Annotated in this window: 48 protein-coding genes, 3 tRNA genes and 1 riboswitch (2 of these 52 cut by a window edge); of the genes, 18 read left to right on the top strand and 33 right to left on the bottom strand. The window is 56.2% G+C overall.

Annotated elements, in window-relative coordinates:
* The 3 genes from lysA to JAO32_RS06255 all read right to left on the bottom strand — a co-directional run.
* Positions 1 to 832, bottom strand: partial view of a diaminopimelate decarboxylase gene (gene lysA, locus JAO32_RS06265; RefSeq protein WP_334238596.1) — the 5' portion only. It extends 437 nt beyond the left edge of the window; 832 of the gene's 1,269 nt are visible here — the first part of the coding sequence; its start codon is at positions 830 to 832; its stop codon lies beyond the left edge, outside the window.
* A gap of 28 nt (positions 833 to 860) precedes the next feature.
* A complete protein-coding gene (locus tag JAO32_RS06260; protein WP_334238595.1) occupies positions 861 to 1,184 on the bottom strand; it encodes a PspC domain-containing protein in 324 nt (107 codons plus the stop codon).
* A gap of 111 nt (positions 1,185 to 1,295) precedes the next feature.
* The gene (locus tag JAO32_RS06255; RefSeq protein WP_334238593.1) at positions 1,296 to 2,576 is read right to left on the bottom strand and encodes a hypothetical protein; all 1,281 of its coding nucleotides are present in this window, start codon (positions 2,574 to 2,576) and stop codon (positions 1,296 to 1,298) included.
* 33 nt (positions 2,577 to 2,609) lie between these two features.
* Here JAO32_RS06255 and JAO32_RS06250 point away from each other — a divergent pair, with 33 nt between their 5' ends.
* Positions 2,610 to 3,086 carry a hypothetical protein gene (locus JAO32_RS06250; RefSeq protein WP_334238591.1) on the top strand — a complete coding sequence of 159 codons (477 nt, stop codon included), beginning with the start codon at positions 2,610 to 2,612 and terminating at the stop codon, positions 3,084 to 3,086.
* 6 nt (positions 3,087 to 3,092) lie between these two features.
* On the opposite strand, the gene JAO32_RS06245 is transcribed toward JAO32_RS06250, so the two are convergent.
* On the bottom strand, positions 3,093 to 3,908 hold the full coding sequence (locus tag JAO32_RS06245; RefSeq protein ID WP_334238589.1) for a tetratricopeptide repeat protein: 816 nt from the start codon (positions 3,906 to 3,908) through the stop codon (positions 3,093 to 3,095).
* A gap of 80 nt (positions 3,909 to 3,988) precedes the next feature.
* Here JAO32_RS06245 and JAO32_RS06240 point away from each other — a divergent pair, with 80 nt between their 5' ends.
* Genes JAO32_RS06240 through JAO32_RS06225 form a run of 4 tightly spaced genes read left to right on the top strand, consistent with a single transcriptional unit; the run spans position 3,989 to position 7,927 of the window.
* Positions 3,989 to 4,462, top strand: a complete 474-nt coding sequence (locus JAO32_RS06240) for an SET domain-containing protein (RefSeq protein WP_334238586.1) — start codon at positions 3,989 to 3,991, stop codon at positions 4,460 to 4,462.
* A gap of 43 nt (positions 4,463 to 4,505) precedes the next feature.
* The gene (gene dnaX, locus JAO32_RS06235; protein ID WP_334238584.1) at positions 4,506 to 6,575 is read left to right on the top strand and encodes a DNA polymerase III subunit gamma/tau; all 2,070 of its coding nucleotides are present in this window, start codon (positions 4,506 to 4,508) and stop codon (positions 6,573 to 6,575) included.
* Between the two features lie 10 nt (positions 6,576 to 6,585).
* Entirely contained in the window at positions 6,586 to 6,903 is a 318-nt protein-coding gene (locus tag JAO32_RS06230; protein ID WP_334238582.1) for a YbaB/EbfC family nucleoid-associated protein, read from the top strand.
* Between the two features lie 58 nt (positions 6,904 to 6,961).
* Positions 6,962 to 7,927, top strand: a complete 966-nt coding sequence (locus JAO32_RS06225) for a serine hydrolase (RefSeq protein ID WP_334238580.1) — start codon at positions 6,962 to 6,964, stop codon at positions 7,925 to 7,927.
* Between the two features lie 53 nt (positions 7,928 to 7,980).
* On the opposite strand, the gene JAO32_RS06220 is transcribed toward JAO32_RS06225, so the two are convergent.
* Both JAO32_RS06220 and metE read right to left on the bottom strand, forming a co-directional pair.
* Positions 7,981 to 8,057 (bottom strand) — tRNA-Arg (locus JAO32_RS06220).
* A 161-nt stretch (positions 8,058 to 8,218) separates the two neighbouring features.
* Positions 8,219 to 10,495 carry a 5-methyltetrahydropteroyltriglutamate--homocysteine S-methyltransferase gene (metE, locus tag JAO32_RS06215; RefSeq protein ID WP_334238578.1) on the bottom strand — a complete coding sequence of 759 codons (2,277 nt, stop codon included), beginning with the start codon at positions 10,493 to 10,495 and terminating at the stop codon, positions 8,219 to 8,221.
* Between the two features lie 36 nt (positions 10,496 to 10,531).
* Between metE and JAO32_RS06210 the strand changes: the two genes are divergently transcribed.
* On the top strand, positions 10,532 to 10,669 hold the full coding sequence (locus JAO32_RS06210) for a hypothetical protein (protein ID WP_334238576.1): 138 nt from the start codon (positions 10,532 to 10,534) through the stop codon (positions 10,667 to 10,669).
* Positions 10,644 to 10,787, bottom strand: a riboswitch (cobalamin riboswitch). It overlaps the preceding gene by 26 nt.
* A complete protein-coding gene (locus tag JAO32_RS06205) occupies positions 10,776 to 11,570 on the top strand; it encodes a DUF6454 family protein (protein ID WP_334238573.1) in 795 nt (264 codons plus the stop codon). (Overlaps the previous riboswitch by 12 nt.)
* 3 nt (positions 11,571 to 11,573) lie before the next feature.
* Here JAO32_RS06205 and JAO32_RS06200 read toward each other — a convergent pair whose 3' ends face one another.
* Positions 11,574 to 12,692 (bottom strand): DNA polymerase III subunit, encoded by a 1,119-nt coding sequence (locus tag JAO32_RS06200; protein WP_334238571.1) that lies wholly within the window; start codon positions 12,690 to 12,692, stop codon positions 11,574 to 11,576.
* Positions 12,693 to 12,867: 175 nt separating this feature from the next.
* Between JAO32_RS06200 and JAO32_RS06195 the strand changes: the two genes are divergently transcribed.
* Complete coding sequence (locus tag JAO32_RS06195) at positions 12,868 to 15,084, top strand: sensor domain-containing phosphodiesterase (protein WP_334238569.1); 2,217 nt, start codon at positions 12,868 to 12,870, stop codon at positions 15,082 to 15,084.
* Between the two features lie 14 nt (positions 15,085 to 15,098).
* On the opposite strand, the gene JAO32_RS06190 is transcribed toward JAO32_RS06195, so the two are convergent.
* The 7 genes from JAO32_RS06190 to JAO32_RS06160 form a co-directional block, all read right to left on the bottom strand.
* On the bottom strand, positions 15,099 to 15,842 hold the full coding sequence (locus JAO32_RS06190) for a TIGR03435 family protein (protein WP_334238567.1): 744 nt from the start codon (positions 15,840 to 15,842) through the stop codon (positions 15,099 to 15,101).
* Between the two features lie 65 nt (positions 15,843 to 15,907).
* Positions 15,908 to 17,341 (bottom strand): cytochrome P450, encoded by a 1,434-nt coding sequence (locus JAO32_RS06185; protein ID WP_334238565.1) that lies wholly within the window; start codon positions 17,339 to 17,341, stop codon positions 15,908 to 15,910.
* Positions 17,342 to 17,347: 6 nt separating this feature from the next.
* Positions 17,348 to 18,055, bottom strand: coding sequence for a dTMP kinase (gene tmk / locus JAO32_RS06180; protein ID WP_334238563.1), 708 nt, complete (start codon positions 18,053 to 18,055; stop codon positions 17,348 to 17,350).
* The gene (locus JAO32_RS06175) at positions 18,052 to 18,399 is read right to left on the bottom strand and encodes a hypothetical protein (protein ID WP_334238561.1); all 348 of its coding nucleotides are present in this window, start codon (positions 18,397 to 18,399) and stop codon (positions 18,052 to 18,054) included. The genes tmk and JAO32_RS06175 overlap by 4 nt, the downstream gene beginning before the upstream one ends.
* A gap of 32 nt (positions 18,400 to 18,431) precedes the next feature.
* A complete protein-coding gene (locus tag JAO32_RS06170) occupies positions 18,432 to 19,247 on the bottom strand; it encodes a response regulator (protein ID WP_334238558.1) in 816 nt (271 codons plus the stop codon).
* A 48-nt stretch (positions 19,248 to 19,295) separates the two neighbouring features.
* Entirely contained in the window at positions 19,296 to 20,309 is a 1,014-nt protein-coding gene (gene lpxD, locus JAO32_RS06165; protein ID WP_334238555.1) for a UDP-3-O-(3-hydroxymyristoyl)glucosamine N-acyltransferase, read from the bottom strand.
* Positions 20,310 to 20,326: 17 nt separating this feature from the next.
* Entirely contained in the window at positions 20,327 to 20,869 is a 543-nt protein-coding gene (locus JAO32_RS06160; RefSeq protein ID WP_334238553.1) for a DUF6982 domain-containing protein, read from the bottom strand.
* 231 nt (positions 20,870 to 21,100) lie between these two features.
* Between JAO32_RS06160 and JAO32_RS06155 the strand changes: the two genes are divergently transcribed.
* Together JAO32_RS06155 and JAO32_RS06150 are read left to right on the top strand one after the other, a co-directional pair.
* Positions 21,101 to 23,137 (top strand): CCA tRNA nucleotidyltransferase, encoded by a 2,037-nt coding sequence (locus JAO32_RS06155; protein ID WP_334238551.1) that lies wholly within the window; start codon positions 21,101 to 21,103, stop codon positions 23,135 to 23,137.
* A gap of 47 nt (positions 23,138 to 23,184) precedes the next feature.
* Positions 23,185 to 23,814 (top strand): YdcF family protein, encoded by a 630-nt coding sequence (locus tag JAO32_RS06150; protein WP_334238549.1) that lies wholly within the window; start codon positions 23,185 to 23,187, stop codon positions 23,812 to 23,814.
* Between the two features lie 71 nt (positions 23,815 to 23,885).
* Here JAO32_RS06150 and JAO32_RS06145 read toward each other — a convergent pair whose 3' ends face one another.
* From JAO32_RS06145 to JAO32_RS06130, 4 genes are all read right to left on the bottom strand, one after another.
* Positions 23,886 to 24,512 (bottom strand): MBL fold metallo-hydrolase, encoded by a 627-nt coding sequence (locus JAO32_RS06145; protein ID WP_334238547.1) that lies wholly within the window; start codon positions 24,510 to 24,512, stop codon positions 23,886 to 23,888.
* A 71-nt stretch (positions 24,513 to 24,583) separates the two neighbouring features.
* Positions 24,584 to 24,880 carry a preprotein translocase subunit SecG gene (gene secG / locus JAO32_RS06140; protein ID WP_334238545.1) on the bottom strand — a complete coding sequence of 99 codons (297 nt, stop codon included), beginning with the start codon at positions 24,878 to 24,880 and terminating at the stop codon, positions 24,584 to 24,586.
* Between the two features lie 47 nt (positions 24,881 to 24,927).
* Positions 24,928 to 25,012, bottom strand: a tRNA-Leu gene (locus JAO32_RS06135).
* A 72-nt stretch (positions 25,013 to 25,084) separates the two neighbouring features.
* Complete coding sequence (locus JAO32_RS06130; protein WP_334238543.1) at positions 25,085 to 25,816, bottom strand: HAD family hydrolase; 732 nt, start codon at positions 25,814 to 25,816, stop codon at positions 25,085 to 25,087.
* A 181-nt stretch (positions 25,817 to 25,997) separates the two neighbouring features.
* Between JAO32_RS06130 and JAO32_RS06125 the strand changes: the two genes are divergently transcribed.
* Positions 25,998 to 28,883 carry a protein kinase domain-containing protein gene (locus JAO32_RS06125; RefSeq protein WP_334238541.1) on the top strand — a complete coding sequence of 962 codons (2,886 nt, stop codon included), beginning with the start codon at positions 25,998 to 26,000 and terminating at the stop codon, positions 28,881 to 28,883.
* Here JAO32_RS06125 and JAO32_RS06120 read toward each other — a convergent pair.
* A complete protein-coding gene (locus JAO32_RS06120) occupies positions 28,880 to 30,124 on the bottom strand; it encodes an FG-GAP repeat domain-containing protein (protein ID WP_334238540.1) in 1,245 nt (414 codons plus the stop codon). The genes JAO32_RS06125 and JAO32_RS06120 overlap by 4 nt on opposite strands.
* Before the next feature lie 128 nt (positions 30,125 to 30,252).
* Between JAO32_RS06120 and JAO32_RS06115 the strand changes: the two genes are divergently transcribed.
* Positions 30,253 to 30,340 (top strand) — tRNA-Ser (locus tag JAO32_RS06115).
* 339 nt (positions 30,341 to 30,679) lie between these two features.
* Here the strand turns inward: JAO32_RS06115 and JAO32_RS06110 are convergent.
* The 4 genes from JAO32_RS06110 to JAO32_RS06095 form a co-directional block, all read right to left on the bottom strand.
* Positions 30,680 to 33,778 carry an efflux RND transporter permease subunit gene (locus tag JAO32_RS06110; RefSeq protein WP_334238538.1) on the bottom strand — a complete coding sequence of 1,033 codons (3,099 nt, stop codon included), beginning with the start codon at positions 33,776 to 33,778 and terminating at the stop codon, positions 30,680 to 30,682.
* 5 nt (positions 33,779 to 33,783) lie between these two features.
* A complete protein-coding gene (locus tag JAO32_RS06105; protein ID WP_334238537.1) occupies positions 33,784 to 34,863 on the bottom strand; it encodes an efflux RND transporter periplasmic adaptor subunit in 1,080 nt (359 codons plus the stop codon).
* Positions 34,860 to 36,116: a TolC family protein gene (locus tag JAO32_RS06100; RefSeq protein WP_334238535.1), complete on the bottom strand. Its 1,257-nt coding sequence runs from the start codon at positions 36,114 to 36,116 to the stop codon at positions 34,860 to 34,862. Before JAO32_RS06100 ends, JAO32_RS06105 begins: the two co-directional genes overlap by 4 nt.
* Before the next feature lie 78 nt (positions 36,117 to 36,194).
* A complete protein-coding gene (locus JAO32_RS06095) occupies positions 36,195 to 36,533 on the bottom strand; it encodes a hypothetical protein (protein WP_334238533.1) in 339 nt (112 codons plus the stop codon).
* Positions 36,534 to 36,883: 350 nt separating this feature from the next.
* On the opposite strand from JAO32_RS06095, the gene JAO32_RS06090 reads away from it, so the two are divergent.
* Both JAO32_RS06090 and JAO32_RS06085 read left to right on the top strand, forming a co-directional pair.
* Positions 36,884 to 38,446, top strand: coding sequence for a hypothetical protein (locus JAO32_RS06090; RefSeq protein WP_334238531.1), 1,563 nt, complete (start codon positions 36,884 to 36,886; stop codon positions 38,444 to 38,446).
* Between the two features lie 159 nt (positions 38,447 to 38,605).
* Complete coding sequence (locus JAO32_RS06085; RefSeq protein WP_334238529.1) at positions 38,606 to 39,766, top strand: glycosyltransferase family 4 protein; 1,161 nt, start codon at positions 38,606 to 38,608, stop codon at positions 39,764 to 39,766.
* Here the strand turns inward: JAO32_RS06085 and thiS are convergent.
* From thiS to thiD, 3 genes are read right to left on the bottom strand one after another with little or no spacing between them, the layout of a single operon-like run.
* Positions 39,763 to 39,990: a sulfur carrier protein ThiS gene (gene thiS / locus JAO32_RS06080; RefSeq protein WP_334238527.1), complete on the bottom strand. Its 228-nt coding sequence runs from the start codon at positions 39,988 to 39,990 to the stop codon at positions 39,763 to 39,765. The genes JAO32_RS06085 and thiS overlap by 4 nt on opposite strands.
* Before the next feature lie 28 nt (positions 39,991 to 40,018).
* Positions 40,019 to 40,360, bottom strand: a complete 342-nt coding sequence (locus JAO32_RS06075; protein ID WP_334238525.1) for a hypothetical protein — start codon at positions 40,358 to 40,360, stop codon at positions 40,019 to 40,021.
* 32 nt (positions 40,361 to 40,392) lie between these two features.
* Positions 40,393 to 41,208 (bottom strand): bifunctional hydroxymethylpyrimidine kinase/phosphomethylpyrimidine kinase, encoded by an 816-nt coding sequence (gene thiD, locus JAO32_RS06070; protein ID WP_334238523.1) that lies wholly within the window; start codon positions 41,206 to 41,208, stop codon positions 40,393 to 40,395.
* Positions 41,209 to 41,238: 30 nt separating this feature from the next.
* Here thiD and pyrF point away from each other — a divergent pair, with 30 nt between their 5' ends.
* Positions 41,239 to 41,946 carry an orotidine-5'-phosphate decarboxylase gene (pyrF, locus tag JAO32_RS06065; protein WP_334238521.1) on the top strand — a complete coding sequence of 236 codons (708 nt, stop codon included), beginning with the start codon at positions 41,239 to 41,241 and terminating at the stop codon, positions 41,944 to 41,946.
* A gap of 65 nt (positions 41,947 to 42,011) precedes the next feature.
* Here the strand turns inward: pyrF and JAO32_RS06060 are convergent, their stop codons facing one another.
* From JAO32_RS06060 to JAO32_RS06040, 5 genes are all read right to left on the bottom strand, one after another.
* Positions 42,012 to 42,191, bottom strand: coding sequence for a hypothetical protein (locus JAO32_RS06060; protein WP_047487345.1), 180 nt, complete (start codon positions 42,189 to 42,191; stop codon positions 42,012 to 42,014).
* A gap of 145 nt (positions 42,192 to 42,336) precedes the next feature.
* Entirely contained in the window at positions 42,337 to 43,449 is a 1,113-nt protein-coding gene (locus JAO32_RS06055) for a hypothetical protein (RefSeq protein WP_334238517.1), read from the bottom strand.
* Positions 43,450 to 43,528: 79 nt separating this feature from the next.
* Positions 43,529 to 44,536, bottom strand: coding sequence for a hypothetical protein (locus JAO32_RS06050; RefSeq protein WP_334238515.1), 1,008 nt, complete (start codon positions 44,534 to 44,536; stop codon positions 43,529 to 43,531).
* Between the two features lie 45 nt (positions 44,537 to 44,581).
* Positions 44,582 to 45,421, bottom strand: a complete 840-nt coding sequence (locus JAO32_RS06045; RefSeq protein WP_334238514.1) for an acetyl-CoA carboxylase carboxyltransferase subunit alpha — start codon at positions 45,419 to 45,421, stop codon at positions 44,582 to 44,584.
* Positions 45,422 to 45,476: 55 nt separating this feature from the next.
* The gene (locus tag JAO32_RS06040) at positions 45,477 to 45,890 is read right to left on the bottom strand and encodes a DoxX family protein (RefSeq protein WP_334238512.1); all 414 of its coding nucleotides are present in this window, start codon (positions 45,888 to 45,890) and stop codon (positions 45,477 to 45,479) included.
* Between the two features lie 119 nt (positions 45,891 to 46,009).
* Here JAO32_RS06040 and JAO32_RS06035 point away from each other — a divergent pair, with 119 nt between their 5' ends.
* Complete coding sequence (locus tag JAO32_RS06035) at positions 46,010 to 46,579, top strand: DUF4136 domain-containing protein (RefSeq protein WP_334238509.1); 570 nt, start codon at positions 46,010 to 46,012, stop codon at positions 46,577 to 46,579.
* Positions 46,580 to 46,636: 57 nt separating this feature from the next.
* On the opposite strand, the gene dnaE is transcribed toward JAO32_RS06035, so the two are convergent.
* On the bottom strand, positions 46,637 to 50,170 hold the full coding sequence (gene dnaE / locus JAO32_RS06030; RefSeq protein WP_334238508.1) for a DNA polymerase III subunit alpha: 3,534 nt from the start codon (positions 50,168 to 50,170) through the stop codon (positions 46,637 to 46,639).
* Positions 50,171 to 50,227: 57 nt separating this feature from the next.
* Complete coding sequence (locus JAO32_RS06025; RefSeq protein ID WP_334238507.1) at positions 50,228 to 51,412, bottom strand: pyridoxal phosphate-dependent aminotransferase; 1,185 nt, start codon at positions 51,410 to 51,412, stop codon at positions 50,228 to 50,230.
* Between JAO32_RS06025 and JAO32_RS06020 the strand changes: the two genes are divergently transcribed.
* On the top strand, positions 51,411 to 52,049 hold the full coding sequence (locus JAO32_RS06020; protein WP_334238506.1) for an HAD family hydrolase: 639 nt from the start codon (positions 51,411 to 51,413) through the stop codon (positions 52,047 to 52,049). The genes JAO32_RS06025 and JAO32_RS06020 overlap by 2 nt on opposite strands.
* A gap of 152 nt (positions 52,050 to 52,201) precedes the next feature.
* Positions 52,202 to 57,671, top strand: partial view of a choice-of-anchor D domain-containing protein gene (locus JAO32_RS06015; protein ID WP_334238504.1) — the 5' portion only. It continues 401 nt past the right edge of the window; 5,470 of the gene's 5,871 nt are visible here — the first part of the coding sequence; the start codon lies at positions 52,202 to 52,204; the stop codon falls past the right edge of the window.

Raw genomic sequence — 57,671 nt, 5'->3', positions numbered from 1 at the left:
AGTGGACATCCATCTTGCCGAGCGCGGACTGTAACGCGGCGGCATACTTCTGAACCTGCTGCGTTGCGTCAAAGGTCTTGTCGCCATACTCAATGCCGAGACCGCCACCTGCGTCGACGTTGCGGATATTGTGACCGTCTGCACGCAGTTCACGCACAAGGCTCAACGTCTTCTCAAGCGCTTCGGCGAAGGGTTCTACCTGACGGATCTGCGAACCGATGTGAACACTGACGCCTGTAGCTTCAATGGAAGGGAACTGCGCTGCACGAGCGTACACGGCACGTGCCAACTGAATGCCAATGCCGAACTTGTGTGCGCTGAGGCCGGTGGAGATGTAGGGATGCGTCTCTGCGGAAACATCCGGGTTCACGCGCAGAGCAATGCGCGCTTTCTTGCCGAGAGCCGCCGCCCGCGAGGCGAGCAATTCCAGCTCCGGTTCGCTCTCCACGTTGAATTGCAGGATGTCTGCGGCGAGTGCTGCGTCCATCTCTTCGGCGGTTTTGCCCACGCCGGAGAAGACGACGCGCGATGCCACTTCTGGTCCGCCTGCTTTGAGCACGCGAGCAAGTTCGCCGCCGCTGACAATGTCAAAGCCACATCCTTGCGCCGCGAGCATTTTGAGAATGGCGAGCGAGGAATTCGCCTTCACCGCATAGCAAACAGTGTGCGGTGTACCGGTGAAAGCGCTTTGAAACAGCCCAGCGCGTTCGGAGATCTGTTTTGCGGAGTACACATACAACGGCGTGCCGAAGGTGTCGGCCAGCCCTGCTACATCAACGCCATCACATACGAGTCTTTGCCCGGAGTAGGCAAACGGTCTTCCCTGATCCATAGATTCCAGAGTAACCGCTCGCAGCCTCTTACGAGGTTGCGGGCGGTTCTGCGGGAGGTACGGGAGGCGTGTTTCCCTGATAGGGATGGGAGTATTGCGGCGGATAATTCGCTGGCGGAGGCTGCGGTGGGTACTGGCCGGGATACGTCGGTGGATAGGTCATGCCCAGCGGCTCTTCCGGAATGACGATCCAGCAAACGATATACGCCAGGATTCCGCCGCCGCCGAACAGAACCAGCAACACCAGAACGAGTCGAACCGTGGTGGGGTCCCATCCGTAGGAGCGAGCAAACGCAGCACAGACACCAGCGACCTTGCGGTCATAACGAGGACGAATCAATGGACCGTACATGACGAAAACCCTCCCTTATGCGGCGTGTGGCTATTCTGCCACTAAGTAAGCCGTTGGGAAAGATTACGCAATGAACAGGTCGCTGGTTCCGTAACGTTTACGCGCGAAACGCTAGTTGCCGCTGTAAGGCGACTTCATGTATTTGCGCGCTGCATCGGCCTGCGTCTGATCACCGCCGGGAGCGGCAGCCTTCTGGTATTGCGCTACGGCTTCATTGCGGCGACCGAGTTTATCCAGCATCATGCCTGCGTTCAGGTTGGCACGTTTTCGCATCCAGTCGCTGCAGTTGGGCTGGTTTGCAGCGTTCAGATAGCTGGTGGCGGCATCCTGCACCATCCCTTGTCCACGCTGTGTTTCTGCCAGCCCAAACCATGCAAGCTGCAGCCTCGGTTCAATGAAATAACCCGGCTTTTCCGAGTCCGCAAGAACGGCTTTGTAGATAGCGATAGCCTGTGGGCCGTGACCGGCGTCCTTCATCAGGTTGCTCTCTTCCAGACGGAAGAGAAAGTCATGCGGATATTTCTGCGCCAGCTTCTGCGATACGGCGTAGGCTTCGTTATATCGCTGATCGTGGCGCAAAAAGAGCGACAGCGCTGTTTGTGATTCCACGCTGGTCACGGTGCCGTGTGCAGCGGATTCGCGCAGCAGATTCAGACCATCTTCCTTGTTGCCGCCAATACCTGCGATGCCCACCAGAATGCGCACGAAGCGCGGGAGGCTGGCTACTGCGAACTTCTGAATGCCAATGGCCATCTTGGCGTCGGTATAGTTAGGATCGAGCTTCAGAACCTGTTCGCTGTCGTTACGCGAGGAGAGTCCCTGGCGCGCAGCGCCGGTAAAGCTGTGATCGGCAAGCGTCATCCATGCCGCGTGCATGCCCTTGGCATAACCTCGCGCAAAATACGCGTCTTTGTCGTTGGGATTTGCTTTAATGCGTGCATCGGCAAGACTGATGGCGCGGTCTGTCAGATCATCAATGTGCTTGCGCACACTGTCCGGAATATCGGATTTGTGGCCAGAGCTGAGGAAATGCTCGTGCGCGTAATAGGTGGTATCCAGCAGATCCTGCCGATACAGTTCGCGGAAGATCGTATCCATCAGGATGTAGCCAGCGGCCATTGGATCCTGCGGATGTTCGCGCTGGACGGCCTCAAAACGCTGCATGGCACCGTCGTAATCGAGGATGTAGAAACGCTGGAATCCTTCGCGCACCGTGGGGTCGTTGTTCAGGGGATAGGTGTCGTTCTGCGCGTTTGCGGTGCCAAGGAGCACCAGGGAAGCCAATGCCGTAGTCAGGAATTTCTTTCGGATCGTCACACCAAGGTAGACGCTGATATATCGCTTCCGGCTGCGTGTGATCTGTTTTGATTGACGGGGCCCTTGCGACGGCATATTTTTATTCGCACCTTTGGGAGTTATTGGAAAATGACACGCGGCGAACTTCTGCACTTACTGATCGGACAAGGACGGACCCGTGGGTTCGAGTTCCGCCGGTGGTTTGTGCAGAATACCGGAGAGACGTGGAACAGCTATGCAGACGCGCTGCAATGGCTGGCAAAAGGCAAGCGTGCGCACATGCTTTTGTTCTCTCATGAGTTCGCGAAACACTTCTTTCAGAGCGGAGAACGTATCCAATACGTGGTGGAACCGCAGACGTTTGAGCGTGTCACGACGAACGGCCGCAGCCTTACTGTGAATCGCAAAGCTCATCTGCGGCATTCGAGCAGGGAAGATGTGTGGCGGTTTCATCTGCGCGAGATGGCGGCACGAGCAGAACCTCTGCATTACATTCGCCGATTCCTGATTACAGAAGAGACAATGGTAGCGGTGTCACGGCCACCTGTTCAGGCTATTGACGAAGACGACTACGACAACGAGAATCTGGTTCGCGACATCGCCTAGACGAAACTACTTCGCGGAGATCCCTAGTTCCGTCAACGCATGGCGGGACGCCTTATCGTGGTCACCACCGGGATCGAGCTTCAAGCACTCCTGATAGTTCGCCACCGCTTCATCGCGATGCTTCAACTTTGAAGCTGCCTCGGCCAGATAAAAACGTGCGTCAGGGTCTTCGGGGTCGTAGCTGACGGCATCCTTGAAACGCAGATACGCGCCCTGCGTGTTGCCGGTGTCCATGTAGTATTTGCCGACCTTGATGTCGTCGGGGACGCGTGTTTTGTCCAGCTTTTCGCGGATGACCTCGCTGCTGTCCTTGGCACCGTAGTTCTTCAGGGGAGCAGCCTTTACCGGCGCATTGGGTGCCTCGGTGGTCGGGGCTACATCGCTGTCGTCATCGGACGAACTAGAGCTCGAACCGCTACTGCTGGAACCGGAGCTGGAACTGGAACCGCCTGCGGCATCATCGCTGTTGCGAGGGATATGCATAGGCTTTTCCGACGATGCGGGAGGGTCGGGAACAGGGTCGGTGGGCATTTGCGGCAGACCGTTCGGATTCGCGGCTTGAGCCGGAGGAGCGGAGGGGGTCCCTTCCGCATCGCCACCGTGCTTGGAGTCTTCCGTCGGGAAGGGAAACTGGTCGTGCATCGACTGCGGCTGGCTGGATGAGCCCGATGCGTCGGATGAAGATTGGGCGTTATTGCAGGCGGTGTCCTTCGGCTTGCACTTCTTCGCAGGCTTGGTGTCCTGCTGCGCGACGGCCAGACTGCAGCAGAGCATTACGGCGGCAAGCGGAAGGAAACGACGGATGGAAGCGCGCTGAAACATGGTCTGTCATCAGCTTAGACGCAGGTGGTGCGGAAGTGCACCTGTATCCTCACGGGCAATTGCCGTATACTCGCGCAACGATGCTCCCACGGTTGATCCTTCGTTCCTCGCCGGTCCACGGCTGCGGCTGTTACACCCTTGACCCCATTCGCAGCGGTGCGCGTGTGGCGGAATACGACGGCCCGCGCATGACCAAAGCCGAAGCGGATGAACGCTATGCAGATCGTGACATCACCTATCTCTTTGGCGTGCAGGATCGTGACACAGTCATCGACGGCTTCGGAACGGCCATGTTCATCAACCATTGCTGCGAGCCGAACTGCCAGACGGAAGAGGATGAAGAGGGACACGTCTACATCCTTGCGCTGCGAAATATTGCCGCCGGGGAAGAACTGACCTACGAGTACCACCTCTACGACTCCGACGAAGATGATCAGCCCTGCTACTGCAGCACGGATGCCTGCCGCGGAACCATGTTCAGCGAGGCGGAAGTGCGGCGACGGAAGAAGTTGGGACTGCCCATGACGCTGAAGAAGCCGGTACGGCGGAAGTAGCGGCCGGTTCTCCCACAGCGCAGGACGGTACACTAACCCTGATATGCCGTATCAGGTTCTTGCCCGCAAATATCGTCCGCAACGCTTCGCTGATGTGGCGGGGCAGGACCATGTCACCCGAACGCTGCAGAACGCGCTGGAACAGGGCCGCATTGCGCATGGCTACATCTTCAGTGGGCATCGCGGTATTGGTAAGACGACCATCGCACGCATCCTTGCCTGTGCGCTGAACTGCCACAACACCATTGGTTCTCCCGAGCGCCCCACGCCGGAACCGTGCCTGAAGTGCGATGCCTGCCTGGAGATTCGTGCGGGCAATGCGGTCGACGTCATTGAAATTGACGCCGCCACGAATCGCGGCATCGACGAGATTCGCGAACTGCGCGATGCGGCGCGTTATCGCCCGGCGCGAGATCGCTTCAAGATTTACATCCTAGACGAAGCGCACCAGATCACCGATGCCGCTTTTAACGCGTTGCTGAAGACGCTGGAGGAGCCGCCCGATCACATCGTCTTCATGATGGCGACGACGGAGCCGGAAAACATTCCGCAGACCATCCGTTCGCGCTGCCAGCACTTCAGCTTTCATGCGGTAAAGCTGGACGACATTCTGGGTGAACTGCGCGGCATTGCAACGCATGAAGGTGTCGCTGCAGATGAAGCAGCGCTGTCGCTTCTGGCTGAAGCAGGCGACGGCTCCATGCGCGATGCGCTTTCGATCATGGATCAGGCGATTGCGTCGGCTCCCGTGGTTGACGGCAAGGCGCAACTGAGTGCTGCTGAAATCCGCGAACTGATGGGCACGGTGCCCAACACAGTTTTTGAAGAGATTCTGGAATCCGTTGCGCGCAACGATGCCGCGACCGTGCTGACCACAGCCGGACGGCTTCTGGATGCAGGCAATTCGCCGTCACAGATTGCGCGGCAGTTTGTGCGTTATCTGCGCAATTGCGTCGTAGCAAAGATTGCCTCGCTTACGGAAGATGAAAACTCCAGCGACCTGCTGCAGATCAGCCCGGATGAACGCCGCCGCGCTGTGCGGAGCGCGTTGCTGTTCACGGAAGAAGAACTGACGCGTTTCCTGAACGTGATGCTGCGCACGTTCGACGACCTCGGCTTCCGACAGGAACAGCGGTTGCACCTGGAGATGGGGCTGATCAAGCTGGTGCACCTGCAACGTCTGGTGCCGGTGGAAGAGTTTCTCGCGCAACTGCCGAAGACAACGGGCAATCCCACACCGCGTGTTCTGCCGCCGCAGCGCGCTGCCGTTCCCGCTGCTTCTGCGCCTGCTCCACGGCCATCTGCCGCACCGTCGCGCTTCAGCGGAACGCCTGAAGCTGCTGCTCCGCGCACGCAAGCGGCTCCTGCGCCTTCCATTGCAACTTCGCCCTTCGCTTCCAGTACCGTGGAGTCATCGGCGCGCCCCGTGGCGAGCGTGATCTCGCAGCCGCAGACGGAAGGGAACCTCGCACTGGCTCCCGAACCGGTAAAAGAGCCTGCGAATGTCTCGCCGCTGGCCCAGCCCGGCGTCATCACCATGCCGGAGCCCAGCACGGGGTTGAATACCCATGTGCCGCCATCGCCTATCGTTCTGGAAGAGCCGGTTGCAATCTCCGCTCAGGCCGATGAGAGCTACGATCCTTCCTGGGAGAGCATGACGCCTCCTGAAGCTGATCCAGAGGCCACAGAGCCCGCATCGCAGCCGGTAGCAACCAACTCTGCCGCTGCTGGTACGGCCGAGTTGCAAGCTGCAGCAGTCGAGGCTCTCTTTGCGACGAAGAAGAACAACTCCGCAGCAGAGCAATTGGAAGAGAGCCAGTGGACCATTGCTGATGGCGAAGTGAAGATCGAAGTTTCACTCTCCAAGCCGATGATTGGCACCATCTTCCGCGCAGATGTGGAAGCAATCATCAAGGCTGCGCTTCGCGAAAAAGGTCTTGCCGGTGTAAAGATCAACGTCGTTCCCGCTGCTGTTGACAGCAAACCGAAGGAGCCGAAGAAGCCGCGGACAGGTTCCGTTCAGGCGAAGGCTTTGGATCATCCAACCGTGCAGAAGGCGCAGAAGCTGTTTAACGCGGAGATCAGCACAGTGTTTGATCTCCGAAAGGATTAGGAGTCTTCCAATGGATTTCGGAAAACTGCAGGAGATGATGGGGCAGGCGCAGCACATGCAGGCCCAGATGGAAGAGAAGCTCGCCACCACTACCGCTGAAGCCACTTCAGGCGGTGGGCTGGTAACGGCTCGCGTCAACGGTCGCAAAGAACTGCTGCGGCTCAAGCTGGACCCCAATGTCTTGTCCGCCGCTTCCGGCGACATTGAGATGCTGGAAGACCTGATCACTGCAGCGATTAACGAAGCTGGTCGCAAGGCTGATGCTCAGATGCAGTCAGAGACGCAGGGCATGCTGGGTGGCATGGATTTAGGCAAGCTGCTCGGATAGCATTGCGGACATGTTCCTCCGCATGTTCCACCGAACCATTCGCACCTCCTTTTGCGCCGTGAGTTTGTCCTTCCTGGCGTATAGCTCTACTGCCATTGCGCAGTCGCAGGACGCTGTGACGAATGCTGTGCAGCAGATCATCGCGCAGCATCACGGCAAAGTAGCCCTCTATGCCCATCAGCTCAACACAGACAAGACGATTGCCATCGATGCGGACAAGCCGGTGCAGACGGCAAGCACCATCAAGCTGGCAATGCTGTGGACGGCAATGCGTGAGATTGGCCTGGGACATGCCGCATGGGACGAGAAGCTGACACTGCAGCCGGGCGAAAGTGTCGGCGGTTCCGGTGTGCTGCACTTTTTCGATACGCCATTGACCATCACGCTGAAGGATGTGACCACGATGATGGTCATTGTCAGCGACAATACCGCCACCAACATGATGATTGACCGCTTCACAACGAAGAAGGTCGATGACAATATGACAGCGCTTGGTTTGGATCAGACATGGTTGTACAAGAAGGTTTCCAAGCCAGCCGTCGGCCCCATGCCGGCCGATCAGAAGAAGTTTGGTTTGGGTAAGACGACGGCGCGACAGATCAGCAGCGTGATGGAGAAGATTGGCCGCTGCGATCTGAACATCGCCGGTCAGCCTGCGGTTGATCCTGCGAAAGCTCAGGTAGCCTGCAAATCGGCAATCGAGATGCTCCGCAATCAGTTTTACCGCGATACCATTCCGCGTTATTTGGAGTCGTTGGACAACACCGAAGAGGGAAGCGGCATTGCCAGCAAGACCGGATCGCTGGATGCCACGCGGTCGGATGTGGCAATCATTGCAGCGAAGTCTGGCCCGATTGTTCTGGCGGTCTACACCTACGAGAACACCGACAAAGGGTGGAGCGTGGACAACGAAGGCGAAGTGACCGTGGCGAAGATTGCGAAGGCGATTGTGAGCGCGTGGTCGCCTGAGGGGATCAACGGGAAAACACTGACGCCGGGACTCGGATTATCTACTGCGAAATAAGTTAGATAGCAAAGCAGAAAGGCCACTCCGAAGAGTGGCCTTTCTAAAAGGTATGGTGCACTCGGAAGGATTCGAACCTCCGACCTATTGGTTCGTAGCCAATTGCTCTATCCAGCTGAGCTACGAGTGCACGCGCCGAAGCACTTATTCAAGATAACAAGATACGGCGATTGTTGCAACCCTATGTGTGGATTACGTAATGCCTGCTGAGTCAGGGAGTTCAGATACAAAACATTGACATACGGCATTTGCATTCAGAGGGCGGATCGCAATGACCCACCCTCCGTTGAATTACTCCGTGAAATGAATGCGTGCCTGAACCGCAGCCTGGCACATGTTCTTCAATGCCTCGACTGTCTCTGGCCATCCACGCGTCTTCAAACCGCAATCCGGATTAACCCATACCTGTCCCGGCTTGAGAGCGTTGATCGCCAGTCCCAGCAATTCGCCCATCTCTTCTGCAGAAGGTACGCGAGGTGAGTGAATGTCATACACGCCCGGTCCGATTTCGTTGGGATAGCCATGTGCACGGAAGGCGTTCAACAGTTCCATACGTGAACGGGCAGACTCCATCGAGATGACGTCTGCATCGAGTGCAGCGATGGAAGGCAACACATCTTCAAACTCGCAGTAGCACATGTGCGTATGAATCTGTGTCTCGTCTTCCACGCCACTGGTGGAGAGTCGGAATGCTTTGACTGCCCAGTCCAGATAACTTTCCCAATCGGCATGACGAAGCGGCAAACCTTCACGCAGCGCAGGCTCGTCCACCTGAATGATGCGGATGCCTGCAGCCTCCAGGTCATTGACTTCGGAACGTAGTGCAAGAGCAATCTGCCATGCCGTTTGCTGACGCGGGATATCGTTGCGCACAAACGACCACTGCAGAATTGTGATGGGCCCTGTGAGCATACCCTTCATGGGACGCGATGTGAGCGAACGAGCATAGTCTGTCCATTTCACCGTCATCGGTTGCGGACGAGAAACGTCGCCGAAGATGATGGGCGGCTTCACGCAACGCGAACCATAGCTCTGCACCCAGCCGTTCTCCGTGAAGACGAAGCCTTCCAGAAATTCAGCGAAATATTCGACCATGTCATTGCGTTCGAACTCGCCGTGAACCAGCACGTCCAGGCCTATCTCTTCCTGCTGGCGGATGCAGTGCTCCGTGGCTTCGCGAAGGAATGCCTCGTACGCTTCTGCTGATTCGTGGCCATGCTTGAATGCAGCGCGATGCTTACGCACCTCTGCCGTCTGCGGGAAGGAGCCGATGGTGGTAGTGGGGAAGAGCGGCAACCCAAGTTCAGCGCGCTGCTTCGTCGTGCGCTCGCTGTAAGGCGACTTGCGTGCAAAGTCCGATTCCAGCAATGCTGCAAGCTTCGAACGCACTTCCTGATTCGTGGAGGATTCCGCCGCTGCACGATCGGCAATCGCAGCTACATTCGCCGTGAATGCTTCTTCGTCAGAAGAAGCAAGCGCCGCGATCTCTGCGAGTTTCTCTTCTGCGAAACGCAGCCAGCTTTTGACGCGCACTGGCAGCTTGGTTTCGCTTCGCAAATCATGCGGTACGTGCAGCAACGAGCACGACGGGGCAAAAATAACGCGCTCTGCTCCCAGCTTGGCAATAGCCTTTGAGAGAAACTCGCGCGCAACGGCAAAATCTGTTAGCCAGATGTTGCGGCCTTCCACCACACCGAGACTCAGAATCTGCTCCGGTGCGAGCACAGCAAGAACCTCGTCAAACTGTTGTGGCGCACGAACTAGATCAATATGGATGCCTGCGGTGCGTGCTTCAACAGCGAGTGGCAGATTGTTGCCGAGACGATCGAAGTAGGTAGTCAATACCAGCTTGATTGGAACCTTCTTCAGTTCCGCATACGCGGTGCGGAAAAACTCTGCTGCGCCTTGGGGGAGATCAGTAGCGAGGATCGGTTCGTCGATCTGAACCCACTCAATGTTCTGCTGTTCCAGTGCCTGAAGAACAGACTTGTAAGCAGCCACGACCTTATCTGCGAGCGTGAAGGGATCAAAGCCATCTACGCCCTTGCCGAGGAGAAGCAGGGTCAGAGGTCCGATGAGGACAGGGCGAGGCTCGATGCCGAGTGCACGCGCCTCTGCAATTTCATTCAGCAGCTTCGTTGTGTCGACTGTGAAGGGAAGTTCGGCGCTCCATTCGGGTACCAGGTAGTGGTAGTTCGTATCGAACCACTTGGTCATCTCCATGGCGGTTTGTTCTTTGCTGTTACGGGCCATGCTGAAGTAGCGTTCCAGCGTGACCTTGCCGTTGCCAAAGCGCTCGGGCGTAGCGCCAATCAGAACCAACGTGTCCAGCACCTGGTCATAAAGCGAGAAATCGTTAGCTGGAATGAAGTCGATGCCCGCAGACTGCTGGAGCTTCCAATGCTCCGCACGAAGAGTTGCAGCGGTTTCCAGAAGTTCGGCTTCGGTGCGCTTGCCCGTCCAGAATCCCTCCAGAGCAAACTTCAGTTCGCGCTGCCGTCCCATGCGCGGGAAGCCGAGGTTTGCTGTCTTCAGCTTGGGAAGTGTTGTAAGTGCCTGTGTTGCCATTTTCGGTTCTCTCCTAAGTACCTGAGGGAACCACCCATGCGCAGGCATGCAACAACGCGCGTAAACGCACGAAAGCAGGCAGTGGTCACCGTTCCAATCCACGAGAGCGGTAGCCTCAAGCGCACCCACGGTCAGCGTTTCAACGCTTCCATGGTGGTGGCGGCAGGCCGGTAGTCGGACTTGGGGAAATAACGATTTCCCATCACCGTTGCGGGACAGCGCCGGATTCACACCAGCTTCCCCGTTTAACAAGCTGTCCGAAGACAGCCTGACCTGCACGATGACAGTTTACCGAATCGCTTATGCTGATCGCATGATGTTGCGAGTAATGATGATGGTTCTTGGCTTGTCGCTTCCAGTTGCCGCGCAAGTGCAGGGCATTGAGCATGCGCGGATGGCAGACGTGCAGGTGCTGCAGGGCACGGTGTTTCATGTGCAGGGCATCGATCTGGATAAGGAACACATCTGGGTAACATCTGTAGATTCCAATACGCACATAGGCTATCTGCATCAGTTCAACCGGAAGACAGGCGTGTTTGAGCGGCAGGTGGATGTTACCGATGGCGAGCGCTATCACCCTGGCGGATTTTCCATCAGCGGCGATTCCATCTGGGTTCCTGTGGCGGAGTACAAACCAAACAGCAGCGCGACATTACTCGAACTGGATAAGAAAACGCTGAAGGTCAAACGCAAGATCTCCGTTGCGGATCACATCGGTTGTGTTGCGGTCACAAAAGACTCGCTCATTGCAGGCAACTGGGGTAGTCGCAAGTTGTATGTCCTTGGCATGGATGGCAAAGTGATTCGCGTGATCGATACGCCATCGCAGAACCAATATCAGGACATCAAGTTTGTAAACGGGATGCTGGTGGGCGGTGGCAATCTGACGAAGACTACCGGCGCGCTCGACTGGTACGAATGGCCGTCGATGAAGCCTGTGCGTTCCCTTGCATCAGGAACGACGGATCGTGGTCGTCTTTACAGCGCGGAAGGCATGACACTCAAAGGCAATGACCTGTACCTGTTGCCAGAGGACGGTCCCACGCGGGTCTTTCACTTTGTCATCGACAAATAATACTTAGCGGCGACCGCTGGACATGGATTCTGCGAAAGCATCCAGTGACAACGAACGTAACAAATTGCGACGCATGCCGCTGATGACCTGATCCATGCCGCGCAAAGCGTTCTCCAACCATTCGAAGGTGACAGAGTCGGAAAGCGTGTCGAGATCGCGCCGCATATCCACGTTCCGGATGCGGTCCGGTACGCCACTGCGTAGGAGCAACAGGTCTTCGAGAAGTCCTGCCAGTGCGGCCAGCATGGCTTGTGTCTTCTGCTGTCCATCCGCGCCAGCACGATACGTTTCCGTGGTCTTGAACAGGTCCGTGTGGTCCGCATCAAGCACGGCAGAGCGCAACAGAATCATGGCGTCACCGCGCGCTGTTAGATAACTTTCAAGATCAAAGCTCAGAGCTTTGCCTGCTGCACCCTGCGCCAGACGCGCAATCAAAGCGCGTTGTGCTGGCTTTACCTCGGGCTTTCGTGTGGCAAGCAGTTCTTCAATCTCTGCGGCGGACAACGCCCCAAGACGAACCGGCGCGCAGCGGCTGCGGATGGTGGGTAGCAGTTCGCCCGGATGCTCCGCCATGAGAATAATGTGTGCGTAAGCAGGCGGTTCCTCCAGCACCTTTAGAAGACTGTTTGCCGCCTCTTTCATGAAAGCGGCAGAAGGGAACAGATAAACGCGGCTCTTTGCCTCGCCCGGCAAGGAATAGATGCTGTGAATCAGTGTGCGCACCTGTCCGAGCTTGACCAGAAGCTGCGGCGGGTCAGGCGGAAGAATGAGCACATCTGGGTGCGTTTGAATCAGGACACGCGTTTCTTTCTTGTCTGTCTCGCGAAGCTCTTCTCGCGCGGCTACGGCAGCATCCACCATCGCAGGCAGGTCCATTGCCTCTGCAATGCGCGTACAGTTGCGGCAATGTCCACAAAAGTCGGCGAGGTCGCCGTCGGCATGGGCTTCACGCGGCTGATTTTCGCAAAGCAGCGACATCGTTAGCAGCAACGAAAGAGTGTACTTACCGCTGCCTGCGGGGCCACTCAGCAGGATGGAAGACGGCAGCCGTCCTGAGGCAATGGCCCGGCGAAGATGCACCACCGTAGCGGCGTTGCCCACGAAATCAGAAAAGCGAAACATCCCTTCCAGCATACGGCGTAACGAAGATTTCGTTTCGAACAGAAGCTGTTGTTACATTTCGGTGGCGGCGGAACGTCATGGCATACGCGGGCTTGTTTCCTGTGCTATACATACCAAGTCTGTCCTGTTGATTCCGCGAAGTACGCGTTTCGTAAGGTGCAGGAGGCTGTCCACAATGGCTTCAACAGATGGGTGGGTTCCAGCGCCGCTTCCTTACAACGAAGCCGAGCGCCTTCGCGTTCTTAAAAGTTACTGCGTCCTGGATAGTGAGCCGGAACCGGGTTTCGATCACTTAACGCAGTTAGCGGCGGAACTCTTCCGGGTGCCGATCGTATTGATCTCGCTGATTGACGAGCAACGCCAGTTTTTCAAATCTGCCATCGGGATCAACTTCCGCGAGAGTCCGCGCGACACATCGTTTTGCGCCTATTCGATTCTGGGAAACGAACCGCTGGTGGTTCTAGATGCGCAGGAGAACGAATGCTTCCGAACCAATCCTTTTGTGACGGGAGAGCCGAATATCCGGTTTTATGCAGGAGCGCCTCTCATTGGACGCGACGGCATGATGTTAGGCGGGTTCTCCATCATCGACCAGAAACCGCGCAGCGAATTTTCAGAGCGTGACCTTGCATGCCTGAAACAATTCGCCGCTTTGACGGTTCTCACCATGGAGCATCGCCTTTACCCGGAACGGCTATCGCGCATAGGCGATGAGATTGTGCAGGCGAACGAACGCTTCAAGCTCGCAACACAAGCCACAACAGAAGGTATCTGGGACTGGGATTGCGTCCGCGATTCCTTGTATCTTTCGGGCCGTATCCGGTCCATGGTGGGAGAAGAAGCTACGGATTGCTACGTGGGCATTGACGATTGGATGGGAAGAATTCATCCCGCCGATAAGCCGCGCGTCAACACGCTTGCCGATATGCGCGCCAGCCGCGAGCTTTCGTTCTACAACGAATATCGCGTTAGCCACGCGGATGGTCGCTGGCGGTGGATTGCGAACCGCGGCATTGCTGTCAGAAACAGCGCGGGGGAACCTGTGCGTTTGGTAGGCGCGATGGTGGACATCACCGAGCGCAAGACCGTGGATGTGCTCACCGGTTTATCCACCAGAACCTATCTTCTGGAACATCTGGAAGGGTTAATGGATGCCGACACACACGCAGAAGAAAATTTTGCGGTCTATGTGATCAACCTTGATTCGTTCAAGTTATTAAACAGCGGTCTTGGCCGTGCGGCCGGAGACAACGTGCTGCGAGAGATTGGACTGCGACTTTCCAAGTTGGCATCGGTACACCCGGACAGCGTTGCGGCGCGTCTCTCCGCAGATGAATTTGCCGTTGTGCTGGGCGGAAAACACGACGAGCAGGAGGCGCTTCGCGTTGCCGAGGAACTCAGCACATTACTCGGAAGCTCCATCGCCCTGGATGACAAAAGAATTTCGCTCTCTGTAAGTATTGGACTTGCGACGTGTTCTCACCCCTGCGAAAGTGCGGCTGATCTGCTGCAATGCGCGGAGATTGCATTGGGTGAGGCGAAATTGCAGGGCGGTGGTAACTGGTTCCTCTTTGCTGAAACCATGCGCCACGGTATGCTTCGCCAGATCGAACTTTCTTCCGCGCTTCAAAAAGCCATTTCCAATGAAGAGTTGGAGGTCTATTACCAACCCAAGCTCCATCTGCCTTCGCGCAAGGTGATTGGATTTGAGGCGCTTGTGCGATGGCATCATCCCAAGTTCGGCATGATCTCCGCGGAAGAGTTCATCGGCATTGCCGAACAGTTTGACCTGATTGTGGAGTTGGGCACGCTGGTGTTGACGCGTGCCATTGAGCAGTTATCCCAATGGCGTGAGCATGGACTGGTAGACAACGATGTGTCCATGGCAGTGAATCTCTCGGCACTTCAGTTGGAGGATCAGCGACTGGGAAAGATGTTGCGAGAGCTTACGGGGAAGTATAGCGTTCCACCACAATGCATTTCACTGGAAGTGACAGAAGGCATCCTGATTGGCGATACGGAACGGGCCAACGCTCTTCTGGAAGAGCTGAAGAGCACCGGCGTCCTGCTGGATCTGGATGACTTTGGAACTGGTTATTCATCGCTCAGCTATCTGCAGCGATTCCCGTTTGATGGATTAAAGATCGATCGATCCTTCGTCATGAATATGCTGGAGAGTCGAGAAAAAGCTGCATTGGTGCGGTCCATTATCGCGCTGGCACATGCGTTGCATCTCAAAGTGACTGCAGAGGGGATAGAAACAGCGGAACAACTTGAACTGCTTCGCGAGATGGGTTGCGAATACGGTCAGGGCTATCTGTTCTCAAAGCCACTGCCTGCATCCGGTATGAATACCTTTCTCTCGACGGACGTAACAGCGCAGCTTCATTGATCCGTTTTGGATTGTTAGTTGTCGGATGGCTTTTCGATGTGATCGATTACCAATACCGGCATAGGCCCCTTCTGCGCTTCAAGACGCAATCCAAGCTGCTCGCGTATTGCGGTGACAAGTGACGGCAGATTGGTATCAGAGTTCTGATCGGGGCTCCAGTTCAGAACGAAATCGTAATTTCCTGTCAGGTCTGTCTGATCAATTACGTATCGACCTAGCTGATTGGCGAGGTTAGTCGACAGCTCCTGCATTGGCACACCATCGCCTTTCATGTTGACCATGGTTGCGGTCTTGCGGGTATTCATGCCGTGTCCAGGCGCGTCAGTGTGCGGAGTAACTTTTGGTTCGCCCTTGTCCCGAACCAGCACGTACACGGGCGACTCCCGTGTCTCCCAATGCGCTTTCAGGTGAAAGCGATCTGCAAGAAGAGATTGCAGCAGAACTTTGAATTGGGCCTGCGTGATGACGTTAGGAGAATCGATCTTGGCGCGAATGTCGAAGGCCTCTTCGTCATCCCAGTTCGGTGCGCCGGCAAGCTGGAATGACAACAGGCCATAAGCATTGCGCAGCAGCGTGCGAGCCGTCGCATTCACCGCGATAAACTGGCCGGGGCGCGTCAGGTCTAACTGCGTGTTGCGTTCTCCCGTGTGGTTTGGGTGAATAACGACAACGTCAAAAGACTCTGGTGCTTGTTGCGATGTGCCGAGCAAAGCAGCAAAGGCAACAACTGCTGTGCGAAGGTGCGCAAGGGCGTTCATATGGATCTATTACGCAGCAACATGTTTCGCCGGCCGCAGTTTCTTAATCGATTTCTAAGTGAAAATTAGCGCGCGTGTAGCGTCATGCGAAGTGGGTACTTTGGGCGAAGCGTAATCTTCTCTTCCACAGCCACAGGCTGACCTTCAATCCATGTCATTCGCCACTTTTGCGCGATGCTGGCCAGAAGTAACACGCCTTCCAGCCACGCAAAGCCTTCGCCAATGCACTGCCGCGGACCACCGCCGAAAGGGAAGTATTCAAACTTATCGCGCTTTGCTTTCTCTTCTTCCGTATGGCGCAGCGGATCGAACTTCAACGGATCAGGATAGAAACGAGCATCGCGCTGCAGAACGTACTGCGAGAGAAAGAAGTGTGTTCCGGGCGGCAGCAGGTACGGTCCAACCTCGATAGGCTCAGTTGATTTGCGTCCCATTGCCCAGGCAGGTGGGTACAGCCGCATGACCTCCGCGAAGACCATCTGCGTGTATTTCAGGTTTGCGTAGTCTTCCAGCGTCGCCGTGCGATCCCCTAAAACATCACGGACCTCTGCATACATGAGTTCCTGTTGTTCAGGATGCGATGACAGCAGATACCACGTCCACGAGAGTGCGTTTGCCGTGGTTTCGTACCCTGCAAGGAAGATTGTCAGAACTTCGTCCCGAAGCTGTTCATCGCTTAGCTCAGAGCCATCTTCATCGCGCGAGGCGAGCAACATGCTTAGCAGATCGTGACGGTCAGCGTGTTCTGGATCGGCTGCGTTCGCTGCCTTGCGTTCGCGGATGATGCGATTCACCACCTCATCCAGCTTTGCCCGTGATTTCGCGAAACTCCGCAAACCCGGAACAGGGATTCTGTATTTCAAAAACGCTTCCGCATTGGGAAAACCAATGAGGAAGTTATAGATCGCCATGATGCGATTGGTGTGCTCGTTGATCTGGCGGATGTCATCGTCGACTTCCGTAGCGAAGAGTGTGCGCGCAACGATGTCCAGCGACAACGTCATCATCTCCGCATTCATGTCGACGACATCGCCGTCATGCCAGCGGCTGCGCCATTGCTGCGCAGAACGCACCATCTCGTCGGCATAGTCATGGATTCGTTGACGATGGAACGCCGGAGCAACGATGCGTCGAGAGCGCTTGTGAATGGGGTCATCGCTTGTGAGCAAACCTTCACCAAGCAAAATCTTCAGGCGAGTGATGGTCCGTTCGCGCACAAACTTGTTGGCCTGATTCACCAGCACTTCGCGAATCGCGGCCGGATCGTTCAGGAAGACAACATGGTTGCCAAAAAGCATGTAGTGCGAGATGGGACCGCACTGTTGCGCCATGTATTCAAACAGCAGGATAGGCCTTCCCAAACGCGCCCAAGGCTTATTCAGATAAAAAGGTAGTGTCTTGCGAAGGCCGGGCGGAATGCGCCACTCACCGCTCTTTGTCGTCAGCGTATGCGCCGGACGAAAGATGTAGCTGTCTTCAAAATCAATACCGTCGGCCATTGCAAATTAGACGCTGGAAACGTTCCGTAGATGCTGCTCAAGACGCTCCGTGATGATCTCGCGAATTCTAGTCGCAATGGCTTCGATGCCATCATCGCCGGTGCCCGGTCCAATAAGCGCAACACGCTGCGGTTCGCGCTTGGCAATATCTCCGTAGGCCGTGTGAACGCGGCGATAAAACGCTTCGCCTTCAGCTTCAAAGCGGTTTTCGTCTGTGCCTGTCTGCTGAATATGTCGCTGATTGCGACGGCGAGCGCGCTCCAGTGCCTTCTCAACATCAGGCAATAGAAGAATGGTCAGATCGGGCTGCAGATCGTCGCAAACGGAGCGGTGCACAGCGAGAACGCGATCGGAGCCAAGGCCGCGGCCCGCGCCCTGGTAAGCCTCGCTGGAATCGGTATAACGATCGCAGAGGATGACACGGCCTTCATGCAGGGCAGGCAGAATGATCTCGTGGATCGACTGAGCGCGGTCTGCAAACATCAACGCGAGTTCCGTCAGAGGCGATACCGGGTCCTGCGCGCGCGAATCCAACAGGATGCCGCGAATCTTTTCGCCCAGCGGCGTTCCACCAGGCTGGCGCAGCAGAACTGGGTCGATGTCGCGACCGCGCAACCACTCTGCGGTGCGGCGAATCTGCGTCGTCTTACCGGAACCGTCAGGACCCTCAAATGTAATGAAAAAGCCGCGGTGCTGCGAAGGGGAATGGCTCACGGCTTCAGGCTCGGCTGGAAGGTAACCTGCGTCTGCGAAGGGAAGTCAATGACAAGAGAACCTTCCTGTCCCTCGTCCAAATGGAGCCCCTTCAGCGTATGGTCCTTGTACGCGGCGTCAGTCCATGTCAGTTTCAGATCGCCGGTGCCCAGGAGCTTGAAGCGGTAATGGAAGCTACCACCGTTGGCAATGCGCTGCGTTCCAAAGGTGGCGCCAGGGTACTCCACCTGCACCACGTTGATGTCTGCACCGGAGTGGTTCGTGATGGTGGTTTGAATGTAATGCGAATGGCAGCCGGTGAGGAAGACGGCGCTGACGAACGAGGCTGCGGCAATACGGCGCATACGTTGAGGTTAGCAGGTTGATGCAGCAAACGTTACGCAACAAAGACAGGAGTACTGCTGGTGCGTTCCAGAATACGTGCGCTCAGCACCACACCACTGCCACCATCGTGCAGCATGATGGGAAACGCCAATACCGACCACGTTGCTGCCGCTTCTTCCGGGCGAGGCTCCGTCAACAGGCCACGACGAGTGCGGTCAATATACGTTTCGCGCGTGGTAGAGACGGCATGCAATACATCGCGCCAGTCGCGCAGAATGTCGCTCATCTCCACGAACATATTGCGTCCTGGGAACCATTCGCGCGGCTTCTCAAGATACATTGCAGCGCTTTCGTTCACGTAATGCCAAGTGCCTTCAGGATCGAGGATCTGCACCAGGACGTCGACACCTATCGCCATGGCGATACGGCTGTAATAGAACTCTCGTGCGTTCACCACCACAGGTGCACCGCGGCGCTTAGCCTCCAGACCGCGCAGGGCAGAGAGTAAGTCCTCGGCGGAGCTATGTCCCTTCAGCAAATGCATATCCTCCACACCACCGAAACGGCGTTCCAGTGTGGCGGAAAGGATGATGATGGGGACTTCCGGGCGTCGTTGTCGCAGCTTTGCAGCTACGGCAGTGCCAAATTTTCCGTGTCCCAGGTGGTAGTCCAGAACGGCAATGTCTGTCTGTTCAAGGTAGGCGTTTGCCTCCTCAATGGTGCCTGCAGATAGAACCTCGTAGCCATTCTGGCGCAGGATCGCTGCGCGCAGTAGCAGGTTCGCAGGATCGTCGTCCAGCAACAGGACGCGAACGGGTGGACCATTTTCTACGGCGGTTTCGATGACTGTTGTGCTTTGCTCGTCCATGCTCAACAGGTCTGATGCGCGGAGGCATGGCACAGTCACCCGCCGTATTTACTCGGATCGTTCCTTCCTTAAGGAGCGCAGTTCGCGCACCATCTCCGGTAAACGGGCAAAGGCTGCCACCGAGCGCAGCCAAAGCTTGTTATCCATGGCCGGATAGCCACTTACAACGCTGTTTGCGGCTACATCGCTCGGGATGCCGCTTTGCGCCGTGGCCACTGCTCCATCGCCCACCTTGCAATGCCCGGCAACACCAACCTGTCCGGCCAAGATGACGCGACTGCCCACTTCGGTTGACCCTGCGAGTCCTACCTGGGCGCACAACAAGGTGTCCTGCCCAACCGTGGACCCGTGGCCGACCTGCACCAGATTGTCGATCTTGCTGCCATCGCCAATGCGAGTTTCGCCAATGCTGGCCCGGTCGACGCATGCATTGGCCTGCACTTCGACACGGTCGCCCAGAATGGCTGCACCCGATTGCACAATCTTGGTCCATCCTCCAGAGTTTTCGCGGGCGTAGCCGAAACCGTCCGCACCAATGACGGCCCCGTTTTGCAGAACCACATCGTCCCCCAAACGGCAGAATTCGCGTACGACAGCGTGGGCGTGCGCAAAGAAACGATCACCGATGGTGGCGCCTGGATAAATGACGGTGTGGGGAAGCACGATCGCACCAGAACCAATCGTCACATCCGCGCCAATTACGACATATGCGCCAATGTGAGCGTCAGCACCAACCTTCGCAGAAGGATCAACAACCGCCGTGGGATGGATACCGGGCGCGTATTTTGGTGGGTGATAGAAGAATGTAATCGCCTGGGCGAAGGCCCGGTAGCAGTTCTTGATACGAAGCGTCGCGATGCCATCCAGAGCAGGGAAATCCGGCTCCACGAGAATGGCTGCAGCCTTGGTCGTCTTTGCCTGCGCAGTGTACTTTGGGTTGGCAATGAAGGTAATTTCCGAGGCCCCGGCGTGCTCAATTCCGGCAACGCCAGTAATCTCCACATCGCCCTTGCCACCTACCAGTTCGGCACCCAACCGTTGCGCAATTTCCGCTAGCTTCATGCCGTCCATCGTACTCGCTAGTGGGTGCGTGAGTCAGGTGGTAAGGGCATGCTGAACAGGTCTGGTTGCTGCGTATCTTCTGCCGGAATCGGAGTGGATGGCTTTCGCTTGGAGGGGCTGGTGACTACGGCCAGCACTTCCATCTGGTCAATGGCCGCGCGCGGAATATATAGCCTCTGCGTATTGCCACGGATGTCCGGGGGAACGAGTTGAACCCCCATATCCTCCACCCAGCCGTCCGCCATCGTCAGATCGAGTGGTGCCAGTCCTTCGATGCGGTCACCGTCACGCAACGTCAGCCGTAGCCATAGCCCCTCCGTTCGGGGGCGCGCCAAAAATGTCTTCCGCAACAGGCGTTCCGGCGCGGACGTATCGTTCGTATTGAAATCGCGCACGAAGGCGGCGTACTTCACATCAGACAGAGGAATGTTCTGGACCCTGCCGCTGAGATCCAGCAGATCCAGAAAACCGGCATGCGCGAAGCCTCTGGAGGGCAGATAGCCCCACAGCAGGCCGGGCGAAAAGCGGCGAAGGACGACCTTTTTCTGCGAGCCCGCCATCTCTCTCCCATCTGGACTTAGCCGTTGATTGTGGCTGGTCGAAGCTATTGTGGCGTCATAGCGTGCTGTCCGCAACAAAATGTGTGCAAAGGGGTATTCAGGGATACAGCAGCATGCTACACTCAGATTTTGTGCTGAGCTTTTCAGCGCCGCCTAACATGCTGAATTGGCGCTGTTTACCGGCAACGCGCAGGGCAGTTTGGACCGGCGCTTTGGAGACTGGAACGGTACATGGCTGATTATATCTATCTGCTGGAAAACCGCCTTTCGCATGCGCAGCAGAAGGCCGTCGGTGCACTTCGCACGATTGCCCGCGAGAGCGACGCCACAATTTTCCTCACCGGCGGAGCCGTCCGCGATCTGACGACCGGCGCATCCGTTCGAGATATCGACCTGACCATTCAGGGCGATATCTCCCGGATACGAAAAGGTTTAGCCGCCGCTGGGTTTGAGATCGTGGGAGAAAATGCCCCCGCGCACCAGCTTTTCCTGACCTACTCCGGTGGTGTCCGGCTGGAACTCAGCTCGGCCGTTACAGTTTCGTGGCCGAAGCCAGGGAAGCCGAAGTACGAGCTGGGAACCCTCATCGACGACCTCCGCAGCCGGGACTTTACCGCGAATGCGATGGCCATCTCGCTGAACGAGGGTTCTTACGGTCTGTTGATGGATCCGTTGAACGGCGTTGCGGACATTGAGAACCGGGAACTGCGCCTCGTCAGCAACTATGGCTTCATCGAAGAGCCTTCGCGACTGATTCGTGCCGTACGGCTGATGTCGCGACTCGGTTGGCAGTTGGAAGAGAAGACCCGCCAGCGGTACGAAACCGCCAAGGAAGAGGGTTATATCTCTGCTCTGAGCGCCTGGAACAAGGGATACGAGCTGGAAGAGATCTTCCACGAAGAAGATCCGGTGCGTGTTCTCCGCGCTCTTGAAGCAGAAGGCTGGATGGAGCACCTGTTCCCAGCATTGCAATCGGCAAAGGCGAACACCGCATCGCTTTCGGACCTGTATACCCGCCAGGGCGAGTTGCAGATGCAGGGTGTCCTTGGGCACATTGCTGCTATCGCATTCCCGTTGGTGACGGGCAAGATGTCTGCCGGAGATGTTTCTCCCTTGAAGAAGCTGCTCGCGCGGCAGGGATTTGTCCGAGAGATTGAGTCGCTGGAGGCGCGCGTAAAGGATTTTGCCGCAAAGTTCACGGCAAAGGAAGCCGCCGCTCCATCTGCCGCCTGGAAGCTGCTGCATGCGACCGAGCCAAACCTCGTTCTGGCCACGTATTTCAGCAGCAAGAGCGCTCCGGTGCAGGCTCGTCTAAAGACGTTTCTTACGGAATCCCCGAACGCACGCCAGCGCATTCCATATCAGCTGCTTACGGAGATGCGTATCACTCCCGATCTTCCGGGCTACAACGAATTGCTGGATAAGCTGTTCTTCGAGCTGATGGATGGACGACTCGCCACTCCGGAAGAGATGAAGGCGTTTCTGGAGCCGTATTCACCTCCAGCACCTCCGCCGCCGCCGAACCTCCGCCGTGCTCGTGCACGCAAGGAACCCAAGGCCCGTGGAAAGAAGAAGGCCGCAGAACTTGATGTCGAGGGTTCAGACTTTGAGGGCGTTCCTCTGAGTGTTGCTGCGGAAGAAGAACTCGCAGGCCTGGAGACGGGGCTAACTGAAGAGGGCGACCTCACTGGTCCTGACCGTGGTCCTGAGCCGACCGAAGAAGAGCCGATTGAAAAGGTGGCTCCGCTTCCTGCAAAGGGCGCAGCAAAAGACAAGAAGGCTGCAAAGGTAGTCGCGGAAAAGAAAGCTCCTGCAACGACACCTGCGAAAGCAGCTCCTGCAGCAAAACCTGCGGCGACCGTGAAGCCTGCGCCTCCTGCAAAGAAAGCGGTGCCGGTAAAAGCTGCTGCTCCTGTAAAGGCTGCTGTTCCTGCGAAAAAGGTAGCAGCAAAGCCAGTCGTTCCTGCAAAGAAAGCGCCTGCCAAGCCAGCAAAGCAGGTCATTGCAGCAAAGCCGACCAAGTACGTCGCTGCCAAGCCCGTTAAGAAGGCAGCACCGGTAAAGAAGGCTCCCGCAAAACCCGTCAAGAAGGCGGTTGCAGCAAAGCCAGCAAAAGCTGTCGCGAAGAAAGTCGTCGCAGTGAAGAAGGCTCCTGCAAAGGTAGTCAAGAAGGCAGCACCGGCTAAACCTGCGAAAAAAGCAGTTCCAGCAAAGAAGGTTGTGGCTAAGCCCGCAAAGAAAGCACCTGCGAAGAAGTCGCGCCGGTAAGCGAAAGAAAGACAACAGAGAATGGCGGCGCATGCTAGGGTTGGCCTATGCGCCGCCTTTCTCTTTGGCTTTTGGGCATTGTTGTCTGTGCCGCTCTTCTATATGTTCTTATTCCGATCGTTTCTTACGAAACGATCTCCGGCCACAATACCAACGCAACTCACTTCGACACACTGATTGTGCTCGGGCATCCCGCGCAGGCCGATGGCTCGCCTGATCCGGAGATGCGAGAACGGGTGGAAGAAGCTGTCCGAGAGTATCGCGCAGGCGTAGCTCCCAACATCATCATGAGCGGTGGTCCGGCCCACAATCACTTCGTCGAAGCGAAGGTGATGGCGGATCTCGCAGAGCGCGAGGGTGTCCCTGCGACTGCTGTGATTGCCGAAGACAAGGCACAGGACACGATCCAGAACATCTGGTACAGCCGCGGGATCATGCAGCAGAAGGGATGGACTTCGGCTGAGGTAATCAGTTCCGCTTACCATCTACCGCGAACGGACCTTATCCTTCAGCGTTACAACGGCCCGTTGGCGTTCTCGTGGCGTACGCATGCGTCGCTTTGGCCGCCGGATTACCCATGGCAGAAACGCATCCAGTACCGTTGGCATGAGGCTCTCGGAACGGTGAAGCTTCGTCTCTATGGTTTTGGCCACCGCAAGTTTTTACCGGAAGCATGAGGAATCACGTTAGTAAACAACCGTGCCTCTACCTCAGGCCCCACTTACACAAATCAAGATAAGTTACTGATTTAGCGAAGGAAAGGGTTTCGCTGAATTTCGTGCTCGATGGTTGTATCCGAACCATGGCCAGCGATAACATGAGTCGCCTCCGGAAGAGGAAGCAGCTTTTCACGGATGGAAGCAATGATCCGCTTCTCATCTCCTCCGGGTAGATCCGTGCGGCCGATGCCTTCGCGGAAGAGAGTATCGCCCGCCAGCAGCAGGTTGCTCTGCGGAAAGTAGAGGGAAATGCTGCCCTCCGTATGCCCGGGTGTATGAAGAATTTCTCCGGTTTCGGAGCCGACGTGGAGCTTCATTCCTTCCACCGCTTCGATGTCAGGTGGAGCTGTTTTGGGCAAGGGGACGCCCATCCATGCAGCCTGCTGCTCCATCCAGGAAAGCTGGAAGATGTCCGCGGGATGGAAGACCACCGGCGCTCCGGTTTGCTCTGACAGCAGCTTTGCTCCCGCAATGTGATCCAGATGCCCGTGTGTGACAACGATCTGCCTCAGCCTAAGATTGCGGGCGGTGAGGAAGCCGACGATACGCAGGATGTCTGAGCCCGGGTCAACGACCGTAGCATCGGACGTTGCTGAGTCGAAAAGGATGGAGCAGTTGCAGCCAAGCGGTGCGACGGGGAAGGTTTCGCGCTGCATGAAGTCCTCCTAAGCAATGAGAAAAGGGTGCAGGCAGCGCCCACACCCTTTCAAAATCGAATGTCCTGAGATTACTTCTTCGTCGTGGTCTGCTGTGTCTTGATGCCGGAGAGCACCGAGCGATCGTTCGAGCGCGACATGAGAATCGTCAGGCTGATGGAGGTGAGCATAAACAGAACCGCGGACCAGGTAGTGAGGCGAGTGAGCAGGTTTGCTGCGCCGCGTGGACCAAAAGCGGTCTGAGATCCTGCTCCGCCAAAGGCTCCTGCGAGATCAGCACTCTTGCCTTGCTGAATGAGGACAACACCAATGAGGAACAGGCAAACGATCACATGAAGAACGATGAGAAATGCTACGAGGAAAGTCATCAGGTGTCTGTTGCCGTTCTGGCGGTTCTTTCTAGAAAAGTGTGGAGTGGTGCGGAAGACGGGACTTGAACCCGTATGGAATTACCCGCTAGCACCTCAAGCTAGTGCGTCTGCCAATTTCGCCACCTCCGCATCGGTTACACAAGACTTACTGTGCGTCCGGCGTGTGCGCCATCCAGAACGAAGTATAGCAGAGAAATGGCTTCACCCAAAATGGTGCAAAAGCTCGCGAAAGTTCTCCAGATGCAAGAGGCGGCGTCCTGCCTTCGGGCTGCTAATGGGTTCGCGTTCCAGCACCCAGGTGCTGGGGTGCGGTAGGTACACAGCGTGCATGCCAGCAGCAAGTGCAGGGTTGGTATCGCTGCGTGGACTGTTGCCAATCATCCAGGAATGGGCGGGGTCACAATCGTAACGGTGTAACAGAGTTTCATAGGCTGCGGTGTGCTTTTCATGCAGCACTTCTACGTGATGAAAGTGATCGGCCAGGCCGGAACGTGACAGCTTGCCGTGCTGCTCCTCGTGGTCGCCTTTGGTAACCAGGATGACAGTATGTTTTTGCGAAAGGAGTGGGAGCGTTTCCTGTACGCCGTCCAGCAGAGTGAGGTCTGCAGAACGAATGCTCTCTGCGCAATGCGCAAGCTGCGTCTCAATGTCCACGGTGCATGCGCATCCAGTGAGATGTTCATAGCTGGCCAGCAGAGAGTGATGGAAGGCGCGTGTGCCATAACCATGCGTGTGAACGCGAGACGCTTCCAGGGCGTCGAAGGCTGAACGTACTTCCGCGTCGTTCAGCTCTGCGTGGTCCACGATGCGAATGAACTGTTCGATGGCGCGTTCGAAGTAGATATTGTTCTCCCACAACGTGTCGTCCGCATCGATCATGAGGACCTGTGGCGTTGTTGAGGATATGCGAGCTGGGGCAGCGGAGTGGTTCATGAAGTGTCGTTTTCGCCTTGCACGCGCAGAATAACTTTGCGCGGAAATTGCATTTGCAGCAGGGTTTGCGGACGCTGTCTTCAGTATATGATTGGCCGGTGGGCTAGGGGATAAGTTGAGCGGAAGCTCCGGTTTCCGAGGTGCTTTTCCGATTCGCATTCCAAAGGGGAAAGGGAATCAGATGGAGGGTCACGGCCCACGGCAATACGGGCCCTACGTCGTACTTGAACAGATTGGTTCTGGCGGCATGGGTGCGGTGTACCGCGCTCGCGATCGCCGCTTGGAGCGAGACGTTGCCATCAAGGTGCTGCATCGGAACCTGGAGATGGCAGGAGCGCGCGAGCGCTTTCTGCGCGAGGCCCGCGCCGTCTCTTCTCTCAATCATCCGAACATCTCCACCATCTTCGACATCGGGGAACAGGACGGCGATCCGTACCTGGTGATGGAACTGCTACACGGTGAGTCGATCAAGGACCGATTACGCGATGGCGTGCCGGTGTCGGAAGAGGAACTTATTTCCATTGCCACGCAGGCTGCCCAGGCATTGGCAGCAGCGCATGCGAAGGGAATTGTCCACCGCGACATTAAGCCTGCAAATCTTTTCCTGGTGGATGGCCCTCAAGGCGAACCACAGCTCAAGGTGTTGGATTTCGGCCTGGCGAAGGTGGAGCATGACCGCATTCTGCTTGGGCCTTCTGGACTGACACGTACAGGCGCCACTGTTGGCACGGTGGAATATATGTCTCCTGAGCAGGCGCGAGGAGAAGATCTGGATCCGCGCTCAGACCTGTTCTCACTGGGTGCCGTGCTGTATGAACTGGCAACGGGTGATGTTCCGTTTCGCGGCGCAACCAGCGCTGTTGTGTTCGCAGAACTTCTGGGGTCTGATCCGATTCCGCCTCGCAAGGTCAACACGGAGTTGTCGCCGGGTATGGACTCGATCATCCGGCGTCTCCTGCAGAAAAAGCGAGAGAATCGCATTCCTTCCTCGAATGCTCTTTTAGAGGAATTACGAAAGCTGAAGGATCCTTCAGCTTCTTCTTCTCAGCGCAGCACTTCCAAGCTAACGTCGAAACCGTCTCACGCGAGTGCGACATCCTCAGCACGCGAATTTCATGAATCGGTTTCGCTATCCGACCCAATGGCCAGAAGCGTGCGCGGACATGCGCCGTCGGGAAGCCGACCGTCCGCTGTGCAACCAGTATCCAGGACTTCTATATCCCGAGATATCTCGCGGGAGCATGTACTCGGTTCCACCTCATCGCTTGAGCATGAGGTCGCAGGCGGAGGCATACGCTGGTGGATTCCGGCTACAGCAGTGGCAGTGGTTCTGGCAGCAGTGGGAGCTTTTCTGTTCCTTCGCCAGCGTGGTAGTGCGGTTGGTGGTCAGGGCGTGGTCAGTACGGGGTTGCAGATCACGCAGTTTGATAACAACACCGGCGACAACGTTCTACAGGATGTTCCTGCAGTTGCCATGCAGATTCTGCTACGCGAGATGCCATCGCTGCATGTGACGGGCTATGCACCTGCCTTGAATGCCACTGGGATAGATGCGCAGGATATGGCGCGGCGAAGCGGTGCAGATGCTTATCTGACCGGCAACGTTTCGCGCGATGGCAATAGCTATCACATTCATTCAGAGATACTGCGAACGTCTGACAACGGAAAGCTCGCCGCCGAGGATGTTGACGCGTCCTCGGCCGTGGAGATTCCAAACGCTCTAAGCCATCTTGCAGTAGCGTTGCGTACGCATCTTGGAGAAAGCCCTGAGCAGGCCTCTGCGAATACCGTTTCTCTAGCCAGTGAAGCGACGAACTCCCTGAATGCCTTGAGCCTGTATGCGCGAGGGATCGCCTATCTCCGCGTTGGACAGGAGACGAATGCAATTGATGAACTCACTCGCGCGCTGACGGACGATCCCGCCTTTGTGCCAGCACGGCTTGAGTTGGTGGAAGCACTGCGGGAGTCTGGAGCGGAGACAGAGCGTTTGCGTGCCGCGGCCGCGTTGAAAGTCGCAGCAAGTAAGGGAAGTCCATGCCAACAGAGCCGTATTGCATACGAGATAACAGACACCATCACCGCAGCGATGAGTTCGGCGCAATCCTGGCAAAATCTGTGTAGTCTGCAGCCGGAAGCGCAGGTAGCGATGGTGCGTTCGCTTCTGGCTGCAGGGCGAACGGCAGAGGCCGAAAGCACGGGAGCGCGTGCCATGGAACTCGATCCTGCCGGACGCATCGCCGTATCGGTAGCTACAGAAGCGATGATTGCGCAGGCCCACTACGAGTCAGCTCAGAAAGAGCAGGGCAGAGCGGCAAGTTCCAACGCCGCTTCGCCGGGACTGGCATTACTTGCCGCGTACTTGAGAGACGATCGCGCAGCGGAAACGCAATGGGCTACAACAGCGGCGGCGTCCAATTCGTTTAGCGACAACTGGTATTACCTGACGTATCTGGGGGACCGCGGACGCTTGGCAGAGGCACATAGTTTTGGCACTGCAGCGTTTACACGTTTGAGCGCACAGCCGCAGATCGCCTCATCCGCATCGCTCTTGCGCGCCCGCCTTGAGGCGATGGAAGCAATGGCGGGACATTGCCATAGCGAACCGGTTTCTGTCGCCGATGCGGGTGATGCAACCAAGTTTTATGCAGGTCTTGCGCAGGCATGGTGCAAACATTCCGCAGGAGACAATGCCCCTACTGACCCCACACAACGCACGTTGATTCGAGCAGCACTGTTGTGGAGTACTGGAGATGCGCAGGGCGCGTTGAACCTGTTGCAGGAAGATAAGACAAGTGCCCAATCCACTGTGGCTACGCTGCTTCGTGGCGAATCGCATTTGAAACTTGGCCAACAGGTACTGGCTATTGGCGATTTCAAGGCTGCACTTACGCGGCGCGGCGAAGCTTTACTGACGGGAACACTCACGTATCCCGTAGCACAGGCCGGACTGGCAACTGCTTATCGCACGATGGGTGACGATCCCAATGCGAGTCGTGCCGAAGATGATTTGAAGAAGCTTTGGCAGGATGCCGATCCATCCGAGCCGTTGCTTCGCGGATCGAACTAACGGCGTCCGCCCTTCGTAGGTGACTTTGTCAGATTCTCCGCAAGGAACAAACCAGATTTGTTTGCGCTGACCACATCGATATCGCCGTCGCCATCCATGTCCACTGCAACTGTTTGAACGCCGCCGCCCATGCGGCCGCCGTAATCCACGATGTGGCGAACCCACTCCACACCACCGTTCTGTGCCGTCGCAGGAGACACCTTTCGCCATTCATACCAGTAGAGCCCAACAGGCTCACGCTCACCTGGGTCGCCGCCGTTGTGTGCGAAGTAGCGCTTGCCGATCACGAGGTCTGGCTGCCCGTCCCCGTTCATGTCGACGAGCTGCGATGCATGCGCTTGAGACCATGAACTATCGATTACGTGCTGCACCCAGTGGCCTTCCGCAGTCTGCTCGTACCAGGCCACGCCATAGTCATGCGCCATGCCGGTCAACAAATCTTTGCGGCCATCGCCATTGATGTCCAAAAGGTACATGTAGCCAAATTGCGCCCCGGCGCGTTGTGCTGCTGCGGAAAGTTTCACTTCATCAGTAGGCGTTCCCGAAGGCGGAATGTATTTCCATCCCCAATCCGTGGGGTGAAACTTCCAGTAACCTTCCGCCCGAACATCTGCCGGTGCTTCCAGCCAGCCCTTGGGCGTGAGGATGTCATTACGACCATCGCCGTTCATATCGCCAACACCAATACCGTGCCCATAGCTCTGCGGCGCGACAACATGTTTGATCCATTTGCCATCACGGTGTTCAAACCATGCGGCGGGCACATTTGGGCGATCGAACTCGGGGAGTAGCTCATTGGCTTTTCCGTCGTTATCCAGATCAACCAGGAAGGCGAATTCCGTGGGACCGCTGTTGTCGATCTCACTTACTTTCCACTCGCCACCCGTCTTGCCGGGGTTCTTCAACCACACGATGTTGTGCGCGAAATAGCTGAACTGAATGATGTCAGTCCATCCATCGCCGTCCACGTCCATCGCAAGGTCGGCAAAGTTGTCGATGTAGCCGCTGGAGTAGTTAATGGAGCGCAGAGGGTGCTTGGTCCATCCGGGCGCTTCAAACCAGTGTTCTCCCGACACAATGTCCAGCTTGCCATCACGATTGATGTCTGCAACGGTCACAGTTTCCCCGTAACCGGGATCAATCATCTGCACGCGAAAGGCGATATCCGCAGGACGGCTGGCGCCCAACAAGGCAATGAGCGAAACGATTGCAGCAAGGGAAGTGGAAGCTGGCCAGCGCATGAACTGAGTGCCTTCGATTCGTAAGAATGCAATGCGCGGCCATTCTAACGGTTACGACGCGGAACTTGTAAGCATGTGGCGATGGGCAAGCGGCGACAGGCCTCAGCGTGTTACGATAGCCAAGAAGCGGAGAGATGGCCGAGTGGCTTAAGGCGCACGCTTGGAAAGCGTGTATACCGCAAGGTATCCAGGGTTCGAATCCCTGTCTCTCCGCCACTCATTCCGAAAGCCCTGAAAATCAGCCAAAAGGCGCGATTTTCGGGGCTTTCACTTTCTCCACGACAACAACGGTTGGAACTGTTTGCCCTTGGCCCAAATGCTAAGGCGTGTATGCTTTTTTCTGCAACTGCAATGATGCCGTCGCGCACAGCGCAATCTGACCCGATTGTGGGTGATTCGTCTGCGTGTATTAACCAGGCAGCTAGCAGTCTAGTGTAGTTTGTCTTCGCATACTGAACGCGAAGCCATTCGGGATATTTGAAGGAGAAATCGTGTCGGGAATGCTGAAACGTTCGCCCGGTAGGAGTGGTTTCTCTCCTACCGGGGCAGAGAAGACTAGACAGTCTCTTCTTCGAAGTTCTTTGGTACCTTTCGCGCCATGAGCGGCGTAAGGCACAGGATGGAAAATACGGTGGTGATCATGCCGCCCACCACCACTCGTGCCAACGGTTGCTGTGCCTGTGCGCCGATGCCGTTGCTGATAGCAGCGGGCAACAGGCCGAGGCCTGCTGACATACATGCCATCAAAACAGGACGCATCTCATCCAGCGAACCTTCGCGAAGGCCATGACGCGCTCCGTGACGTTTCTGTGCTCGCCGGATGCCGGATAGAAACACCACCGCACCCAGCGTCGCTACGCCCGTCAGTGATGTGAAACCGACCGCTGCCGAGATGGAGAACGCCGTGTGAGTGATAAGCAACGCAAGGATGCCACCGATAGCTGCGAAGGGAAGCGTTGCCAATACGATCAACGCGTCGAGCCATGTATTGAACTGCGTATACAGAAGGATCAGAATGGCCAACAGGCTGATCGGAATGATCACTGACAGGCGCTTCTGTTCTTTCTTCAACGAGTCAAACTCACCAGCCCAGGCATAGGTATAGCCGTTGGGTAGCTGAATCTTTTGTTTCAACTGCGCTTGCAGATCGGTAATCGTCGCAGCAAGATCGCGTCCGCGAACGCTGAACTTGATGGGAATGTAACGACGGCCCGCTTCACGGAAGATCTGGAAGCTACCCTGCCGCACACCGATGTCTGCAACTTCGCTAAGCGGTACTGAAGATCCATCACCGGCAGGCAGAAGGATCTTGCCGACCGCATCAGGATCATCGCGATAGCTCTTGGGATAACGAACGGTAATATCGAAGCGACGATCACCTTCAATCAATTGCGTGATTGCTGCGCCACCCACAGCCGCCTGAATGGCTGCATTCACATCCGCAGGAGCGATGTTGTAACGCGCAGCTTTCGCACGATCCACACGAATGACCAGTGACGGCTGACCATCGACTTTGAAGATGCCGACGTCTTGCACGCCCTGTACCTTCTCCATCACGTTTTGTACCGCAACAGCCTGTTTCGAAAGCTCGTCGAGATCATCACCGAAGATCTTCAGTGAGTTCTCGCCCTTGACGCCAGACATCGCTTCTTCCACGTTGTCCTGAATCTGCTGCGAGAAGCCGAACACAACACCTGGATATTTGCTGAGTTGGTGTTGCATCTGTTCAATCAGCTTTTCCTTACTGCCGTGTACCGAGGCAGGCCAGGTGCTTTCGTCGTTCAGGTCAACCAGGAATTCCAGATTGTTAAAGGTGGTAACGTCGGTACCATCGTTCGGACGGCCAAGCTGTGAAACCACTTGTTTTACTTCCGGGAAGCGTAGGAAGTCTTCACGCAGGCTATCGACCGTGGTGGATGCTACTTCGAAAGAGACATCCTGCGGTAGTGTTGCGCGCACCCACAGATTGCCTTCTTCGAGTGGAGGCATAAATTCGCCGCCGACCCCATAGATGAAGATGAAGCCAGAGATGATCAGAGCAATGACGGCAAAGCCCCATACGAACTTGGAACGCCGCATCGTCAACGTGAAGATCCGGTTGTAATGATGACGGAAGAAGTTAGAGAGCCATGTGCCTTCGCCGGCGTGTGCATCGTCCACTTCCGGGCGAGCTGGTGGCGGCCCTTTAGGCGCCAGCACCATTGCAAGTACTGGAGCAAAGACCAGGCCGAATAGCAACGCGCCAATCAACGCAAAGCCGTACGTCACAGACATAGGTGCGAAGATCTTGCCCGGTACACCTTCCATGGTGAACAGCGGAATAAACGCCACCAGGATGATGACGGTGGAGAAGAGCACCGGACGCGATGCTTCCTGCACACCCTCGATGATGAGGGTGGCAAGATCGTCTTCCGGCAACCTACGTGACAGTTTGCGATGAATGTTTTCCAGCACCACGATGGAAGCGTCGACAAGAATACCGAAGTCAATCGCGCCAATGGAGATGAGGTTTGCGGAATGGCCGGTCATGGCCATCATGGAAAACGCGAACAAGACCGCGAAGGGAATGGTTGCTGCGGCGATGACAGTCGTACGTACATCGCCGAGCATAAACAGCAGGATCAACGTTACCAATACGAGGCCGGTGATGATGACGTGCTTCACCGTGTGTTCGGTGCGGTCAATCAGGTTCGTTCGATCGCTGATGGTGTCGATGTGCATGCCCGGTGGCAGCAGGCCATGATTCAAGTCGTGAATCTTGACCTTAAGTGCTTCCAGCGCGGGAATCGACTCTTCGTTCTTGTTGAGCAGAACGATGCCTTCCACGGCATCTGGGTCATGGTTGCGACCAATCTTACCCATACGCTGCTGCGAACCAATCTTCACATCCGCAACATCGCCAACGAGGACAGGCACCCCACGATTGCTGGCGACGACGACCTGCTTGATATCGTCCACCGTATGCAACTGACCAACAGCGCGAACATTGACGCTCTGTTCGCCTAGCGAGATATAGTTACCACCCGCGTTGGCATTGGAGTTCTGCACGGCAGCAGTGACCTGCGGCAACGTAACACCGTGCGCCAGTAGTTTCTGCGGATCGGCTTCGATCTGGTACTGCTTCACATCGCCACCGAAGGTCGTGACGTCGATGATGCCGGGAACCTGCTTCATTTCACGCGTCACAAGCCAATCCTGCGTGGCTGTGAGGTCGTTCAATGTGTAAGGCCCGGTGAGCTGATAGCGGTAGATTTCACCGATGGGCGACCACGGTGAGAGTTGCGGCTCCAGATTATTCGGAAGCTGCAATAGTTGCAGACGGTCAAGCACTTCCTGCTTGTCGTGGAAATAATCGCTATCAAAGGTGAAGTACAACTTCACATCGGACAGACCAAAGATAGAGATAGAGCGGATGCCGTTGAGATGCTGCACGCCGTACAGCGCCGTTTCAACGGGTGCTGTAACCTGCTGCTCCATCTCTTCGGCAGACCATGCGGGATTCTGCGTGATGATTTCGACGAGTGGCGGCGAGGGATCGGGATACGCCTCAACGTCGAGCTGCATGGCGCCGAAGGTTCCTGCGACCAGCATGCATGCCAGCACAATCAGAACCAGCGCACGCATGCGCAGAAGAATGCGGATGAGAGCAGACATCGCCGTTAGTCTCCTGTCGCCGGTGCGCGCAAGAAGCTGGCGCCCGTCTTCACGATGGTTTCGCCGCCCTGCAGACCGCTGAGAATCTCAACGTCATCGCCGTGTGCAGCGCCAACCTTCACCTGCCGCAGATTGAACTTTCCATCTGCGCCCTTCACATACACGCCGGTGCTTTCACCATCGTGAATCACTGCGGTGCTCGGCACCAGAACTGCGTTCTGTGCAGGACGAGCAATCTTCAGGCTGGCAAACATCGCAGGCTTCAAACGATGACCGGGGTTCGGCAGCACAACGCGCGCACGCAGCGTGTGCGTTGTGGGATCGAAGGTATCGCCTACGTTAGCAACCCTGCCATGGAATATTTCATTGGGATAAGCCTGTACAGTAACGTCAACATTCTCTGATTGCTTGAGCAACGCAATGTCGCGCTCGAACACTTCGCCGACGATCCAAACAGAATCGAGATTCGCGATGGTGACAATGCCGTTCGTTGCGTTGTCCACGGACTTCTGCAACTCACCATTTGCTGTACCAACATCAATCACAGTGCCGGAGATGGGCGATGTGATGGGCGCAACATCAGACGTACCGTTCTCGCTAAAGCCAAGCTCGTGCAGGCGCTGACGTGTGCGCTCCAATTCAGCATGACCGGAAGCCGCTGTAGCTTGCAGCTCAAGATATGCAGCTTGCGAAAGCACTTCATGGTCCAGCAAAATTTTGCCACGTGCCAATGCGCGATCCGCGCGATCAGCCTCTGTCTTTGCTTTCTCAAAATCAGAACGAGCCGAAGCAACATCGCCACTCTGCAACAATGCTACAACCTGTCCCTTGCGAATTTCCTGACCAGCAACGACCTTCATCTCCACGATGCGGCCGGTAAGCGGGGGATAGATGTGCACCGTCTGCGTGGGGTTCGCTTCAATGTGCGCAGGCACAGAAAGGGAATCGTTCAACGTGGTCGCATGCGCCGTTGTCGTCACGATGTTCGAAGGAGGCAGATCTGCCTCCGCAGTTTCTTTCTTCTTGCAGCCGGTCGCCATCAATGTGGCAGACAACAGCAGGGCGACGCTTCGCGTCCTCATCATGGATTCACCTCGGTCGCCGTAGCGTATGAGAGCTGGTGCAGCGCGTTCTGCGCGTTGGCCTGCGCATTCAGCGCGGCAAGATTTGTCTGACGGTAGTCCTGCAATGCGGACAGGTAGTCCAGCAATGTGGCGTTCCCGTTGCGATAAGCAAATTGAATGTTGTCCCGGACGTGTGCGGCTTCTGCCAGATACTTCTGCTGATAGCGCGCATTCTGCTGCAGGGCCGCCTGATACGCGGCATAGGATTGATCCACGTCGCTGATGACCTGATTGCGAGCCTGCTGCAGTAACAACCGACTCGAGTCAGCTTCGCGCCGTGTGCGTTCCTTTTCGCCCTGATTGCGATCGAAGATACGCAATGGGATTTGCAGGTTTGCGCCTACAGTGTTTGCAGTGCCGCTGCGTTCATACTCCACGCCGAACTGCGGATCGGTCTTTCCCATCGCATCGGCAAGATGAATTGCGGCTTCATTCGCATTCACCTGACGCTGCGCTGCTACAAGGTCCGGCCGTGCGGCCAAAGCTGCATTTTCGAGTTGCTGTAAGGAACTTCCCAGCGCGGGAAGATCAAGCGAACCACTGATGTCAAAGGTCGACAGCACCGAAGGCTCACCCAGCAGTACCTGCAACTGTTCGCTGGCCTGCGTCAGGTTCAACTGCGCATTGGTCTGATCATTTTCAAACCCTGCAAGCTGCAGCTCCACCCGCTCAAAGTCCGTACGGTCAACATCACCGGCATCCAGACGAACCTTCATCAGGTCCACAGTCTTGTGATAGTCGGCGAGATTATCGTTCGCAATCGTAAGCGCCAGCTTGGCTTGCAGCATTCCAGTGAATGCCTGCTTTACCGCCAGGTCAAGACTGCGCCGCTGGTCGTCTACCTGCGCTGAAGCAACGCCGGTGTTAGCCTTTGCCGCCGCAATCCGAAGCGAACGCTTGCCACCCACTTCGAAGGTGCGTTGCACGCCAACACCATAAAACGGAGGCCCATTGGAGTCGCTGTTGGCCAGGCTCATCTGTGTACCTTCGGCCACCAGGTTTGGATTCAGCCGCAGCCCTGCGGTGATCTCATTCGCCTGAATGGCCGACAGATGTGCCTGAGCGCCCAGCAGGCCGGGGCTATGCAACCGTGCATACTCCACTGCCTGTTGCAGTGTGAGGGGCTGTGGCGGCACGGGGGGAGAGGCTGCCGCCTGTGCAAACACTACGGGCTGTAGCAAAACCAGTCCCGCAGACAGCAAGATTCGCTTCATACGTATGTCGATTCCTCCGCGTTCAATCGATTGCGGATACTTTGTCACTCTGGGATGTAAATGAAAATAAAGATACTGCTAGGCAGCGCAGCCAAACGGCGGCGGTCGCGGCGACTGTGGCCGAACGGCAACCAACTCGTATATCTTCCATGTCTGGCGTCTGCGCGAAAGCGATTCCATCCTTCGCATGACAGCGCCAAACAACATGGCCAAAAGCAGAAAGGGAAGGAGTGCTACAGCGATAGCAGGTCCGTCCTGACGCGATCCAGGAAAGACGCTTCCATTTGCCTGCTGCCAGGACGTCTCTGCGGCCATCTTGGCACGCTGGAGATCGTCAGTCATGGAGACGGCAGGAAACAACACGACGGCGAGGAGGCCAACCACCCCCAGCGCTACAGGAAGCGAACAGCGCAACATTCCTCGGCGGCTGCACACAACCGTACTTGCGAACAAAACGCTCACAACGGTCAGCCACAGCAGATTGAGTAGATGTTCCACTATGCGAATGATATCCGAGGAGGCACAAGCCCGTACGGGATTTCTCCTGTAATGGCACCTCTGCGGTGACATACGTTCCAATAGCGCCCCAGGTTTCACGGACAGGTTTCGGGGTAGGGACGTGCATCGACGCATGTGAATCGGCGGGATACCATGGAGTCACATGTTCATTGCATTAGTTTGCACCCCTAAGGTACCCACTCCACTCTAGAGATGGAAGTGGCCTTGTCTTTCAGTGGCCGGGATGTGCCTCACTACACGGGCTTAACATGAATATTTACAGCACGGTATCGACCAGGGTAGGCATGGAATCCGTCAGAAATAGTAATCAAACGATGGTGTCTAAGTGGGCGGACTTCAGTTTACCGATCGCCTTTGTGGTCTTCCTGGGAGTTTTGTCGTATGTACTCTCTCCTCGGCACATGATGTGGGGCGATGAGTTTCTGGCTTGGCACCTTCTGGCAGATGCTTCCTGGAAGCATGCCTATCATGAGTGGCTTAGCGGCGCAGATGGGGGAGGGATTTCCTACTACATTCTTGGGCGTGCGGTGATGGCACTCACGAACCGCAGTCCTCAGATCATGCGAGTCTATTCGGCAGTTTGCATGGGACTGGGCGGCTTGATTTGGTTTAGGATGCTCCGGCGCCATTACTCACTACTTGCTGTCACCTTAAGCGTCAGCCTCATATGGCTTTGCAATTGGACCTTCCTGGACGAGTCCTTCCAGGTTCGTTTCTATGGTCAGTTCGTTTTTGCATTTGCGCTCGCCGCGTATGGATTTGTGCAAGTTGAAGAAAAGGCATTAACCCCCAGAGCCGGGTTTCTGATCGCCTTCACATCAACAGCGTTTATGGTGCATACGCATATGCTAGGGCTGTGCTTTAGTGGAATTCTGCTTGCGTCTCTACTGTTTAGCGGTCAGACAGTGCAGACCAGAATTTGGCAGACTGTAGGCATTCTGCTGGGCTGGGTAACTCTGGCTCCATTTATTCAAGCAATCCGCTCCAGCGCTCATGGGCAACAGTGGATCCAGATGCCGACCGTACAGGATGTTGTGCGCCATTATTTGCATTCCTCGATATACCTGGGCTCCTCACTCCTTACGACAGACATAGCAGGTTTTGCTCTATTAACCTTCGTCTCTGTTGCTCTATGGATGCGGCACCGGCAGGGGCATTTGCTTGCTCGTGAATCTCAAGATCGGTATCTGGTAATCATCGCTCTTTTGGGGATGCTTAGCCCGTTGGGGCTTTATCTGGTCTCACATCTCGGTAAGCCTGTATTTGCTACCAGATACCTCATGCCACAACTTATGTCTCTTTGCGTACTCATCGCATTGGCGATCGACGTATTTCTGGCACGAGTATCACCGAAACTTCAAGTCGGTATCGGAGGACTTGCGTTCGCGCTGCTCGCAGTTATTCAGATTGCAACTTTGCACTCTGTTATCCGGGACGCTTTCCAGCCTCGTTCCGATTTGGACCCATTGCTTGCCATCGAAGGCGATAAACCCGTCGTGATCTTTAACGCCCCGCTGTGGGAACAGCTTTGGTTTTATGAAGGTTCCAAGGCTCATCGCTTTTTAATGTTTCACAGCCAAAGCCTATCGATTCCATTCGCGCCGGAATACGCCCCGATGACAGTGCTGGATGAAGATTTTCTAAACAACACACAAGACTTTCTATTCATCGATGACAAATTGTCAGATCTAATCTACCGGGACTTTGGAGAAACATTCTTGGGCGATCCCAAGTGGAAAGTAACGCCAAGAGGAACGGTCAATATGCGGGGTGAAATCGCCCCCATCTATGAAGTGAAAAAAGTCAGATAAGACTCCAAGATTCAGACTCAGGCCCCATGTCCGATAATGCATATTCTGTATAGTTGGCTTAAGGTTTCGCAAACTGGCATCGCTGCTCTTTAACCTTGCCCACAATAGCGGCTACATCATGCAGGCTCAGCCGCTCTGCTACCATCCGGCTAAGTCTTCATGCGAATTGTCCAAACAGTTTTTGGTGTCTTTCATCACTTCGATCTGGCACGTGAGCTTTATCGCCGAGGCCATCTGGAACGGATCTACTCCACCTGGCCTTGGCAACGGATTCAACGTGAAGGTATCCCAAAGGATAAGGTTCGGACCTTTCCGTGGGTTCATACACCGGAATTCCTGATGAAGCGCGCAGGCATTTTGCCGCGGCCCGTGGAAGATATTACCGGCTACGTGAATGCGCTCAGCTTCGACGAATACACGACGCGCACGTTGCCAGAATGCGATGCGCTGATTGGCATTTCAGGATCGTCATTGAAAGCTGGCCGACTGGTACAGCAGCGCGGTGGACGTTTCTTTTGCGACCGAGGATCGTCTCACCAGCGCTATCAGGAACAGATCGTCTCCAGCGAGTTTCGCCGCTGGGGCGTCCATGAACCCGTCAGCGACCCCCGCGACACGGCTCGCGAAGAAGAAATCTACGCCATGGCAGACGGCATCACGGTGCCATCCAGCTTCGCAGCACGGTCGTTTGTGGAGATGGGTGTGCCCGCTGCGAAGGTCCACACCATCCCCTATGGTGTTCGGTTGGAACGCTTTCAGCCTACAGGCGAACCACCGACAGACCGCCTGGAGATTCTCTTCGTAGGCAACATCGGCTTGCGCAAAGGCGTTCCCTACCTGCTGGAAGCATTTGCGCGACTACGTCACCCGAATAAGCGGCTGCGGATTGTCGGTGGCATGAGTCGTGAGTTTCCGTCTGTTCTCGAGCGCTTGCCGAAGGAACATGTCGAATTCACCGGCATCCTTCCTCAGCAGCAGGTCGCCGAGATGATGAGCCGCAGCCACCTGCTGGTTTTGCCCAGTATTGAAGAAGGTCTCGCTTTGGTTCAGGGACAGGCGTTGGCCTGTGGATGCCCTGTTCTGGCCACCACGAACACAGGCGGCGAAGACCTGTTTCACGATGAGGTGGAAGGATTTATCGTTCCCATCCGAGACGTGGATGCCCTCATCAACCGCATGGAACGGATTGCCCAGGATCCCGCATTGCAGCAACGACTACGCGCTGCGGGACTGGAGCGAGTGAAGCACATTGGCGGATGGGAAACCTATGGCGACCGCTGGGAGACGCTGTTACAAAACAGCCTCACTACAAAGCGTTAGCTACGGCCGCCACCAACGAAGTGAACCAACTCAATCCGGTCACCATTGAGCAGATGTGTCTCAGCCCATGCGGCGCGCGGCACAATGTCGCCATTGCGCTCCAGCGCGACGCGGTCCGCTCTGAATCCAAGCGATGTAATCAGTTCAGCGACTGTTGGCTGCTGGCCCAGTTCGGTGAGGTGACGTTCGCTCCCGTTGAGCGTGACAACAATCGGTTCCGACATGCTTTCAGCTTACCAAGCTGAGGTTCGCCTAGCGAGTGTGGCCGGGGGCGGAATGCAGACGGCGCATCAGTGTGCGCTGGAGTCGCTGTTGCCAGCTCATGACCTCTTCGCAATCGGCAAACACCGCACGCGAGCATGTCATGAGTGTGTGAACTGCTTCCGCGTCGGCTGGAGAATCCCATGTCTCGTACAGCCGCGAATCTACGAGGTATTCAATAGCATGGCTCAGAATTTCCAGCGCGCGTCCCTGCGCACGCGAGGGCCTACGACGTGTTGGCGAAGGACGCTGTGGCTGCTGTGATGGCAGCTTCGGTGCAAACTGGGGGCGCGGAAGCATCGGGGCGGCAAGAACATTGGCAGCGGTAGACATGTACCGCTCATCGGCGTTCCCAAGATGTCACATTAGCGCGATGAGTGTCGCAAGACAGGCCACAAAAGGTTCATGGGACCCCGTCCGCTACCGCGAGGTGTTGCTGTACGCATTGCCTCTGCAACAAATGCTTTTGCTTCTCGCGCCGCATCGACTACAGGCATGCTTTGCAACAAATGACACAGCATCGAAGAAGAAAACGCGCATCCGGTTCCGTGCGTGGCGTTCGTCGCGATGTGCTGTCCATGCAAGCGAGTCCATACGCCATCGGCAAATACAAGATCATCCGGTTTTTCTCGATCACCACCGGTCACCACGACAGCACATCCAAATCGCAGCGCAAGCTGTTCAGCGGCAGATTGAATGCCGGCGTCATCGTTGGATTGAGAATCTGCCAGGAGCGCGAGTTCGCCAACATTCGGCGTAACGACATCCACTAAAGGTAGAAGTTCGTCGCGAAGTTGTCGCAGCCCATCTGCATCCAGTAACGGCGCGCCTGAGGATGAGCGGATGACCGGGTCCAAAACAACGACAGGCCTCTTCCCTTCAAAACCACTGAGATAGCGAACAACCTCCGTAACCTGTTCCGCGCCACCTAACATGCCGATTTTGATGCCGTGTGGCGGCATGTCCTCGTGCAGTGTTTCGAGGGTTTCGCGCAACAATACCGCATCGACTGGCTGCACCTTTCGCACGCCCAGAGTCGATTGCACCGTAAGTGCACTGATAGCTGATATGCCGAAGACGCCATGCGCTGCAAACACCTGCAGGTCTGCGGTAATGCCTGCGCCAGACGACGGATCAAAACCCGCAATTGTGAGCGCTATCCAGTCTTCCCTGCCATCCATACCTTCAGCATAAGCCGCTACACTGGAAACATGAATCCAGCCGATCACCTTATCGTTGCCCTTGACTTCCCGAATCGCGCGCAAGCGCTGGATATGGTGGAGAGGCTTGAGGGCAACATACGCTGGTTCAAAGTGGGACTGGAACTTTATCTGGCCGAAGGCCGTGGCGTCGTGGAAGCCATTCGCGAGCGCGGTTATGACGTGTTTCTCGACCTGAAACTGCACGACATCCCCAATACCGTAGCGAGTGCGGTTCGTACCGCCTCCGCAAGCGGCGCAAGTCTTCTGACGCTGCACGCCGTTGGGGGCCCAGTGATGCTGGCTGCTGCCAAAGAAGCTGCGGATGGCCTGACGCAGAAGCCTCGCCTAATGGCCGTTACCGTGCTGACCAGCATGGATGCAGCACAGCTTCACGCAACCGGCATTGCAACCACACCCGCCGAACAGGTACTCCGACTGGCGGAGATGGCAACAGACGCTGGTATAGACGGCCTTGTCTGCTCGCCTGAAGAGGTTCTCGGCATCCGTTCCAGCCGCGCGAAAGACGCGCTGTTAGTGGTCCCTGGAATCCGCCCCGCGTCCGGCGCAAAGGACGACCAGAATCGCATTGCAACTCCCGCCGATGCGATTCGCCGTGGGGCGAACATGATGGTCGTCGGTCGACCGATTACACGGGCAGCCGATCCGGCAAGTGCTGCCGCAGCAATTCTTTCCGAAATTGCAGCCGCACATGCCTGATTGAAATTCCCGCAAAAAGAGAAAAGCCCGGGATTCCCGGGCTTTCGCATACTTCAAGTCCTGGTTTAGAGGCGCTCGAAGAAATCACACGCAGAGCAGGAGATATACATGCCGCCTGGGGTGCCGCGGTCGCGGTCCTTCACGCGCTTCACGATACGGGTCGGCTTGCCGCACTTCGGGCAGTCCGTGCTCTTGGTGGTGTCCATCGCCTTCTTGCGATCACCGGTCTTGGCAATCTTCGCCATGGGTAGTTCCCTTCGGTTGGCGTCTTCCTTACGCCGAAAAATGTGATTCGCGAGTGGTCCGACTAACAATACATCGGTCTGCGGGCAGCCACGTGGAGATCGCAGGCCCTGTCGCGCAACTTTTTCATTCTATCTCAGCCAAAGGCTACTGCAGATGCGGTGCATCGTTCACGGCAACCTTATCCGCTTTGGGCTGTGTGGGGGTGGGCGCGGTTTGGTCCGCCGGACGATCGGAAGGAAGCCGCAGAGAAGGAGCCTTGGGTTTCGCTTCTGTTTCCGCGGTTCCCGCTTTGGCGTCGCCCAGCGACACTTCATGCGTCAGCGCGGGATCGCGGTATCCCGCAAGTTCATCCTTGTCATGCACTTCAATCGGCTTGCCTAGCGCGGCCAGTTTCATCAACACCACGCGGTCTGCACGGAATCGCACGAAACGGATCGACTGCGGAGTTTTACCGTAGATCCATTCTTCGAAGACTTCGCCGTCACTACTGTCGGCAGCACGCTCACGGAGCTTGGTGTCAGGTTGTCCTAAGGAGGCCAGCACCATCCGGCGATTCATGCCTACCAGGACTTCGTGCTCCAGGATGGCATTTCGGATGGGATCAGGTAGCGTATCCGCATAGGCCTGTTCGGAGCTCTTCAGGCCAAAGTCAAGAAGAGGTTCCAGCAACGCCTTCACCTCAGCCGCAGACACACGCGGAGTGCGGCCTTCAAACAGCAACGTGATGCGCGTACCTGTGGGGCGTTCGCCCATAACGCCGTCACCCGCCAGTGGCATGTCGTTGATGGAAATGTGGCGCAGGAACCGGTGCGGCAGATAGGGACCGCCGTTGATGTCGATATCGATACGGTCTGCGAGGACGTTGATGTCGGTGACCATGATGCGGTCGCCTGCAGCCGCGCTCATGCCGTCTTTGAACATGCGCTTCTTCAGGCTGTCGTTATCAACCGTGAGACGTCCGTTCGCATGCAGAACCAGTCCCGGCGCCCCCAATGGCAAAGAACGATGTGCGAATCCTTGCTCCATCAGCAGCATGCGCACCAGCTCCCGCCTGCCGGCAATGTCCATGGGATCCTGCGTGTATTCCACGCGGGTTGGCTTGAAGTCACGAAGAGGGTCGCCGACTGAAGTGTCTGGACCGACCACGAAGACATCCCGTTGCGGCATTGGCCCTACGGTCTGAGCCTGTTGCGCAAAGAGAACGCAACTGCACGCGGCAGTAATACTGAGCACGATGGCGGCAATTTTGTGACGCATGGGACGGGCACCCCAATGACACGCACTGTAGACCCAACACACGTCATGATGCAAGTCCGGGGGCGCCGGGTGGCTGTCGTTATGCTGGATCGCGAGGTTCGCTATACGGAATCTGCGGGGTTTGCAGTCCGCCAATCTGGATCAACGGAGCGGCCGCCGCCTGGCGCTTCTCTTCCCGCAGATGCTCTGCTGGAGGCGGCACATCCATCGGGTGCCCTGCGCCTTCCAGTGGCTGCCACGTGTAATGCCACGCGTAATCCTTCGTGAGCCGGAAGACACCGACGAGTGCAGCAACGAGAACGAGCACTGTCACAAGGGATGCCTCTGGCCCGAACGGTCCGCCAGTCAACCAGATGGGACCATCCGCGCCACTCTGAATGATTCCAAAGGTGACCGGTGTATATGGAGAGCTGGAACCGAACAGGATCTGCAAGACAAGGGACCAGCCAAGTTGCACGCCCAGGGAAAACCAGAGCGCACGTGTCCGTAGGAAGCCCGTCACGAAAATGGATGCCGCCAACACCATGACGGGCAACGTCCTTCCCTGCGACGCCGTACCGGTGATGGCCAGCATGGTCACAACAAAGATGGTTGCTGCAGAAGCCCAACCGGGGCTGGAGGCCTTCACCAGTAGCTGCAGCGGTAGCCCAGCGAGTATGAGCTGCACGACGAGAGCAAATGCGATCAGAACAAGTACGCTCAGCAACGTCCGCAGAAGAGTGGGCCCATCAAAACCAAATTGCATGGAGAGGTTGCCGGTCAGGAGCGCAGGCAGAACCAGTGCGATGGCAATCCCCCACCCCAGAGCGACACCGCGTCCCAACTCCCCAGCGATTCCTGGGCGGCGTACAAATCCAATGCTGCTGAGTGGTCGCAGCTCCGGCACCCAAACTCGCGCCATGGCATAAAAGCCGCCCATAAGAAGAAGCGCGGCGATCACCTCACGCGCAACGTCTGTCCACATTACTGGCACAAGCCGCGACAGTTCGCCGGCAGAAAGCAGCGAAAGCACGGTCCATGCGGCGGACAAGAGAAATGTCGCCGCTGGACGTGACGGTTTGTGCAGAGAATGTTTTGCAAATGGCATCCGTGTCGCCTTCCCAGAGGGTTCCGGTATTAGACGAAGGCAGCCTCAAGCCGTCGCGTAAAACGCAGCAATATTGCGGAACTTGTTGTAACGCGCCGCAAGGAGTTCATCCACCGACTGAGACTGCAGTTCCGCGTAATTCTTTTCCAGTGCCGCGCGAACCAAGGCTATTGCTTCTTCTGGCTTGTCCTGTGCGCCACCTGCGGGTTCGGCAATCACACCGTCCACGCAGCCCAGACGTGAAACATCAGGAGCGGTATATTTCAGCGCTTCTGCAGCCTGCTGCCGCTTGGTAGCGTCCTTCCACATGATGGAAGCGCAGCCTTCGGGAGAGATCACAGAATAAATCGCGTTTTCCAGCATCAAGACGCGGTCCGCAACAGCCAGTGCAAGTGCTCCACCGGAACCCCCCTCGCCAGTGATAACAGTGATGGTGGGAACGCGCAGCCGTGACATTTCGATAAGGTTGCGGGCAATCGCCTCACCCTGTCCGCGTTCTTCCGCTCCCAAACCGGGGTAGGCACCAGCCAGATCGAGGAAACTGAAAACGGGCTTGTTGAACTTCTCCGCAATTTTCATGGCGCGCAGAGCCTTGCGATAGCCCTCCGGTTCCGGAGAACCGAATCGATACTGCATGCGCTCCTTTACATTGCGTCCCTTGCGGTTGCAGATAACCAGAACTTCATCGCCATTAAAGCGAGCCATACCGGCAAACATCGCTGGATCATCGCCAAAACTGCGGTCGCCGTGGATTTCGCTCTGATCGGTAAAGATCGCGTCTATGAAGTTCATGGGATGGAGGCGCTGCGGGTCCCGTGCTACCTCAGTCTTACGCCACGCCTCCGGCACTGGAGCGGCAACGGGCTTTGCTTCTGTCTCTGCCATCAGGGTTTATATCCAAACGCCCGCGAGGGCTCCTGCCGATTATAACGGCTGCTTCTCACTTGCGGCGCGACAGGAGCCCATCCGCCGAAATACTGTTCACCTCTACCAGCCACAACATGGCAAAGAAGATAAAGCTGTACATCAGTTGTGTACCCGCACCGTTCCAGTTCTGAACGGATGTGGTGCCAAATGTTAGTGCCACCATCATGAACGCACCTGCGGCCAAGGCAAACCGGGTGAACAAGCCCAGGATGATGAGCGCCCCAAGCGTCAACTCGATCCAGGGGATGCAATAGCCAAAGCTCAGAGACAACGCATGTGGCAGTGGGCCCTTGTCCATTCCCTGCGCCATTCCGTTCGCGAAGTTGCCCACTCCGCTGAGAATGCGGAAAAACCCATGTCCGAAGATGTTCATCCCCAGTGCCAGACGCATCAGCGCATAAGCAATTGCCTTGTGGTCACGCAACATTCAGATTCCCTCTCCTCCATGAGACGAAGGCTAGTGTCATTTCAGACGCTCGGTGGCGTGATTTCTTCAACATCCGTAAGGAGATAAGCCGCGTCCTATCCATTATGGAGGTGTTGCCCATGAGCAGCCCCGCACGGATACGTCGTTTCGCACTTTCGCTCGCACTGGCTGGATCATTGAGTTTTGCCGCGGCACAGGACGTCCGCACAGACTATGACCACAACGCGAACTTTCAGCAGTACCACACCTTCTCGGTCTATCGTGTCCACGCGTCTGACAGCATTAAAGAGAATCGTCTGCGGAGTAACATTGCCGCTTCGCTGACAGAACGTGGTTTCCGTGAAGTGCCACAGGGCGGCGACCTTGCCGTGACTGCGATTGGCGACGTCCGCAATCGTCAGGAATACACCACGTTTTACAACGGCTTTGGTCCCGGTTGGGGATATGGAGGTTGGGGCGGTTGGTATGGCTGGGGACGTTGGGGCGGCGGACCGGCCACCACAACGGTCTACAACATTCCGGTAGGAACCCTGGCTATCGACGTGTATGACGCACGGACTCACCAACTCATCTTCCGCGGAACTGCCGTAGATGATCTTTCAAAGAATCCGGACAAGAACGCAAAGAAGGGCGAAAAAGCCGTCGACAAAATTTTCGATAAGATGCCTGACGTGCACAAGGTCCGTTAAACACAAACACAATGGGAGCATGGTTTGGTCCATGCTCCCATTGCGCTTCTTGTTTCGTTAGTTGATGACCTTAACCGCTCCTGCGCCGATCAAATCTTCCACCTGATCAATGAAAAGACGGTCAGCGCATACGCTGAATCCTTGTGGTTCCAGCACAGCACAGAACTCACCCGGCTCTTCCAGATCAAGCAGTAGCTTGCCCGGTCCGGGGCGTTCTTGAAATAGCGTCGCCAGTTTCTCCAGCAGCGCAGCATCCGGATGATGCAGCGGAACCCGAATACGCAGAGCTTCCGGTAGTTTGATCTGCACATCTTCTAAAGCCGTAATAGCTGTTACGGACAACTTCGGCGCAGAGTCTTCTTCACCGCGTAACGAACCACGAACAAGCACCGGGACATCGATCTTCAGTTTCTCCTGAAGCTTCTCGTAGTCCTTTGGAAATGCAATCAGATCGATCTTGCCAACTGTGTCTTCAAGGATGGCGGAAGCATACATCTCTCCGCTGCGCTTGCTCTTAGCCACCTTCAGACCAGAGATCACACCCGCAATCTGGATTTCATTCTGCGGCTCACGTTGGCCACGTTGAAAGACAACAGGTTCCGGCTTCATCTCACATGCCGTTGCCGTATCAAGAACGCCCTTGATGTTACGCAGCTTCTCACGATACTTATCCATCGGATGGCCGCTGACGAAGAAGCCAAGCACTTCCTTCTCGTTCTGAAGCCGCTCATGCTCGTCCCAGTCAGGAACCTTTGGCAGATCGTCTTCCGGTGCAGCCGCCGCATCAGCAAATGGCGATGCATCAAACAAACCAAAGAGACCACTCTGTCCGCTGGCTGCATCACGCTGCGACTTCTGCGCGCGCTCCATCGCCTTGTCGACTGCAGCAAATACTCGAGCACGCGGACCAAAAGTATCCATCGCGCCGGCCTTAATCAACGACTCCAACACACGCTTATTCAGCAGACGGAGTTCAACCTGTTCGCAGAAATCCCATAGCGAACTGAAGCCGGGCTTTCCTTCTGCTTTCAGTTTGTTTCGCGATTGCACGATGGTCTCAATTGCATTGCCGCCAACGTTCTTAATCGCGGCCAGTCCGAAACGAATCGCATCGCCACTGGGTGTAAAGTTCGCGTCGGAAATCTGTACATCCGGCGGCAGCACGGTGATGCCCATCTCGCGGCATTCCTGGATGTACTTCACCACGTTTTCCGGCTTTGAAGTTTCGCTGGTCAGCAGTGCCGCCATGAACTCCACCGGATAATGCGTCTTCAGATATGCCGTGTGATACGCCAGCAATGCATACGCCGAAGAGTGCGACTTATTGAAGCCGTAGCCTGCAAATTGCAGGATCAAGTCAAACAGTGCGCCAGCCTTTTCCTTAGGATGCTTACGTTCTGCAGCACCCTTCATGAAAATATCTTTCTGCTCCGCCATGGCCGCGGGATCTTTCTTACCCATCGCTCGACGCAACAGATCAGCGCCGCCCAGCGAGTAGCCAGCGATGACCGAGGAGATCTGCATCACCTGCTCCTGGTAGACGATGACGCCCAGAGTCTCCTTCAGCAACGGCTCCAGGCCATCCAGCAGATACTCCACCGGACGGCGTCCCCATTTGCGTTCGATGAAGTCATCGATCATGCCGCCCTGAATTGGACCAGGGCGATACAACGCGTTGAGAGCGGTCAGGTCTTCTACAGTTGTCGGTTTGTAGCGGCGCAGAACGTCACGCATACCGCCCGATTCAAACTGGAACACGCCGCTGGTCAGCGCTTTATGGAAGACCTTTTCGTACGTCTCCGCATCATCCAGCGGGATCTTCGCCATTTCGACCGTGTCGCCACGATTGCTCTTGATGAGCTTCAAGCAGTCGTCAATCACAGTAAGAGTGGTGAGCCCAAGAAAGTCCATCTTGAGCAAGCCCATCTTTTCGACGGCCTTCATGTCATACGCCGTAACCAGATCGTCGGTCTTGGTCAATGTGACCGGAACAAGTTCCGTCAGAGGTTGCGGTGCAATCACAACACCAGCTGCGTGAACACCAGCGCCGCGCACCAGCCCCTCAAGGCGCATCGCATTGTCGATGATTTCTCGAACCTGCGGATTGCCCTCATAAGCCTGCGCCAGCGGTGGCGAATCCTTCAGCGCTTGATCAATCGTGATGCCGATGGTTGCGGGGATCATCTTTGCGATGCGATCCACCTCGCCGTATGGCATCTCCAGTGCGCGACCAACGTCCTTGATGGCAGCCTTCGCGGCCATCGTGTTGAACGTGATGATCTGCGCTACCTGGTCTTCACCGTACTTGCGCTTTACGTACTCGATGACTTCGCCACGACGATTCATGCAGAAGTCGATATCGATATCCGGCATGCTGATACGTTCCGGATTCAGGAAGCGCTCAAACAGCAGTTCATTCTGCAGCGGATCAACGTCCGTGATCTCCATCACGTATGCAACGAGTGATCCAGCAGCCGAACCACGTCCCGGACCTACAGGGATATCCTGCTCTTTCGCATAGCGAATGAAGTCCCACACAATCATGAAGTAGCCGGGGAACTTCATGCTCTTAATACAATCAATCTCTCGCTGCAGACGCGCTTCGTAGTCGGCAATTTCGTATCGCAGCAGACCACGCGAACGCAGATGTGCAACGGCGGTATCGAGACGCTTCTTCAGGCCTTCGCGGCATACGCTTTCAAAGTAGTCATCCAGTGACATGCCTTCCGGCACAGGAAAGCGCGGGAAGGGATTCTTTACCTTCGACAGCTTTACATTGCAGCGTTCAACAAACTGATTCGTGCGCTCGCAGACCTCCTCGTGACCTTTGAACGTGCGATACATCTCGTCCGCAGACTTGATGTAGAACTCCTGCGTATCGAATTTGAAGCGATTCGGATCATTCATCGAACCAGCCGTTTGTACGCAGAGCAGAATCTCATGGGCGCGGCTGTCGTCACTCGCGACGTAGTGCGCGTCGTTCGTTGCGATGAGAGGAATGTTCAGATCCTTCTCCATCTTGAACAGCGCGTCACAAACACCCTTGTCTGGCTCCAGTCCGTGATCCTGAATCTCAAGAAAAAACTTATCCTTGCCGAACATGTCCTGAAACACGCCTGCGGTTTTCTTGGCCTCGTCGTACTTCCCTGCCATCAGGTGTTGATTTAACTCACCGGCAAGGCAGCCGCTGAAAGCGATGAGACCTTCGGTGTGTTTCGACAGGAACTCTTTTGAGACGCGCGGCTTGCGGTAGAAACCATGTACCGCTGCTTCACTCGTCAGACGGACAAGGTTGCGATAGCCCTCGTCATTTTCTGCGATCAACAGGAAATGGTTATAGCCTCCGCTCATTTCGCGGTGATCTGCTGTCTGGGAGAGGTACAACTCACATCCGATGATGGGCTTAATGCCCTTCTTCTCCATGGCTGCAGCAAAGTGCACGGCACCATAGATGTTGCCGTGATCCGTCATTGCGGCGGCCTTCTGGCCCAGTTTGCTCAGGTGCGCTGCGAGCTTATCAACGTCGCATGCGCCGTCCAGCAGACTGTAATCGGTGTGAAGGTGGAGATGGGTAAATTCGCGATCCGCCATAGTTCGATTCTAGGACTCGAGCCATGTGGTAGGAGGCTGCGGAAAACGCGGTACGAATTACAGCAACGGCAACATCCGTTGTAGCCCTGCAACAAATTGCTCTGGATTTCCAAGAAGACTGACGACCAGCCAGCCTTTTTCTGGAAAGCCATAGAATGAACCCGGATGCACGGCCACGCTCGCCTCTTCTAACAATCGAACTGCCAAGGCCACGTCGTCGGTAACGGCCGGAACGCGCAAGACAGCACACCATCCGCCTTCTACCTTGAGTCTGCTGACCACAGCGCCTTGGATGGCGCCATCCAACGTGGCTAGATTCGTTCTTACGCGTTGCAATATCTGCTGCTGAACCTGCTGGCGCGCGGATAACCACGTGGGGAGTGCCATCTGCACAGGCGTCGCTACAGAAAGGAAGGTGTCTGCAATGACTTCCAGCCGCTGCAGTGCTTTGCTCGTGTCTCCTTCAGGGCCGCAGACAATGGTCCATGCCAACTTCATCTGCGGCAGCGCAATCAGCTTGCTCAATCCGCCCATGACAAATGTCGTTACAGGCGCATCCGGGATCGCGAAGCTGCGCTCCATATTTTCGATGCCGTAGTCCAGAAAAACTTCGTCAACAATCAGCGGCAGATCATGCCGCCGCGCAACGTCATACAGCACTGCACGATCTGTTTCGCTGCAGTAGTGGCCTGTTGGATTGTTTGGATGGATCGCGATGATTCCCCGTGTGCGAGTTGTTACTGCAGCTCCCAACGATGTGGGGTCAATCTGCCAGCCATCGTGATAGACCAACGGATACTTGATCAGGTCCACATCATGCAGACGCGCTAACAAGTCAAACAACGGGTAGCTTGGCGATGGCACAAGTACGGAATCCCCTGGCTCACAGAGGAGCTTGAAAAGATAGCCGTACGCCTCGCTGGTACTTGCAGTGAGAAGAATCTGCTCTGCAGATATACCGCTGTATAGACCAGCAACTGCATCACGCGCAGACTGCATGCCGAACGAATTTGCATCGTAATGAAGCGATGCTTCGGTGGCCAGTGCGTTTAGCGGGATAGCCGAATAATCGAAGCCGCATCGAGTCGGGTTCGACACGGTTAAGTCAATGAATGCTGGATCCTGCTTTGCATGCTGTAACGCGTCTCCGAAGGGTGACGACTCATGACCGAAATCTGTCCTTGCAGCAAAGTGCATGGTACTCATGCTATCGAAAGAACTCGCAGCTACAATCAACCGCATGTCCCAGATTCATGCCGTCCTCTTCGACTTTGGTAAAGTTTTAAGCCTCGCTCCTGATCCGCGCGTCTGGGAGCAGATACGCACTATCTCGCAACTGTCCGAAGAGGAGCTTCAGAACGGCTACTGGAAATACCGGGATGACTATGACGCAGGCGTCCTTACGGGGGATGCGTACTGGCGCCTGATCGCAGGCGCATCCATCTCCGACGATGTTCTGTGTGACCTAAAGGCGGCGGATGTTGCACTTTGGACGCAGATGAATCAGCCCATGCTGCAATGGGTGGCTGCCCTGCACCAGCATGGCTTCCGTACAGGCATCCTCTCCAATATGCCGGATGCCATGGCAGAGGGCATCCTCACGCAGTTTGACTGGATTGCGAACTTCCATCACACAGTATGGTCCTACGCGTTGAAGCTGCGGAAGCCACAGCTGGAGATTTACGCCGCAGCTGCGGATGGCCTGAAGACGGCCCCGCAGAACATCCTCTTTATAGATGACAAGCCAGAAAACACTCAGGCTTCGGAAGCATTTGGGATGCACGCCATCATCTATGACAACCACGATGACTTCATTAAAGAGATGCATTCCCGGGGTTTCGGGTATCTTCTCGAGCCGGAAACCATCGTTCCTGTCTAGCGTCGCACAACTAGAAATACATTGCTGTCCCGTATTGGGACGATTACGCCCACAAAGGTGTACCCGTAGCAGAACAGGACACCCACCGCCCCCTTGTCCGTGGGTAAATAATCTCAGCCGCCGTTCTAGTGTGGCCGGGAATCCGCCTGCGCATGCGATTGAAATTTAGACTCTTTGCCACTCTTATAGCGTGTCTTGCAACCGCAGGTTTGGCCTGCGCACAACAGGTATCGCTGCTAGGGCTGCGATCACTGAACCACGCAGGAGCGTTCCGCTCACTGAAGCAGGATGCAGCGGGCGACCTTTATACGCTGTTTGACGCGCACGATGGCGTTCGCATTCTCAAACTGAGCGCTGATGGTTCTCAAGTGCTGACACAGACCCAGATCGGCCAGGCTGGTGACACAGGCATTGCGCTGGCGCTGGACACCAACGGCAATGTTTATGTAGCCGGCACTTCGACTTCCACGGGAAGCGTCACCGGTACAAGCGGCACAGCATTTCCTAATCGCGCAGACGGCACAACCAATTCATTCGTTGCTCGCTTCTCGTCTGACCTGACGCTGCAATGGTTAAGCTTCGCTGGCAGTGGGAAAACTGCGGTTACGGCAATCGACGCAACTACTTCTACGGTCTACGTCACCGGGGGGATTTACGCAGCCACACTGCCAGTAACCTCTGGCGGTATCCAGCAGGTGCCCGCGGTGAATAGCAGCGGCAACGGTTTTGTTGAGGCGTTCAATGCGGCGAACGGGACACTGCAATACGCGACGTATCTGACAGGAGCCAACGGCGACACGCAACCCGCAGCCATCGTTGCAGACAGCACTGGCGCTGCCTATATCGCAGGCACCACAACCGCGACTGGCTATCCCACAACGTCGGCGCTCAGTCCTGTCATGCGCTATGCGGCGAGTTATCCCGTATCTGGGTTCGTGACAAAACTCACTGCTGCCGGCGATGGCTTTCTGTTCTCAACCTTCATTCCTGGCAGCGGATTGACCTCAGCCGCATTGGACTCTAACGGCAGCGGTTCACTGTTGCTTTCGGGCAATATCGCGGCTGGTCTGTTTCCTCTCACCATTGCGCAACAACCGATTGCCAATGCTCTCAGTTATCAAAGCGCAGTGCGTCTATCGCTGGATGGTTCGCAGGTCATTTCCTCCACACTGCTGGCGCCTTCATCGCTTGTCTCGCTCTCTTCCATCACACCCGGAAAGAATGGGCAGGCATGGGTGTTTGCGTCTTCTATTCCTACTCCTCTGCTTCCGATACAACCGCTTGAAAACCTGGGAGACGCTGCCGCATTCCGCGTGGGATCTGACGGGAAAGTGGATCGTATTACCCGTATCGGCGGAATCCCTGTAAACAATAGCGGCTACGCCAGTCTTCCTGTCACGGAAGGCGGAATTCTGCTGCAGAGTACCGGCAACGTCGCGCTTGCCGCGTCCGTTGCTCCCACGCTGAGTTCCGAACTACTGTCGACGGAACATTACGATCTCCCACTGGTACAGGCACCGAACAGCGCTTTTCTTTCTACGGTACGGGATGCACTTCCATTGGCCACTTGTAGTGGTAGCGCATGCAGTGGGTCTGCCGCGCTGCTCGCGCAGCTTGTGCCCGATGCTACTGCGCCGCAACTGGCATTGAGCATTGATGATCATCCCAACCTGATTCTCCGCAACCTGGGGCCTGTGGATGCAACAGGCTTACAGATCAATGCGACGAATTACACCGTAACGAATGGGTGCGGCAGCACGTTGGCAGCAGGGGCCGAATGCAGCATTGCGCTCGCTGGAACAGCGGCAGGGTCCATCACAATACAGGCAACAAATGCACCAGCATTCACAACTGCTCTGCCCTCCACGTCGCGCATTGCAAATGCGATCGTTCTCACACCGCATGCGTTGGATTTCGGCATCATCACCTCCGCCAGTACAGCCAATACGCGTACGCTCACGATTCGTAATTTGAGCGACACAACACAAACCTTCTCCTCTGCCCGCATTAACGCCGGTTCTACAAGCTACTCCGTCGCGCAATCGACAAGCACATGCAACACCACCACGGACGGCTTACAGAAGACACTTGCGCCCAATAGCTCCTGCACGATCACGCTTGCGTTGATGCCTTCCGCACTTAGTGGGAACGATAGTGCAATTTCGGCAACCTGGCAGGTCGGCAACTACGACATTTCAATCACGGGCTACGCGCAGGCTGCTGCAACCTCGCTGTCCGCCGCGACAATCGATTTCGGTCGCCAGTATGTAAATGGCATACGTACGCCGCGTTATCTCTACGTGAGCAATGCCAGCGACACCGCGCAGGCGCACGCAGCTGTAGCGTCCACAAATGCTAACTTCACGGTGACCGATGAATGTTCTGCAACTCTGCAACCGCGCTCCATCTGCCGCATTGCCATCCGCTATCTCTCGGTCACTGCCCCCAGCAGCGATGCCCTCTCTCTCATGGTGGATGACACAGTGGTCACCGTGCTGGGAGAAACATTGCCCCAGCCCTCCATTACGGGCTCGTCAACAAATCCGAACCTGACCGTTTCCGCCACATCACTGACATTCAGCGATCCCGTCACTGTCACAACAGCGTCAACTGCGGTCCAGAGCATAACCATCGGAAATATTGGTACAGCGGCGTTTGCGTTGCAGACTGCCATCACCGGTGACTTCACACAGACCACCGATTGCCCTGCGCTGCTCGCAGGCGGTGCTTCGTGCAGAGTGAACGTCACGTTCACTCCGTCCGCTGCGGGATTACGCCAGGGATTGCTCGCGATCACCGCAGGATCAGTAAGTCCTGCTTATGTTTCGCTTAGCGGCACCGGCACTGCCATCCTTCCGCAGAACAATGGCCTGATCTATGGCGATGTACCTCTGAATACGCCGTCCGTGCAATGGTTGAAGGTGCAACAGGGACTCGTATCGGCAACGGCATCGTCCAGTGATGCCGCCTACAGAGTCATTCTTGTTGAAGATATTGGCTATGGTCATGGCCAGCCCACTGCCAGCAGCTTTTCATCGACCGCAACAGGTTCGTGCCTGAACTGCTGGCTCGGCATTCAGTTTCAACCCGCAACGAAAGGGACAGACATTGCCACGGTCTCATTGAGTTCCTCAAGCGCGGGCAAGCCTGCGTCAGTCATCGTGAGTGGGAACGGCGTACCGCTGACAGGACTAATCCTCACGCCTCTAACGGAAGACTTCGGTCCGGTTGCAGTGCATACCACCAGCGCCGCTACAGTGTTTCTGCTGACCAACGGGACCTCCTCTGTCGTCACGACCTCTGGTGCAACAACGACCGGCGATTTCAATGTCAGTTCGGAAGCTACAGGCGGTGAGTCCTGCATTGCTGCCGCAGTACAGCCAGGAGCAAGCTGTTTTATCCCAATGCGCTTCGCTCCCACGGCGACCGGCACACGCAACGGTCAGCTCGTCGTGCAGACTTCCGCTGGCAACGCGACTGCAACGCTCACAGGAATCGGCTCTGAGGATCCGGGAATCAGTTTTGCTCCCGGCGAACTTCGCTTTGACAATGTGCCAGGAATTGCCGCAACACAACAGACCATTACGCTGACGAACACAAGCGCTGTCTCTCAGAGCATTGGCACACCTACAAGTAGCGATTCTCATTTCACAATCAGCGGAAATTGTTCGACTCTTACGGCAGGTGCATCCTGCACGCTTACGGTGACTTATCAGCCAACGGCCGCATTGAGTAGCGGCGTTCTTACTATTCCTGTCACCACATCGCCAGCGGGAGCACCGTCCACTGCGACTTACGCCATTGCTCTCACCGGTCAGTACACTTCAGAATCCTCAGGCATTCAGATCATTCCGGGTGAACACACCACTGTTAATTTCGGCTCGGCTGCAACAGACAGTATTGCTGTGAGTCGCGTATTGCACCTGAATAATCTCAGCGGCAAAGCGTTGACGCTCAGCGTTACAGCACCTCGCAACTTCTCTGTTGCTTCCAGTACCTGTAATGTCCTTGCAGGAGGTGGAAGCTGCGATCTGACAGTACAATTTGTCCCACAAATCAGTGGCGACATCACTGGCACTGTCTTCCTGTCTGGAACGCCTACGGATGGCTCAGCAACGCAAAACGGACTGGGATACCTGGAGGGCTACGGCGAGGGATCTGGAAGCCTCAGCATCACCGGCAACATCTCCCCGTTGGGGGTGCTGCAGTTTGGTCAGGTCACCTCGGGACAAACGGCATCGCAAACGCTTACGGTAACGAATCCCGCAACGGCAGCGGCTGGTACCAACATCACGGTCCGTCGTATCCGGTCGGAATCGCCCTTTCTCACCACGACCGATTGCGGACAGCCGCTGGCTCCGGGACAAAGCTGCTCGATCACCGTGACGTATGCACCTGTCTATCAGGTGACCGGCAGCACTGCTCTGCTGACTGGACGCAGCGATAGCTCCAGCATCACCATCGAAAGCGATGCGAGCAACGCCCCGCAATTCATCGCATTGAGTGGCCAGGCGGCTCCAATCACGTCATCCGCTGCAAGCAGCGGTGGCGTCTTGCAGACCTATTCACTTAGCCAGAGTTCACTCACCTTCTCCAATACAGCGGTCGGTGGCAACTCGCCTGCGCAGCTAATTGAACTTGCCAATACGGGCACAACAACTGTTCATGTCCAGAAGCTCATCGCCTCTACGGGCTTCGTCGCTTCGGGTAACTGCGCAACGCTTTCCGTGGGAAGCACCTGCAGTATTGCCGTGAACTACCAACCGCAATCAACTGGCACGGCAGCAGGCACGCTGGAGATTCAAAGTGACGCAGTTGCGTCGCTGGAATTCGTAACTCTGGTAGGCACAGGCAGCGCAGCTTCTGTTTCTCTTGCGCCGCAATCCATCGACTTCGGCCGCATACTGGTGGGCGCCAGCAGTTCGCAATTCGCAACACTCACGAATACGGGCGCAGTCTCTATCACGATGAATCGTGTCGCCGTTACAGGTACAAACTTCTCGCTGGCAACATCGTCTTCTTCATCGACTCCTTGCCCTGCTGCTGGAGGCACATTGGCCGCAGGCGCGTCTTGCACCATCGCCGTAGTATTTACGCCTTCTTCTACAGCCACACTCCGCGGTACGCTCTCTGTCTCAACTTCGGCAACATCATTGCCATTACTGGTTGCATTGTCCGGTGTTGGCACACAACCACTGCTTACCGTAGCGCCTACATCGCTTGTATTCGGCAATGTTCCTCTCGGCTCCAGCAAGACGCTATTATTCACGCTGCGCAATGTTGGAGCGGACCCCGTGGATGGTCTCGGATTCACCGCCAGCAGCGACTTCAGCGTGACCAGCACCTGCGGGATTCCAACGCTGAATGCTGCATCGTCCTGCTCCGTGAGTGTTACCTTCACGCCATCTTTTACAGGTGATACGAGCGGTACACTTACGATTCGAAGCACTGACCCGACGTCGCCGTTGATCGTGCCTTTGACTGCGAGTGGTGTCGCGGGGGGCGGACTTCTATTGACGGTGAACGGTGGTTCCAGCGCCTCGACAACGGTACAGCAAGGCATTGCGGCAACTTATTCACTGAGCGTTACGGCAACGAATGGTTTCGCGGGCACTGTAGCGC

It is taken from the genome of Terriglobus sp. ADX1, assembly GCF_036877645.1.
GTDB lineage: Bacteria > Acidobacteriota > Terriglobia > Terriglobales > Acidobacteriaceae > Terriglobus.
Note: the sequence above shows the minus strand (reverse complement) of the source record. Positions and strands in the feature narration are given on the sequence as shown.

Excerpts from the sequence above, each read along its gene's own strand:
- JAO32_RS06260 (WP_334238595.1), bottom strand. The coding sequence starts at position 1,184 with ATGTACGGTCCATTGATTCGTCCTCGTTATGACCGCAAGGTCGCTGGT.
- JAO32_RS06255 (WP_334238593.1), bottom strand. The coding sequence starts at position 2,576 with ATGCCGTCGCAAGGGCCCCGTCAATCAAAACAGATCACACGCAGCCGG.
- JAO32_RS06250 (WP_334238591.1), top strand. The coding sequence starts at position 2,610 with ATGACACGCGGCGAACTTCTGCACTTACTGATCGGACAAGGACGGACC.
- JAO32_RS06245 (WP_334238589.1), bottom strand. The coding sequence starts at position 3,908 with ATGTTTCAGCGCGCTTCCATCCGTCGTTTCCTTCCGCTTGCCGCCGTA.
- JAO32_RS06240 (WP_334238586.1), top strand. The coding sequence starts at position 3,989 with ATGCTCCCACGGTTGATCCTTCGTTCCTCGCCGGTCCACGGCTGCGGC.
- dnaX (WP_334238584.1), top strand. The coding sequence starts at position 4,506 with ATGCCGTATCAGGTTCTTGCCCGCAAATATCGTCCGCAACGCTTCGCT.
- JAO32_RS06230 (WP_334238582.1), top strand. The coding sequence starts at position 6,586 with ATGGATTTCGGAAAACTGCAGGAGATGATGGGGCAGGCGCAGCACATG.
- metE (WP_334238578.1), bottom strand. The coding sequence starts at position 10,495 with ATGGCAACACAGGCACTTACAACACTTCCCAAGCTGAAGACAGCAAAC.
- JAO32_RS06210 (WP_334238576.1), top strand. The coding sequence starts at position 10,532 with ATGCGCAGGCATGCAACAACGCGCGTAAACGCACGAAAGCAGGCAGTG.
- JAO32_RS06205 (WP_334238573.1), top strand. The coding sequence starts at position 10,776 with ATGACAGTTTACCGAATCGCTTATGCTGATCGCATGATGTTGCGAGTA.
- JAO32_RS06200 (WP_334238571.1), bottom strand. The coding sequence starts at position 12,692 with ATGTTTCGCTTTTCTGATTTCGTGGGCAACGCCGCTACGGTGGTGCAT.
- JAO32_RS06195 (WP_334238569.1), top strand. The coding sequence starts at position 12,868 with ATGGCTTCAACAGATGGGTGGGTTCCAGCGCCGCTTCCTTACAACGAA.
- JAO32_RS06190 (WP_334238567.1), bottom strand. The coding sequence starts at position 15,842 with ATGAACGCCCTTGCGCACCTTCGCACAGCAGTTGTTGCCTTTGCTGCT.
- JAO32_RS06185 (WP_334238565.1), bottom strand. The coding sequence starts at position 17,341 with ATGGCCGACGGTATTGATTTTGAAGACAGCTACATCTTTCGTCCGGCG.
- JAO32_RS06175 (WP_334238561.1), bottom strand. The coding sequence starts at position 18,399 with ATGCGCCGTATTGCCGCAGCCTCGTTCGTCAGCGCCGTCTTCCTCACC.
- JAO32_RS06170 (WP_334238558.1), bottom strand. The coding sequence starts at position 19,247 with ATGGACGAGCAAAGCACAACAGTCATCGAAACCGCCGTAGAAAATGGT.
- lpxD (WP_334238555.1), bottom strand. The coding sequence starts at position 20,309 with ATGAAGCTAGCGGAAATTGCGCAACGGTTGGGTGCCGAACTGGTAGGT.
- JAO32_RS06160 (WP_334238553.1), bottom strand. The coding sequence starts at position 20,869 with ATGGCGGGCTCGCAGAAAAAGGTCGTCCTTCGCCGCTTTTCGCCCGGC.
- JAO32_RS06155 (WP_334238551.1), top strand. The coding sequence starts at position 21,101 with ATGGCTGATTATATCTATCTGCTGGAAAACCGCCTTTCGCATGCGCAG.
- JAO32_RS06150 (WP_334238549.1), top strand. The coding sequence starts at position 23,185 with ATGCGCCGCCTTTCTCTTTGGCTTTTGGGCATTGTTGTCTGTGCCGCT.
- JAO32_RS06145 (WP_334238547.1), bottom strand. The coding sequence starts at position 24,512 with ATGCAGCGCGAAACCTTCCCCGTCGCACCGCTTGGCTGCAACTGCTCC.
- secG (WP_334238545.1), bottom strand. The coding sequence starts at position 24,880 with ATGACTTTCCTCGTAGCATTTCTCATCGTTCTTCATGTGATCGTTTGC.
- JAO32_RS06130 (WP_334238543.1), bottom strand. The coding sequence starts at position 25,816 with ATGAACCACTCCGCTGCCCCAGCTCGCATATCCTCAACAACGCCACAG.
- JAO32_RS06125 (WP_334238541.1), top strand. The coding sequence starts at position 25,998 with ATGGAGGGTCACGGCCCACGGCAATACGGGCCCTACGTCGTACTTGAA.
- JAO32_RS06120 (WP_334238540.1), bottom strand. The coding sequence starts at position 30,124 with ATGCGCTGGCCAGCTTCCACTTCCCTTGCTGCAATCGTTTCGCTCATT.
- JAO32_RS06110 (WP_334238538.1), bottom strand. The coding sequence starts at position 33,778 with ATGTCTGCTCTCATCCGCATTCTTCTGCGCATGCGTGCGCTGGTTCTG.
- JAO32_RS06105 (WP_334238537.1), bottom strand. The coding sequence starts at position 34,863 with ATGATGAGGACGCGAAGCGTCGCCCTGCTGTTGTCTGCCACATTGATG.
- JAO32_RS06100 (WP_334238535.1), bottom strand. The coding sequence starts at position 36,116 with ATGAAGCGAATCTTGCTGTCTGCGGGACTGGTTTTGCTACAGCCCGTA.
- JAO32_RS06095 (WP_334238533.1), bottom strand. The coding sequence starts at position 36,533 with ATGTTGCGCTGTTCGCTTCCTGTAGCGCTGGGGGTGGTTGGCCTCCTC.
- JAO32_RS06090 (WP_334238531.1), top strand. The coding sequence starts at position 36,884 with ATGAATATTTACAGCACGGTATCGACCAGGGTAGGCATGGAATCCGTC.
- JAO32_RS06085 (WP_334238529.1), top strand. The coding sequence starts at position 38,606 with ATGCGAATTGTCCAAACAGTTTTTGGTGTCTTTCATCACTTCGATCTG.
- thiS (WP_334238527.1), bottom strand. The coding sequence starts at position 39,990 with ATGTCGGAACCGATTGTTGTCACGCTCAACGGGAGCGAACGTCACCTC.
- JAO32_RS06075 (WP_334238525.1), bottom strand. The coding sequence starts at position 40,360 with ATGTCTACCGCTGCCAATGTTCTTGCCGCCCCGATGCTTCCGCGCCCC.
- thiD (WP_334238523.1), bottom strand. The coding sequence starts at position 41,208 with ATGGATGGCAGGGAAGACTGGATAGCGCTCACAATTGCGGGTTTTGAT.
- pyrF (WP_334238521.1), top strand. The coding sequence starts at position 41,239 with ATGAATCCAGCCGATCACCTTATCGTTGCCCTTGACTTCCCGAATCGC.
- JAO32_RS06060 (WP_047487345.1), bottom strand. The coding sequence starts at position 42,191 with ATGGCGAAGATTGCCAAGACCGGTGATCGCAAGAAGGCGATGGACACC.
- JAO32_RS06055 (WP_334238517.1), bottom strand. The coding sequence starts at position 43,449 with ATGCGTCACAAAATTGCCGCCATCGTGCTCAGTATTACTGCCGCGTGC.
- JAO32_RS06050 (WP_334238515.1), bottom strand. The coding sequence starts at position 44,536 with ATGCCATTTGCAAAACATTCTCTGCACAAACCGTCACGTCCAGCGGCG.
- JAO32_RS06045 (WP_334238514.1), bottom strand. The coding sequence starts at position 45,421 with ATGGCAGAGACAGAAGCAAAGCCCGTTGCCGCTCCAGTGCCGGAGGCG.
- JAO32_RS06040 (WP_334238512.1), bottom strand. The coding sequence starts at position 45,890 with ATGTTGCGTGACCACAAGGCAATTGCTTATGCGCTGATGCGTCTGGCA.
- JAO32_RS06035 (WP_334238509.1), top strand. The coding sequence starts at position 46,010 with ATGAGCAGCCCCGCACGGATACGTCGTTTCGCACTTTCGCTCGCACTG.
- dnaE (WP_334238508.1), bottom strand. The coding sequence starts at position 50,170 with ATGGCGGATCGCGAATTTACCCATCTCCACCTTCACACCGATTACAGT.
- JAO32_RS06020 (WP_334238506.1), top strand. The coding sequence starts at position 51,411 with ATGTCCCAGATTCATGCCGTCCTCTTCGACTTTGGTAAAGTTTTAAGC.
- JAO32_RS06025 (WP_334238507.1), bottom strand. The coding sequence starts at position 51,412 with ATGCGGTTGATTGTAGCTGCGAGTTCTTTCGATAGCATGAGTACCATG.